The sequence below is a fragment of the Streptomyces sp. NPDC003016 genome, assembly GCF_053591455.1.
Genome location: NZ_JBSFTV010000048.1, coordinates 1 through 47868 on the forward strand (window position 1 = coordinate 1; position 47868 = coordinate 47868).

At 69.8% G+C, this 47868-nt stretch carries 42 protein-coding genes and 12 pseudogenes; 35 read left to right on the top strand and 19 right to left on the bottom strand.

Features of this window, described 5'->3' with window-relative positions:
- Positions 1–212 precede the first annotated feature (212 nt).
- Positions 213–1622, bottom strand: a complete 1410-nt coding sequence (gene pdxR / locus ACWDZ4_RS30255; protein ID WP_451511585.1) for a MocR-like pyridoxine biosynthesis transcription factor PdxR — start codon at positions 1620–1622, stop codon at positions 213–215.
- Between the two features lie 261 nt (positions 1623–1883).
- Here pdxR (ACWDZ4_RS30255) and ACWDZ4_RS30260 point away from each other — a divergent pair, with 261 nt between their 5' ends.
- From ACWDZ4_RS30260 to ACWDZ4_RS30330, 15 genes are all read left to right on the top strand, one after another.
- A complete protein-coding gene (locus ACWDZ4_RS30260) occupies positions 1884–3440 on the top strand; it encodes an anthranilate synthase component I family protein (protein ID WP_451511586.1) in 1557 nt (518 codons plus the stop codon).
- The gene (locus ACWDZ4_RS30265; protein WP_451511587.1) at positions 3437–4036 is read left to right on the top strand and encodes an anthranilate synthase component II; all 600 of its coding nucleotides are present in this window, start codon (positions 3437–3439) and stop codon (positions 4034–4036) included. Before ACWDZ4_RS30260 ends, ACWDZ4_RS30265 begins: the two co-directional genes overlap by 4 nt.
- 71 nt (positions 4037–4107) lie before the next feature.
- The gene (locus ACWDZ4_RS30270; RefSeq protein ID WP_451511588.1) at positions 4108–4818 is read left to right on the top strand and encodes an SDR family NAD(P)-dependent oxidoreductase; all 711 of its coding nucleotides are present in this window, start codon (positions 4108–4110) and stop codon (positions 4816–4818) included.
- 163 nt (positions 4819–4981) lie between these two features.
- Positions 4982–6403, top strand: coding sequence for a phenylacetate--CoA ligase family protein (locus tag ACWDZ4_RS30275; RefSeq protein ID WP_451511589.1), 1422 nt, complete (start codon positions 4982–4984; stop codon positions 6401–6403).
- Positions 6393–7046, top strand: coding sequence for a hypothetical protein (locus tag ACWDZ4_RS30280; protein WP_451511590.1), 654 nt, complete (start codon positions 6393–6395; stop codon positions 7044–7046). The genes ACWDZ4_RS30275 and ACWDZ4_RS30280 overlap by 11 nt, the downstream gene beginning before the upstream one ends.
- Before the next feature lie 44 nt (positions 7047–7090).
- The gene (locus ACWDZ4_RS30285; RefSeq protein ID WP_451511591.1) at positions 7091–8371 is read left to right on the top strand and encodes an amidohydrolase family protein; all 1281 of its coding nucleotides are present in this window, start codon (positions 7091–7093) and stop codon (positions 8369–8371) included.
- The gene (locus tag ACWDZ4_RS30290) at positions 8368–9636 is read left to right on the top strand and encodes an MFS transporter (protein ID WP_451511592.1); all 1269 of its coding nucleotides are present in this window, start codon (positions 8368–8370) and stop codon (positions 9634–9636) included. The genes ACWDZ4_RS30285 and ACWDZ4_RS30290 overlap by 4 nt, the downstream gene beginning before the upstream one ends.
- A 110-nt stretch (positions 9637–9746) precedes the next feature.
- On the top strand, positions 9747–10517 hold the full coding sequence (locus ACWDZ4_RS30295; RefSeq protein WP_451511593.1) for a B3/B4 domain-containing protein: 771 nt from the start codon (positions 9747–9749) through the stop codon (positions 10515–10517).
- A gap of 41 nt (positions 10518–10558) precedes the next feature.
- Positions 10559–11779 carry an ATP-grasp domain-containing protein gene (locus ACWDZ4_RS30300; protein WP_451511594.1) on the top strand — a complete coding sequence of 407 codons (1221 nt, stop codon included), beginning with the start codon at positions 10559–10561 and terminating at the stop codon, positions 11777–11779.
- A 58-nt stretch (positions 11780–11837) separates the two neighbouring features.
- Positions 11838–13082, top strand: coding sequence for an MFS transporter (locus ACWDZ4_RS30305; protein WP_451511595.1), 1245 nt, complete (start codon positions 11838–11840; stop codon positions 13080–13082).
- A gap of 56 nt (positions 13083–13138) precedes the next feature.
- Positions 13139–14443 carry a TrpB-like pyridoxal phosphate-dependent enzyme gene (locus ACWDZ4_RS30310; RefSeq protein WP_451511596.1) on the top strand — a complete coding sequence of 435 codons (1305 nt, stop codon included), beginning with the start codon at positions 13139–13141 and terminating at the stop codon, positions 14441–14443.
- Between the two features lie 68 nt (positions 14444–14511).
- Entirely contained in the window at positions 14512–15183 is a 672-nt protein-coding gene (locus tag ACWDZ4_RS30315) for a flavodoxin family protein (protein ID WP_451511597.1), read from the top strand.
- 46 nt (positions 15184–15229) lie between these two features.
- Positions 15230–15577: a cupin domain-containing protein gene (locus ACWDZ4_RS30320; RefSeq protein WP_451511598.1), complete on the top strand. Its 348-nt coding sequence runs from the start codon at positions 15230–15232 to the stop codon at positions 15575–15577.
- Positions 15574–15978: a chorismate mutase gene (locus ACWDZ4_RS30325; protein ID WP_451511599.1), complete on the top strand. Its 405-nt coding sequence runs from the start codon at positions 15574–15576 to the stop codon at positions 15976–15978. The genes ACWDZ4_RS30320 and ACWDZ4_RS30325 overlap by 4 nt, the downstream gene beginning before the upstream one ends.
- The gene (locus ACWDZ4_RS30330) at positions 15975–17405 is read left to right on the top strand and encodes a UbiD family decarboxylase (RefSeq protein ID WP_451511600.1); all 1431 of its coding nucleotides are present in this window, start codon (positions 15975–15977) and stop codon (positions 17403–17405) included. The genes ACWDZ4_RS30325 and ACWDZ4_RS30330 overlap by 4 nt, the downstream gene beginning before the upstream one ends.
- Here ACWDZ4_RS30330 and pdxR (ACWDZ4_RS30335) read toward each other — a convergent pair.
- Entirely contained in the window at positions 17386–18903 is a 1518-nt protein-coding gene (pdxR, locus tag ACWDZ4_RS30335) for a MocR-like pyridoxine biosynthesis transcription factor PdxR (protein WP_451511601.1), read from the bottom strand. The two genes, ACWDZ4_RS30330 and pdxR (ACWDZ4_RS30335), sit on opposite strands and share 20 nt — an antisense overlap.
- A gap of 135 nt (positions 18904–19038) precedes the next feature.
- Here pdxR (ACWDZ4_RS30335) and ACWDZ4_RS30340 point away from each other — a divergent pair.
- Positions 19039–19491 (top strand): annotated as a pseudogene (locus tag ACWDZ4_RS30340) (undecaprenyl/decaprenyl-phosphate alpha-N-acetylglucosaminyl 1-phosphate transferase); the annotation flags it as partial.
- 1447 nt (positions 19492–20938) lie between these two features.
- Complete coding sequence (locus ACWDZ4_RS30345) at positions 20939–22003, top strand: GNAT family N-acetyltransferase (RefSeq protein WP_451511602.1); 1065 nt, start codon at positions 20939–20941, stop codon at positions 22001–22003.
- Between the two features lie 481 nt (positions 22004–22484).
- On the opposite strand, the gene ACWDZ4_RS30350 is transcribed toward ACWDZ4_RS30345, so the two are convergent.
- The gene (locus ACWDZ4_RS30350; RefSeq protein ID WP_451511603.1) at positions 22485–22772 is read right to left on the bottom strand and encodes a hypothetical protein; all 288 of its coding nucleotides are present in this window, start codon (positions 22770–22772) and stop codon (positions 22485–22487) included.
- A 240-nt stretch (positions 22773–23012) separates the two neighbouring features.
- Between ACWDZ4_RS30350 and ACWDZ4_RS30355 the strand changes: the two genes are divergently transcribed.
- Positions 23013–23150, top strand: a complete 138-nt coding sequence (locus ACWDZ4_RS30355) for a hypothetical protein (RefSeq protein ID WP_451511604.1) — start codon at positions 23013–23015, stop codon at positions 23148–23150.
- 244 nt (positions 23151–23394) lie between these two features.
- On the opposite strand, the gene ACWDZ4_RS30360 is transcribed toward ACWDZ4_RS30355, so the two are convergent.
- Entirely contained in the window at positions 23395–23967 is a 573-nt protein-coding gene (locus ACWDZ4_RS30360) for a hypothetical protein (RefSeq protein ID WP_451511605.1), read from the bottom strand.
- A 9-nt stretch (positions 23968–23976) separates the two neighbouring features.
- On the bottom strand, positions 23977–24822 hold the full coding sequence (locus tag ACWDZ4_RS30365; RefSeq protein ID WP_451511606.1) for a class I SAM-dependent methyltransferase: 846 nt from the start codon (positions 24820–24822) through the stop codon (positions 23977–23979).
- 96 nt (positions 24823–24918) lie between these two features.
- On the opposite strand from ACWDZ4_RS30365, the pseudogene ACWDZ4_RS30370 reads away from it, so the two are divergent.
- The 4 genes and pseudogenes from ACWDZ4_RS30370 to ACWDZ4_RS30385 form a co-directional block, all read left to right on the top strand.
- Positions 24919–25140 (top strand): annotated as a pseudogene (locus tag ACWDZ4_RS30370) (restriction endonuclease); the annotation flags it as partial.
- 86 nt (positions 25141–25226) lie between these two features.
- Complete coding sequence (locus ACWDZ4_RS30375) at positions 25227–25517, top strand: hypothetical protein (RefSeq protein ID WP_451511607.1); 291 nt, start codon at positions 25227–25229, stop codon at positions 25515–25517.
- Between the two features lie 165 nt (positions 25518–25682).
- Positions 25683–26852: an epoxide hydrolase family protein gene (locus tag ACWDZ4_RS30380; protein ID WP_451511608.1), complete on the top strand. Its 1170-nt coding sequence runs from the start codon at positions 25683–25685 to the stop codon at positions 26850–26852.
- A gap of 136 nt (positions 26853–26988) precedes the next feature.
- Positions 26989–27156, top strand: a pseudogene (locus ACWDZ4_RS30385) (endonuclease/exonuclease/phosphatase family protein); the annotation flags it as partial.
- A gap of 4 nt (positions 27157–27160) precedes the next feature.
- Here the strand turns inward: ACWDZ4_RS30385 and ACWDZ4_RS30390 are convergent.
- The 9 genes and pseudogenes from ACWDZ4_RS30390 to ACWDZ4_RS30430 form a co-directional block, all read right to left on the bottom strand.
- Positions 27161–28129 (bottom strand): CU044_5270 family protein, encoded by a 969-nt coding sequence (locus ACWDZ4_RS30390; protein WP_451511609.1) that lies wholly within the window; start codon positions 28127–28129, stop codon positions 27161–27163.
- On the bottom strand, positions 28122–28754 hold the full coding sequence (locus tag ACWDZ4_RS30395; RefSeq protein WP_451511610.1) for an RNA polymerase sigma factor: 633 nt from the start codon (positions 28752–28754) through the stop codon (positions 28122–28124). Before ACWDZ4_RS30395 ends, ACWDZ4_RS30390 begins: the two co-directional genes overlap by 8 nt.
- 414 nt (positions 28755–29168) lie before the next feature.
- Positions 29169–29297, bottom strand: a pseudogene (locus ACWDZ4_RS30400) (esterase); the annotation flags it as partial.
- A gap of 12 nt (positions 29298–29309) precedes the next feature.
- Positions 29310–29863: pseudogene (locus tag ACWDZ4_RS30405) on the bottom strand (transposase); the annotation flags it as partial.
- Between the two features lie 113 nt (positions 29864–29976).
- Positions 29977–31446, bottom strand: coding sequence for a group II intron reverse transcriptase/maturase (gene ltrA, locus ACWDZ4_RS30410; RefSeq protein ID WP_451511611.1), 1470 nt, complete (start codon positions 31444–31446; stop codon positions 29977–29979).
- Positions 31447–32047: 601 nt separating this feature from the next.
- Positions 32048–32545: pseudogene (locus tag ACWDZ4_RS30415) on the bottom strand (winged helix-turn-helix domain-containing protein); the annotation flags it as partial.
- A 94-nt stretch (positions 32546–32639) separates the two neighbouring features.
- Positions 32640–32963 (bottom strand): annotated as a pseudogene (locus ACWDZ4_RS30420) (ISL3 family transposase); the annotation flags it as partial.
- Positions 32964–33078: 115 nt separating this feature from the next.
- Positions 33079–34143 carry an aminotransferase-like domain-containing protein gene (locus tag ACWDZ4_RS30425; RefSeq protein ID WP_451511625.1) on the bottom strand — a complete coding sequence of 355 codons (1065 nt, stop codon included), beginning with the start codon at positions 34141–34143 and terminating at the stop codon, positions 33079–33081.
- Between the two features lie 125 nt (positions 34144–34268).
- Positions 34269–34412: pseudogene (locus ACWDZ4_RS30430) on the bottom strand (PLP-dependent aminotransferase family protein); the annotation flags it as partial.
- A 115-nt stretch (positions 34413–34527) separates the two neighbouring features.
- Between ACWDZ4_RS30430 and ACWDZ4_RS30435 the strand changes: the two are divergent.
- From ACWDZ4_RS30435 to ACWDZ4_RS30450, 4 genes are all read left to right on the top strand, one after another.
- The gene (locus tag ACWDZ4_RS30435) at positions 34528–34749 is read left to right on the top strand and encodes a hypothetical protein (RefSeq protein WP_451511612.1); all 222 of its coding nucleotides are present in this window, start codon (positions 34528–34530) and stop codon (positions 34747–34749) included.
- Positions 34746–35585, top strand: a complete 840-nt coding sequence (locus ACWDZ4_RS30440) for a hypothetical protein (RefSeq protein ID WP_451511613.1) — start codon at positions 34746–34748, stop codon at positions 35583–35585. The genes ACWDZ4_RS30435 and ACWDZ4_RS30440 overlap by 4 nt, the downstream gene beginning before the upstream one ends.
- Positions 35586–35663: 78 nt before the next feature.
- The gene (locus tag ACWDZ4_RS30445; RefSeq protein ID WP_451511614.1) at positions 35664–36113 is read left to right on the top strand and encodes a spore-associated protein; all 450 of its coding nucleotides are present in this window, start codon (positions 35664–35666) and stop codon (positions 36111–36113) included.
- Between the two features lie 479 nt (positions 36114–36592).
- Positions 36593–37654 carry an IS630 family transposase gene (locus ACWDZ4_RS30450; RefSeq protein WP_451511615.1) on the top strand — a complete coding sequence of 354 codons (1062 nt, stop codon included), beginning with the start codon at positions 36593–36595 and terminating at the stop codon, positions 37652–37654.
- 97 nt (positions 37655–37751) lie between these two features.
- Here the strand turns inward: ACWDZ4_RS30450 and ACWDZ4_RS30455 are convergent, their stop codons facing one another.
- A complete protein-coding gene (locus ACWDZ4_RS30455) occupies positions 37752–38057 on the bottom strand; it encodes a transposase (RefSeq protein WP_451511616.1) in 306 nt (101 codons plus the stop codon).
- A 385-nt stretch (positions 38058–38442) separates the two neighbouring features.
- Here ACWDZ4_RS30455 and ACWDZ4_RS30460 point away from each other — a divergent pair, with 385 nt between their 5' ends.
- The 4 genes and pseudogenes from ACWDZ4_RS30460 to ACWDZ4_RS30475 all read left to right on the top strand — a co-directional run bounded on the left by ACWDZ4_RS30460 (position 38443) and on the right by ACWDZ4_RS30475 (position 41012).
- Positions 38443–38646, top strand: a complete 204-nt coding sequence (locus tag ACWDZ4_RS30460) for a hypothetical protein (protein WP_451511617.1) — start codon at positions 38443–38445, stop codon at positions 38644–38646.
- Between the two features lie 674 nt (positions 38647–39320).
- On the top strand, positions 39321–39695 hold the full coding sequence (locus ACWDZ4_RS30465; RefSeq protein ID WP_451511618.1) for a VOC family protein: 375 nt from the start codon (positions 39321–39323) through the stop codon (positions 39693–39695).
- Between the two features lie 283 nt (positions 39696–39978).
- Complete coding sequence (locus ACWDZ4_RS30470; RefSeq protein WP_451511619.1) at positions 39979–40575, top strand: hypothetical protein; 597 nt, start codon at positions 39979–39981, stop codon at positions 40573–40575.
- Between the two features lie 44 nt (positions 40576–40619).
- Positions 40620–41012: pseudogene (locus tag ACWDZ4_RS30475) on the top strand (DUF6415 family natural product biosynthesis protein).
- An 8-nt stretch (positions 41013–41020) separates the two neighbouring features.
- On the opposite strand, the gene ACWDZ4_RS30480 reads toward ACWDZ4_RS30475, so the two are convergent.
- Positions 41021–41260, bottom strand: coding sequence for a hypothetical protein (locus tag ACWDZ4_RS30480; RefSeq protein WP_451511620.1), 240 nt, complete (start codon positions 41258–41260; stop codon positions 41021–41023).
- A 353-nt stretch (positions 41261–41613) separates the two neighbouring features.
- Here ACWDZ4_RS30480 and ACWDZ4_RS30485 point away from each other — a divergent pair, with 353 nt between their 5' ends.
- The 5 genes and pseudogenes from ACWDZ4_RS30485 to ACWDZ4_RS30505 all read left to right on the top strand — a co-directional run.
- On the top strand, positions 41614–42219 hold the full coding sequence (locus tag ACWDZ4_RS30485) for a lytic polysaccharide monooxygenase auxiliary activity family 9 protein (protein WP_451511621.1): 606 nt from the start codon (positions 41614–41616) through the stop codon (positions 42217–42219).
- A 203-nt stretch (positions 42220–42422) separates the two neighbouring features.
- Positions 42423–42800 (top strand): annotated as a pseudogene (locus ACWDZ4_RS30490) (helix-turn-helix domain-containing protein); the annotation flags it as partial.
- Between the two features lie 16 nt (positions 42801–42816).
- Positions 42817–43587 (top strand): calcium-binding protein, encoded by a 771-nt coding sequence (locus tag ACWDZ4_RS30495; protein ID WP_451511622.1) that lies wholly within the window; start codon positions 42817–42819, stop codon positions 43585–43587.
- A 167-nt stretch (positions 43588–43754) separates the two neighbouring features.
- Positions 43755–44225, top strand: coding sequence for an IS5 family transposase (locus ACWDZ4_RS30500; protein ID WP_451511623.1), 471 nt, complete (start codon positions 43755–43757; stop codon positions 44223–44225).
- A pseudogene (locus ACWDZ4_RS30505) lies at positions 44212–45096 on the top strand (aminoglycoside phosphotransferase family protein); the annotation flags it as partial. The gene ACWDZ4_RS30500 and the pseudogene ACWDZ4_RS30505, both read left to right, overlap by 14 nt.
- 196 nt (positions 45097–45292) lie before the next feature.
- Here ACWDZ4_RS30505 and ACWDZ4_RS30510 read toward each other — a convergent pair.
- The 3 genes and pseudogenes from ACWDZ4_RS30510 to ACWDZ4_RS30520 all read right to left on the bottom strand — a co-directional run.
- Positions 45293–45468 (bottom strand): annotated as a pseudogene (locus tag ACWDZ4_RS30510) (transposase); the annotation flags it as partial.
- A 257-nt stretch (positions 45469–45725) separates the two neighbouring features.
- Positions 45726–46730, bottom strand: coding sequence for a HEAT repeat domain-containing protein (locus tag ACWDZ4_RS30515; RefSeq protein ID WP_451511624.1), 1005 nt, complete (start codon positions 46728–46730; stop codon positions 45726–45728).
- 6 nt (positions 46731–46736) lie between these two features.
- Positions 46737–47405 (bottom strand): HEAT repeat domain-containing protein, encoded by a 669-nt coding sequence (locus ACWDZ4_RS30520; protein ID WP_451511626.1) that lies wholly within the window; start codon positions 47403–47405, stop codon positions 46737–46739.
- Between the last annotated feature and the right edge of the window lie 463 nt (positions 47406–47868).

Consider the following 47868-nt stretch of genomic DNA (forward strand, 5'->3'; position numbering starts at 1 on the left):
GGCTCCACACCTACAATCACCACCGCGGACACACCGCACTCAAGGGCCAGCCACCCGCCAGCCGCGTCCCCAACCTCACGGGTCAGTACACCTAGGGCCGTTCCCTGGTCGGGGGTGACCAGGCAGTGCGTGTCGAAGCCCAGGGGCACCTGCTGGGCGTCGGGCTCCTCGAAGTCGCACACGAAGAGCAGGGAGAACGCCTCGCCCCCATCTCACCCCTCGCCACCCCCCACCTCCCGATAAGCCACCCCCAGCGCCTCCAGGCTCCGGGCCAGGTCCGTGCAGTTCACCGCGGCGTAGCTGACCACCAGGGCCGGGGGTCTTGTCGTGTCCGCCAAGGTGTAGAAGCGGCCTCCGCGGACCAGTACCGAGTGGGTGCGGGCGGCTCGTACCAGGGCCTGTTCGTCCATCCGGGGCGGGAGTTGGAGGTACGCCTGGAGGCCGCTGTCGCGGCCCAGGAGGCGGGTGCCGGGGAGGTGGTTGGCGAGTTGGCGGCGTACGACCCCGCGGCGCTTCTGGAATTCCGTGCGCATCTTGCGCTGGTGGCGGTCGAGGGCGCCGGTGTCTATGAAGCGAGCCAGCGTCAGCTGCTCGATGCCCGAGCAGCCGATGTCCCAGCCCGCCCGCACGTGTTCGACCGACGCCATCAGCTCCGACGGCGCGGCCAGCCAGCCCAGGCGCAGGGCGGGGGCGAGGATCTTGCTGGCGCTGCCGGCGTACACGACTCGGTCCGGAGCCAGGCTCTGGAGGGCGGGCACGCGGTCGGAGCGGTGCAGGAAGGTGCTGTCGAAGTCGTCCTCCAGGACGTACGCGTCCACCGCGCGCGCCCAGGCGATGAGGCGTTCGCGGCGCGCCGGGCTGAGCCGGGCGCCGGTCGGGAAGTGGTTGCCGGGCGTCATCAGCACGGCGCGCACGCCGCTCTTCTCCAGGAGGTCCACGCGCAGCCCGTCCTGGTCCACCGGTAGGCCCACCGGGCGCAGCCCCGAGCTGGTGATGAACTCCCGCTCGCCCGGGTGGCCCGGGTCCTCCACGCCCAGGGTCCGGTGGCCGCGGTCGTTGAGCACCTTGCAGATCAGCGCCAGGCCCTGGGCGAAGCCGGCGGTGAGCATCAGGTCCTCGGGCCGCGTCCGCACGCCGCGGACCCGGCCCAGGTAGCCGGTGAGTACGTGGCGGGCCAGCGGCACGCCGGCGGGCGGGGCGTAGCTGAGCTCCTGGCGGCCCGCGTCGTTGATCACGGCCGAGACGCAGCGGACCCAGTCCTGACGGGGGAACGCGGCGATGTCCGACGTCCCGGTGCGCAGGTCCCACATCGTCTCGGCGACCTCGCGGTCGCGGTCGGGGGACACCAGCGTGGGGACCGCCTGCGACGTGGGCGGCTCCGAAACCGTCGTTCCCGAACCGCGCTTCGTCAGCAGGTACCCCTCGGCCGACAGCTGCTCGTACGCCTCCACGACGACGCTGCGGGAGACCCCGAGGTCGTGTGCCAGCTGGCGGGTCGAGGGAACACGGGTGCCCGGACGCAGGGCGCCGTTCTCCACCGACCGGCGCATCGAGTTACGTACCTGGACAGCCAGCGGGAGCCTTGATTCGCGGTCCACGGTGAGGGCGAGGTGCCACGACAAGTGGTCTTCTCTCTGACGGTCGAAGTGGTATGGCCAGGCATTCTCACATCTGATGAAGTCGTTCCGCACACACATTCGCTGCCCCGGGGGGAACTGGGGCGGCCGGGGGTGGCACGGGGGAGGGGCCGGCGGAAGCCGGTCAGCGTGACATGCGATGCCGAGCCGATGGCTCGCCGCGGACGTGTTCGTCCCATCCTCCAAGCCCCAATGGTCTGCTGGACCAGAAAGGCTCTTGCTGTGTCTTTGTTGACGGAATTGACCATGCCCGGACCCGGTGCGGCCGGTCCGGAGCAGCGGGCCCAGGAACCCGCGCCCGCAGGGGGCGTACGCGTCCGGGTGAACTCTGCCGAGCTGCCGCCGACCGACCCGTTGCGGCTCTACGACGCCCTGGCCCGCACGCGGAAGCAGGACGACGTCTACCTCTTCGAGAGCCTGGACGGTCCCGTCCAGGACCGGCACTACGCCGCGGTCGGCTGTGGGAGGCTCGCCGAACTGCGCGTCTTCGCCGACCGGGTGGAGCTCGCGGCCGCCGGGGAGCTGGGCGCCTCGCTGGCCGCGGCGCTCTCGGCGGCCGCCGGGCCGGTCAGCGGTGAGCGGGGCGACGTACGGCAGTGGCAGGCCCGCGACTCCGACGCCGTGTGGAGCATGCTGCGCGCGTTGCAGGGCGCATTCGTGGTGGACACCGACGTGCCGACGGACACCTTCGCCTTCGGGTTCCTGACCACGCTGTCCTACGAAGCCGCCTGGATGATGGAGGAACTCCCAGAGCAGCAGGTGCGGTCGGAGCTTCCGCGCTGCACGCTCACCCTGTTCCGCGACACGGTCTGGTACGACGTACGGTCCGGCGGCGTCCGTCACCTCTCCTCGCACGGCGAGCAGTTGCCTCCGCAGAGTGGTCGGCCCCTTCGGGAGATCCTGGACGAGGTCGCCGAGGAGCACCGGCCGGGCGACGCCGCCCCCGTCGTGCCGGACGCGCCCGCGCCGCTGTCCGTACGGGACAACGTGGACGAGGCGACGTTCGCCGCCCGCGCCGAGCGCTGCCTGGGTCACATCGGAGTGGGCGACAGCTACCAGATCCAGATCGGCCACCGTATCGACGTGGAGACGGAGTTGACCCCGCTCCAGGTTTACCAGCGGCTGCGGCACCGCAACCCGTCACCGTACATGTACCTGGTCCCGTGGGCCGGCCGGACGGTGATCGGCGCGAGCCCCGAGCTGTTCGTGCGGATACAGGACGGCAGCATCTCCATGCGCCCCATCGCCGGCACCGCGCCGCGCTCGGCCGACCCGGCGGAGGACGCCCGTCTGGTGGCCGGGCTGCGGGCGAGCGCCAAGGAGCAGGCCGAGCATGTGATGCTCGTCGACCTGTGCCGCAACGACATCGGCCGGGTCTGCGTCCCCGGCACGCTGAGCGTCGACACGATGATGGAAGTCGAACCCTTCGCCTACGTCCACCACTTGGTCTCGACGGTGTCGGGCCGGGTCAGGGAGGGCACCGACGTCTGGACGTCGGTCTGTGCGACCTTCCCCGCCGGCACCATGACCGGGGCGCCGAAACTGCGCGCGATGGAGATCATCAGCGACATCGAGGACAGCCCCCGGGGGATTTACGCGGGAGCGCTCGGGCTGGTCGACGTACGCGGCTTCACAGTGCTCGCGCTGTGCATCCGCACCGCGGTGCACGACGGGCAGCGCTACAGCACCCAGGCGTCGGCGGGGGTGGTGGCCGACTCGGTGCCCGCCGACGAGTGGCGCGAGACGCTGGCCAAGATGAGCGCCACCTACTGGGCGCTGACCGGCGAGGAGCTGTTGAAGTGAAGGTCCTGCTCGTCGACGCGTACGACAGCTTCAGCCACATCATCGACCAGTACCTGCTCACACTGGGAGCCGACACCGAGGTGGTGCGCTCACGCACCCGCACGGTGGAGCAGCTCGTGGACTCCGCGCCGGACGCCGTGGTGCTGGGGCCCGGCCCCGGGCACCCGGCCGTATCGGGACACATCGAGCTGGTACGCGCCTTCGCAGGCCGGGTGCCGCTGCTCGGCGTCTGCCTCGGCCATCAGGCGATCGGCCTCGCCTACGGAGCGAAGGTCTCCGTGGCCAAGCACCTGATGCACGGCAAGACCAGCCCGGTTCAGCACGACGGGCGCGGGGTGTTCGCGGGCGCGGCGTCGCCGCTGACCGTCACCCGCTACCACTCGCTGATCGTCACCGACCCGCCGCCGCAGCTGGTGGTGACGGCGACCTCGCTCGACGACGGCTACGTGATGGGCGTGCGGCACCGGACGCTGGCGGTCGAGGGTGTGCAGTTCCACCCGGAGAGCGTGACGACCGACGACGGGCTGCGGCTCTTCGGGAACTTCCTCTCGGGGGTACGCGGCGCGTCCGTCGCCGCTGGGGCGCCCGCCCGCTGAACGCCCGCGGGGAGCGGGGGCGCGGGTGGGGCGCGGACTTGAACGCAAGGGAATCAGATCCGGGGGGATCGATGAGTGGGATCGAAATGCCGTTGGCCGTGGTGACGGGCGGTGCGGGAGGCATCGGGCGGGCTGTCACCGCGCAGCTCGCCCGGGACGGGCACCGGGTGCTGGCCGTCGACCTCTTGGGGGACGCCGACCCGGCCGCACACACCGCGCTCGTCGCCGACCTCGGTGAACCGGACGCGGCCGAGCGGCTGTTCGGGGAGATCGAGGAGCGGTACGGGCTGCCGTCGGTGCTGGTGAACAACGCCGGGATCTACGAGGCCAGGGATTTCCTGGAGTACGACACGGAAAGCTACCGCCGGGTCTTCGACGTCAACGTGGGGGCCGCCTTCTTCTGCACCCAGGCACTCGCCGGCCGCCTGATCGCCGCCGGGCGGCCGGGCAGCGTGGTCAACGTCGCGTCCATCAGCGGCCAGAGTGGAAGTCCGGACGCGGCGTACGGAGCCTCCAAGGGCGCCGTGATCGCCCTGACCCGCGGCCTGGGGCGTTCGCTGGCGCCCCACCGCATCCGGGTCAACGCGGTCGCACCGGGGCTGATCGACACCCCGATGGCCGGCCGTGTCCCCGCCGACCGGGCGGCCGCGTACCGCGAACGGATTCCGCAGGCGCGGTTCGGCGAGCCCGCCGAGGTCGCGGCGGCGATCTGCTACCTCGCGGGGCCCGGCGCGAGCTACGTCACCGCGAGCGTGCTGGACGTCAACGGCGGCCTGCACTGACCCACGCCGCCAGCGGCGGCCCGCACTGACACCCGCGTTCCACACCCCTGCTTCAAGCGCTTCGAGCGCCCTTCGGTTTCAGGGATTTTCGCACCTTCACGCGTAGAGCGGCCTCGCGCCGCCACGCCATGCGCGCTTGCCTTCACGAGAGGAATCTTCGCCCATGTGGCTGCCCACACACGGCTCCGCGGCCGACTTCGCCGCCCGGTATCTCGAACTTCACCGTGCCTTCTACGACCGCACGCTGACCGAGCGGGAGCTGGCCGACTGGCGCACCCGCCAGCTGCGCACCGTGCTCGACCAGGTCGTCAACGGATCGCCCTTCTACGCCCGGCACTTGAGGGACGTGGACCTGGGCGCGGTCACACCGGAGGACCTGCGGTCGCTTCCCTTCACCACCAAGGCCCAGCTGCGCGAGGAGATGCTCGACGTCCTCAGCCGGCCGCTCACCGACGCGCTCTTCTTCTACGAGACCACCGGCACCACCGGGGCCGCGACGCCGTGCCCCCGCGACGGACGCGAGATCGTCGCGAGCAACGCGCACATCACCGAGTCCTGGGCGTCCATCTTCCGCCACCACTTCGGTGAACGCGCCCCGCGCATCGGCCTGATGGGGCCGACGGAGGTGCACTCGTTCGGCGACACGCTCGGGGACATCGCCCGCAACGTCGGTTCGCTCAACGCCAAGATCTGGCCGTACTCCCCGGTCATCGGCTTCGAGAAGGCCCTCCAGCTGATGAAGGACCTGGAGCTGGAGGTGATCTGCTGCACCCCCGGCGTCGCCCTCACCCTCGCCAAGGCCGCCGAGCACTTCGGCTACGACCTGCGCACCGACTTCTCCGTCAAGCTTCTGCTGGTCACCGGCGAGATGTGCACCCCGGCGCTCGCGCACAACCTGGAGACCGTCTGGGGCGCGGACGTCTACAACATCCTGTACGGGTCGCAGGAGGCGTTCGTCGTCGCCACGGCCTGCCGGAACAAGCGCATGCACCTGTCGCAGACCAACTACCTCGTCGAGGTGGTCGACCCGGAGACCGGTGAGTCCCACGGGCCGCGCGGCAGCGGCGAGCTGACCGTGACCATGCTGGTCGACGGCGTCAAGCCGCTGATCCGCTACCGCACGGGCGACGCCGTGGCGATCGAGGCGTCGGACTGCGACTGCGAGATGCCGGGCGACCTGGTGCGCATCGTCGGCCGCACCCTGGACCGGCTGGAACTCGGCGGGCGGCGGTTCACCGCCGGGCAGATCGAGACTGCCGTCATGACCGGGGTCACGGGGTCCGCCGGATATCAGGTGGTGATCGAGCACGACGACACCGGGCAGGACCGGCTGACCGTCCGCCTGGAGCTGCTCAAGGGACTGGTCGAGGACGCGGCCGGGCTCGCCGACGCCGTACGGGAGGGGGCCGCGGCGGCGCTCGGAGTGCCCGTCGCGGTCGAACTCAGCGACGGGCTCGACCCCATCGTGAGCACCGGCGCGTTCGTCAGCTGGAAGGCCGCCCGCATCGTGGACCGGCGCAGCACTCCCGACCACGAGACCGAAGTGGCGCAGAAGATGGCGGCGAACCGTGGTTATGAGAGCTGACGCCGCGGCCCTGCCGGGGCCGCTCGCCGAGGAGTACACCGCGCGCTGGAGCGACCTGACCGGGCGCTGGGCCGCGCGGCCCGGCACCACCCTGGGGACGCTCGGACCCGACGGCACGTCCAGCCAGCTGGCGGCCGGGTTCCTCGCGGAGCAGCACGGGCTGTCCGTCGCGCTGTTCGCCACCTTCGACGAGGTGCTGGACCAACTTGTGGAGAGAAACGTCGAGTTCGCGCTGGTGCCGAGTGCCTACCAGGGGCTGACCCGCTTCCACTGGCACCGCGACCTGCGGCTGAAGGCGTTCTTCCCGCAGGCCACCCCGGAGTACGGGATCGCCGCGCCGGCCGGAGGCCTCCCGCCGGCGGGCGACGGACCGGTCACCGTCGCGGCCATGTGGGAGGTCCGCCGGATCTACGCCGAGGTGGCGCCGCCCGGGCTGCGCGAGCGCGAGGTGCGCTGGGTCGACGCGGCCTCCACGCAGCACGCCGCGGAGATCGTGGCGGCCGGCGGCGCGCAGCTCGCGGTCACCAACGCCCCCGGCGTACGGGCCCACGGCCTGGGCTGGATGGCGACCCGGCCGGGCGCGGAGATCGTCTGGACCCTCTTCGGCCATGCGGAGGCGGCCGAAGTCTCTCTTTCCGTCTGACCGCTCAGCCCGCCCGGGGCTGTCCCACACTGGAGAATCCCGACGTGCCACGCAAAATCCTGCTTCACCGAGCCACGGTCCAGGAGGGCCTGGGCCGGGCCTCACTGCCGCGCCACAGCGTGCTCATCGACGGCGACCGCATCGAGGCGGTCCTGCCCGAGGATCTGGCGCCGCTGCACTCGCCCGGTGTCGACGTCCTCGACCTGGACGGCCGCACCGTCATGCCCGGCATGACGCTCGGCCACACGCACATCGCCTACCTCGACGTCCTCGACGGCCGGGAGATGCTCTTCAAGTACTCCGTTCCCGAGGTCACGCTCGCCGCCGCCGACAACGCCCGCAATCTCCTGGGCCTCGGCTACACCGGCTTCGTCGGCGCGGGCTCGGTCGCCGGCATCGACATGGCCCTGCGCCGCGCCGTCGACTCCGGACGGCTCCTCGGCCCGCGGATCACCCCGTGCAGCCGGGACCTGATGGTGTCCGGGCCGCCGGAGCGGCGTAACCCGGAGGTCAAGAAGCGCATCCCCACGGACCTGATGCGGCTGGCTGACACCCCCGAGGAGATGGCCGAGTACGTCGTCGGGGAGATCGCGCAGGGTGCGGAGATCGTCAAGGTCTTCTCCTCGGGCGACGACACCTTCCCCAACGGCCGCTCCCACGAACTGCTCTTCACAGCCGAGGAGTTGGTGATCGCCACCCGCACGGCGCACGAGCACGGCGCGCGGGTACGGGCTCACTCGCGCGGGCTGGCCGGCATCCGCAACGCCATCGCCGCCGGGGTGGACGTCATCGACCACGCCACGTACGCCGACGACGCGGCGCTCGACGCCATCGCGGAACGCGGCATCTTCGTCGTGCCGAGCCTCTACCAGCCGCACATGCTGCTGACCACGGGCGCCGAGCACGGCAAGACCCCGGAGTACCTGGAGACGCTGGAGTTCGAGGCCGAGGTGGCGAACACGCTGCGGATTCTGCCGCTCATGGTGGAGATGGGCATTCCGGTCGTGGCCGGGGACGACTTCGGTTTCGCCTGGACCCCGCACGGCACGTACGCCAAGGAGCTGGAGCTGTACGTGACCCTGGCGGGCATCCCCGCGCCGACCGTGCTGACCTGGGCGACCGCCAACGGCGCGCGGCTGGCCGGCCGCGGGGAGGAGGCCGGGACGGTGCAGGCCGGGCGGCTCGCCGACCTGGTGGTGACCGACGGCGACCCCGCCGATGACATCTCGGTGCTCAGCCGGCCGGACGCGATCGAACTGGTGCTGCTCGCCGGGGAGATTGTGGCCGGCGCCTACCGGCCGCGTGTCACGGCAGGTGCCGCGTGACCGCCCGTACGCGAGGCGGCCTGCCCGTCCTTCCGGTCCTCGCCGTCGGCGCATTCGCCATCGGCACCGACACCTTCGTGGTGGCCGGGGTGCTGCCCGAAGTGGCCGGCGACCTGTCGGTGGGCCTCGCCGACGCGGGCTGGGTCAGCACCCTGTTCGCGCTCACCTACGCCGTCCTCGCCCCGGTGCTCGGCGCGCTCACCGGGCGTCTGGAGCGGCGCACCGTCCTGGTGATCTCCCTGCTGGTCTTCGCCGTCGGCAACGCCGCGTCCGCGCTCGCCCCCGGCCTGGGCGAGCTGCTCGCAGCCCGGGTCGTGACCGCCGCGGGCGCGGCCCTGTACGTCCCGGCGGCCTCCGCGTCCGCCGCGGCCCTGTCGGCGCCCGAACGGCGCGGCCGCGCCATGGCCGTGGTGCTCGGCGGGCTCTCCGCCGCGACCGTCGTCGGGGTGCCGTTCGGCACCTGGGTGGCCGCCGACCTGGGGTGGCGGGCCACGTTCTGGCTGCTCACCGGGGTCGGTGCGCTGTGCGCCGCCGCGGTGGCCGGGGGGCTGCCTCAGGTGCGGCTGCCGGCAGGTCCCGGTCTCGCCGCCAGGCTGGCTCCGGCGCGCGACCCGCGGGTCCTGTTCACCGTGCTGACCACGCTGCTGTTCATGACGGGCGGCTACCTCGCCCTCACGTACATCGGCGCGGTCCTCGCCCCGGTGACCGGCGGCGACGGCGCCGGTCTCGCTCTGCTGCTCCTGGCCTTCGGCGTGCCGGCCGTGGCGGGCACGCTGCTCGGGGGGAGGGCCACCGACCGCTGGGGGGCCACGCCCGTGCTGCTCGCGTCGGTCGCGGGGCTGGCCGTGGTCCTGGTGACGCTGCCGCTGACCCGTGACCGGGCCCTGACCGCGGCCCTGGCCATGGCGGCCTGGGGCGTCACCGCGATGGCGACGCAACCGCCGCAGCAGCACCGCCTGTTCACGATCGCGCCCGCCTCGGGCCCGCTGCTGCTGTCGCTGAACTCCTCGGCGACCTTCGTGGGGATCTCGCTCGGCGGCTTCATCGGCGGCCGGGTGCTCGGCGACGGCGGCGCGGACCGCATCGACCTGCTGGGTCCGCTCGGCGCGGGCCTCGCGGCCCTGGCGCTGGTGAGCGCGCTCGTCGGCGTACGGACGAAGCGACGCGAACCGACGACGGGACCGGACGCCCCGGGTGCGTCCGGGGCGGGCCTCTCGTCCGCCGAGCGAGCGGTCTCGAAGCCGCCGCCAAGTGGCCTCCCGTAATTGCCGGGAATTGGTCACAGCCGGGCCCCCGCGCTCTCCCTACTGTCGGACGCGTCATCAGCGGTCCTCGGATCACGGACCACGCACCACGGACACGAAGGACCCCCTCCATGGACAGCACTTCCCCCGGCGCAGCCGCCCTGACGGTCACGATCGACGAGCGGCTCTCGGAGCGCGTGCCCGGTTACGTACTCGGCCTGATCGCCGTGCCGGACATCGAGGTGGGCAGGGACGACCCGGCGGTGGGCGCTCTGCTCACCGCGGCGGAAGACGCGCTGCACGGCGAGCGGCTCAGCAAGGCGGAGGTCTCGGCGCTGCCCACGATCGCCGCGTGGCGCGACGCCTACCGGGCCGTCGACGTCAACCCCAACCGGTTCCCCTGCGCCGCCGAGTCGGTGCTGCGCAGGGTGGCCAAGGGGGACAGGCTGCCGCGGATCAACTCCCTGGTGGATCTGTGCAACGCGGTCTCGCTCGCCAGCAGGCTGCCGGTCGCCTCCTGCGATGTGGCGGACATCGAGGGGGAGCTCTCCGTGCGGCTCGCCGACGGCAGCGAGACGTATCTGCCGCTCGGCGCCCCCGAGGCGCCGGAGCACCCCGAGCCGGGCGAGGTCGTCTACGCCGACGGGCGCGGCCGGGCGCACTCACGGCGGTGGAACTGGCGGCAGGGCGACGTGGTCAAGACCGGTCCGGGGCGGCGCAAGCTCCTGATCACCGTCGAGTCGGCGCACGAGGGCGGCAGGGACGCGGTCGACGAGGCGCTCGGCCGGATCGCGGAGTCGCTCGCCGCTCTCACCGCCGGGTCCGGGCGGCCGCTGGTGCTCGACCGGTCCATGCCGTCGGGGGAGCTGTTCGGCGCGCCGTCGGCCGCGACGGTCGGCTGAGCAGCCCGCACCCTCCACTCGATCCGCACGAGGAGATCCGCATGAACCGTTCGATCCTGGTGGTCTACCGGCCGGCCGCCGGCCGCTACACGGCGCAGTTCCGCAGCGTCGTCGGGGCCGCCGCCGACCTGGGCGTGCAGCCCGTGGTGCTGCTGCCGACGGGCTGGGAAGCGCCCGAGGCCGAAGGCCTGCCGCGGTATCACGCCGATCTGGACGACACGGCGGCCGTACGGGCCGCGGTCGACGGCATCTGCGCCGAGCACCGCATCGAGCGCATCTTCCCGCTCTTCGAAGGCGACGTGCTCCCGGCGAGCCGCTGCCGCAGGGACCACGGCATCCCCGGTCTCACCCCCGACCAGGCGCTCAACTTCCGCGACAAGAACGTGATGCACCGCAGGGCCGAGGAGCTCGGCGTCCGGGTGGCCCGCTCGTGCAGGCCCGACACGGTCACCGCGGTCGCCGAGTTCGCCGACGAGGTCGGCTACCCGGTCGTGATCAAGCCGTACGCGGGCTGGGCCTGCGGCGACACCTACCGGGTGGACAGCCGCGCGGACCTGGACCGGGTCTGGGACGCGATGGGCGACGACCGGCACGAGTACCGGGTCGAGGAGTTCGTCCGGGGCACCGAGTTCCACGTCGACTCGCTGTTCCAGAACGGCGAGGTGGTCTTCGAGCAGCTCTCCCAGTACACGTACTCCGTACTGGAGTACCTCGACGAGCCGGGCGGCACCATCTCGCGCAAGCACGCTCTGAGCACCCGAGAGCAGCAAATCCTGGACCTGAACGCCGTGGTGCTGCGCGGGTTCGGGCTGAGCACCGGTGTGGTGCACGCGGAGTTCTTCCTGCCGGACGACGGCGGCGACGCGGTCTTCGGCGAGGCGGGGGCGCGCGCTGGCGGCGGTTCGATCGTCCCGGCCGTCGAGGCGGGGCGCGGCATCAACCTCGCGGGCGAGTGGTGCCGGCTCGAACTCGACCCGGACCACCGGCCGGCCGCACGGCTCGGACCGGAGATCGGCACCGAGTACCTGAGCTCCGCCAAGTACGGGCGCATCACCGCCATCACCACGCCCGAGGAGCTGACCGCGCTCGACAAGGTGCTGGACGCCGACGTGTGGAAGAGCGTGGGCGACGTGCTGGCCCCGCCGACCGCGTCCAACGACGTCCTCGGCTGGTACGTGTGCGAGGGCACCGACTTCGAGGACGTCAGGGCCCGCTTCAAGACCGTGCGGGACGCGTTCCGCGTCGAGACCGAGCAGGCGTGAACGGCCTTGGCGCGGCCGGGCAGCGCGTGACCGGCGACTTGGGGAAGGGGGCCGTGCCATGTGGCTGACCCGGTTCAAGGAACTGCCGCTGGCGCTGCGGGTGCTCTTCCTCGCCTCCTTCGTCAACCGCGCGGGCATGTTCGTCTTCCCGCTGCTCGCCGTGTACCTGGTGCGCGGTGAGGGCCTCAGCCCCGGCGAGGCCGGTCTGCTGATCTCCGTCGGCAGTACGGGCCTGCTGGTCGGCAGCCTGCTCAGCGGCCCGCTGTGCGACCTGCGCGGCCGTCGTGCGGCGCTGCTGACGGCGCTGCTGCTCAACGCCGCGGGCTATGTGGGCCTCGCCGTTTTGGACGGGCCGGCCTGGACGTACGCGGGACTGCTGTTCGTCGCGCTGGTCGGCATGGGCATGTTCAGCCCGGCGTCCAACACCCTGGTCGCCGACCTGACCACCCCCGAACAGCGGCCCTTCGCCTACACGATCAGCTACGTCGGCAACAACCTGGGGATGGGCGTCGGCCCGCTACTCGGCGGTGTGGCCGCGGCGTACTCGTACCAGGTCATGTTCGCGGGGAACATCCTCGCCGGGCTGGTGTGCGCCGCGATGATCGTGATCTGGGTGCCCCGGGACCGGCGCGGCCGGGCCGACGGGCGCAAGGACAAGGCGCGGGCGGGCTCGCTGGGCCACGGGCATGTGCTGCTGATCGTCCTGGTCTCCTTCTTCTACGTCGCCCCGCTGATCGGCCTTGAGTACGCGCTGCCGCTGGCCGTGACGACCGTGCTCGACGAGTCGGCCGGCCTGGTCGGCGCCGTGTACACGATCAACAGCATCGTCGTGGTCAGCCTCGGTCTGCTCCTGGAGAAGCACATCCGGGCGTACGGCACCAAGATGCTGCTGCTGGTCGCGGGGGCGCTGTGGGCGCTGGGGCTCGCCGTGATCGCCTTCGCCTTCTCGCTCCCCGCCATCCTGCTGTCGACCGTGGTGTGGACGCTCGGCGAGATCATCGTGTCCGTCGTCGTGCCCACGTACATCGCCGACCACGTCGACGAGCGGCGCGTCGGCAGCTTCATGGCACTCAACGGCTTCGTTCTCGGCCTGGCCCGGCTCGTCGTGCCGGTCGGCCTCGGCGTCATCTGGACGTCCCACGGCCACGAGCCCGTCTTCCTCACGCTTCTCGCCGCTCCACTGCTCGGCATGGCCGCCTTCGCGATGCTGCGCATCAGGCCGGCGGCCGCGGCCGCCGCGCCCGTACCGGAGCCGCCGACCCTGCCCGTCCCCGCGGCCGACGCCGGCCGGCGGGCCGACTAGCCGCATTCCGTACGCACGTTCACCGCACCGCACCGCACCCACCACAGAGAGTGCTCATGTCCCAGACGAAGTTCCTGCTGTCCGAAGACCGCCTCCCCACCACCTGGTACAACGTGGTCGCGGACCTGCCCAAGCCGCTGGAGCCGATGCTGCACCCCGGCACCCGCGAGCCGATCACCCCGGCGGACCTGGAGCCGCTGTTCCCGCCGGAGCTGATAGCCCAGGAGTTCTCCACCGCTCCGAGCGTGGACATCCCCGGCGCCGTGCTCGACGTGTACAAGCAGTGGCGGCCGAGCCCGCTGATCCGGGCCCACCGCCTGGAGCGGGCGCTGGACACCCCGGCCCGTATCTACTTCAAGAACGAAGGCGTCAGCCCGGCGGGCAGCCACAAGCCCAACACCGCCATCCCGCAGGCGTACTACAACAAGCAGGCCGGTGTGGAGCGGCTCACCACCGAGACGGGGGCGGGGCAGTGGGGCAGCTCCCTCGCCCTCGCCTGTTCGTACTTCGACCTCGTCTGCGAGGTCTACATGGTGAAGGTGAGCTACCAGCAGAAGCCCTACCGCCGGGGCCTGATGGAGACCTTCGGGGCGAGCGTCACCGCGAGCCCCAGCGAGCTCACCGCGTCCGGCCGGGCCGCGCTCGCCGCCGACCCGGACTCCCCGGGAAGCCTCGGCCTCGCCATCTCCGAGGCCGTGGAGGCGGCGGTGAACAGCGGCGGCACCGCCAAGTACGCGCTCGGCTCGGTGCTCAACCACGTGCTGATGCACCAGACGATCATCGGGCAGGAGGCCCAGCTCCAGATGGAGCTGGCCGAGGACTACCCGGACATCCTGATCGGCGCGGCCGGCGGCGGCTCCAACTTCGGCGGGCTCGCGCTGCCCTTCCTGGGCGAGCAGCTGCGCGGCGGGCGCAGCGTCCGCGCCATCGCCGTGGAGCCCGCTTCCTGCCCGACGCTGACCGAGGGCAAGTTCGAGTACGACTTCGGGGACACCGCGGGCCTGACCCCGCTGACCAAGATGCACACCCTCGGCCATGACTTCGTGCCGCCGAGCATCCACGCGGGCGGGCTGCGCTACCACGGCATGTCGCCGATCATCAGCGCGCTCAAGGACCTCGGTTGCCTGGAGGCCCGCGCCGTACCGCAGACCGCGTGCTTCGAGGCCGGGGTGACCTTCGCCCGCCACGAGGGCATCGTGCCCGCGCCGGAGTCCACGCACGCGGTGCGCGTCGCGATCGACGAGGCGCTTGCCTGCAAGGAGTCCGGCGAGGCGAAGAGCATCGTGTTCTCGCTCTCCGGGCACGGCCACTTCGACATGCAGGCGTACATCGACTACTTCGCAGGCAAGCTCAAGGACTGAGCCGTACGGGGGGAGGGGCGGGCCGTGGGGGCCCGCCCCTGGATCACAGGGCCTTTGGGGGGCAGTTCATGTACGACGAGAAAGAAGCAAAACCGGTCATCCTCGGTATATCGGGCTCGGAGAGAGCCGGCGGGAACACGGATCTCGCGCTGGAGTACGCGGGCGCCCTGGTGCGGGAGCGGGGGGCCGAGTTCCGCACGGTCCACCTGCGGGACCACCGCATCTCGCCGTGCAGCCCGTGCGGTGACTGCAACGGACGGACCATTCCGTGTGTGGTCGAGGACGACATGCCCGCCATCGTCGAGGAGATGAAGCGGGCCGACGGAATCATCTACGCCGTGCCCGTGCACGGCTTCGGCCTGGCCCACCTGATGCAGATCTTCATCGAGCGGGTCGGCGTCGGTTTCCTGCGCTTCGACCGGCCGCTCGCCAACAAGGTCGGCGGGATCATCGTCACCAGCCGCCGCTACAGCGACGCCTCCGTGCACAACCAGCTCGTCGACAATCTGCTGCTCAACCGGATGATCCTGGTCGGCAGCGGTTTCCCGGCGCTGCTGCGCAACACATCGAAGGAGCCGGGCCTGAACGACGCCGAGGGCCTGGACGCACTGGAGCGCATGGCGCATCGCATGATCGACATGACGCTGCTGCTGCGCAGGCACCAGGCGGCCACCGGAGAACCGGTGCTGTTGCCGGACGACCGCAACGAGCGGGTCGCACGCGCCCATTCGATGTCCTGACGCCTGCCACCCGTCGGACACCACTCATCCAAGGAGAGCTCTGCCCATGACCGCCACCACCGCCCCCGCCCTCGTCGGCATCGACTTCGACGCCATCCCCTGGGAGAAGTGGCACAAGCCCGGCGCAGACGGGCGGGTGAAGATCGCGTACACCGGTGGTCTGCGCGTACGCCTCATGGAGCTGCCCGCCGGGTTCAACGAGGAGCACTGGTGCGAGCGCGGCCACCAGGGCTACGTGCTCCAGGGCGAGTTCACCATTCACTTCGACGACCGCTCGGTGCCCTGCCGTCCCGGCATGGGCTTCGTGATCCCGGGCGACGAGCGGCACCGCTCGCAGGGCGCAGAGGGCGAGCCGACCGTGGTGTACGTGGTCGACCAGGCGCCCGAGGCATGAGCGGGGCGAACGGCGCGCAGGAGGCCGACGGCGGCCCGGCCCGGATCGATGAGCTGCGCGGTTCCATCGATGTGCTGGACCGGCAGATCGTCCGGCTGATGGCCGAACGGACGGGCATCGTCAGGGAGCTGACCGAGCACAAACGGGACGAGGAGACCGTGCGCTCGCCCGTCCGGGTGGAGCAGGTCATCAGCAAGGTACGCGGTCTCGCGCAGGAGGAGGGGATGCCGCCCGGCATCGCCGAGGCCGTCTACCGCACGCTCATCCACGAGTTGACGGAGCTTCAGATGGTGCGGCTCGCGGAGCGGCGGCGGGCGGCTTCGGGGCCGGGGTCGACCCTGGGGCCGGCTTCGGGCCTGGGGCCGGGCCTGGAGCCGGCTTCTGGGAAGGAGCCGGTGTGACGCGCCGTCGTCTCGCCGATCTGCGCACCGCGCTGGCCGGCCTCGACCTGATGCCGGGCGAGCTGGTGCGGGTGCGGGAGGAGGTGCCGGCCCGCTTCGGGGTCTCCTCGCGGTACGCGAAGTGGGCCGGCACTCCGGCGCCGCCGCCCACCGGCCCCGGCCCCGCGGTGCTCTTCGAGCGGGTCACTCCCAGCAGCGGGACCGCCGATGCGCGGGCCGTGCTCATGGGGCTGTACGGGACCCGCCGCAGGGCCGCGGCCCTGCTGGGGTCCACTCCGGCGCGGCTGCCGCAGCGGCTGCTCGACGCGGTCGCCTCGCCCGTGCCGCCGGTGCGCGTCCAGAGCGGCAGGGCGCCGGCCAGGACCGCGCTCGCACCGGACCTGACCGCGCTGCCGGTGCCCGTGCTCACCGGCGAGGACGCGGGCCCGTACCTCACGCTCGGGGCGGTGCTGGCCACCGACCCGGAGACCGGGGTACGGAACCTGTCGATCCACCGGATGTGCGTGCAGGGCCCCGACCTGCTGTCCATCTGGATGGTGCCGGGCCGGGACCTGGAGGCCGCCCACCGGTCGGCGCTGCGCGCGGGCCGGCCGCTGCCCGTGGCGATCCACCTCGGGCTCGGGCCCGCCGTGCTGCTCTCCTCCTGCTGTCCCACCTCACTCGTCCCCACCGGTCTCGACGAGCTGGCGGTCGCGGGCGCGCTGGGCGGCGCGCCGGTGGAGCTGATGCCCTGCCGCACGGTGGAGGCCGAGTGCATAGCGGACGCCGAGTACGTCCTGGAGGGCGAGCTGCTGGCCGAGCACGCGCCGGAGAACCCGCAAGGGACCGCGGCCACCCCGGAGTTCCTCGGCTACCAGGGGCGGGCGCACCCCTCGCTGCCCACCGTCCGGATCACCGGGATCACCGCACGCGACGGGGCCATCCTGCAGGCCGTGTCGGGCCCGGGCCACGAGCAGTCGGTGCTCCTCGGCTTCGGGATGGAGGCCGCGGTGCTCGGCCGGCTGCGGGAGTGGGACGCCCCGGTCGATTCGGTGCTCTGCCACACGGCGGGGGGCGGCCAGCTGATGGTGGTGCTCCAGTGGCGGCGCAAGCGCTCCGCCGCCGACGACGAGGTCGTGCGCAAGGCGTCGGAAGCGGTCCTGGAGGAGTTCCGGATGGCCAAGACGGTCGTCTCGGTCGACAAGGACGTGGACCTGGAGTCCGACGCGGACCTGTGGTGGGCGATGACCACCCGGATGCAGGCGGACCGCGATGTGCTGGTGCTGCCGGACCGGGAGGGCTTTCCGCTCGACCCGACGCAGTCCACCGAGTACTCGCCGGCGCTCTCGGCCGACGGCCGCACGGCCAAGGTGGTCTTCGACTGCACCGTCCCCTACGCCCAGCGGGGCCGTTTCCACCGGCCCCGCTTCACTCCGGACGGGACTTGACCTCACGCACCGCGTCGGCCAGCAGCGCGACACCCTCGGTGATGCGGGCGGTGGACAGGGCCGCGTACCCCATCAGGAAGGTCGGTTCGGCCGGCGGGTCCTGCACGAAGTACCCGGACGCGGGGTAGATCCGCACGCCGCGTGCGGCCGCCAGGCGGGCGATCTCGCTCTCCCCGGCGCCCCGCGTCCCGGTGAGGGTGACCAGGACGTGCAGGCCGGCCGCTTCGCCGGAGATGCGGACCTCGGAGCCGAAGTGCCCGAGCAGCGCCTCGATGAGGCGGCTCCTGCGCTGCCGGTACAGGCGGGTCATCCGGCTGATGTGGCGGGTGTAGGCGCCGGACGAGACGAAACCGGCGAGCGCTTCCTGGTCGACGGTGGGCGTCAGCCGGTCGGTGATCCACTTGATGCCGAGGAAGGGCTGCACGAGGTGCGGCGGCAGGACCGCGTAACCGATCCGCAGGGCCGGGAAGAGAGTCTTGCTGAAGCTGCCGACGTACACGACCGTGTCCCGGTGCCGGGCCGCGGCCAGCGCGGGCAGGCGCTCGGCGGCGAAGGTGAACTCGTTGTGGTAGTCGTCCTCCAGGACGGTCGCGCTCCGCTCGTACGCCCATTGCAACAGGGCGGTCCGCCGCCCCTCGGACATGATGAACCCGGTGGGAAACTGGTGCGACGGGGTCACGTACACCAGCTTGACCCGCGCCGGATCGTGTCCCTGCGCGCGCACCCGGGCGTCGATGTCCCCGACCCGCAGCCCTTCCTCGTCCACCGGCACGGTCACCACGGCGGCCTCGGAGCAGCCGAACACCTGGCGCAGCACCGTATGGCTGGGGTCCTCGATGACCACCACGTCGCCGGGCCGCACCAGCAGCCGGACGAGGATGTCCATGGCCTGGGTGGCGCCGCTGGTGACCATGATCCGGTCGGCTGACGCGTCCAGGGCGCGGCTCTGTCGCACCAGCGTGGCGATCTCCATCCGCAGCGCGGGGGAGCCCTCGGCCGGGCCGTAGCCGAGCGTGGCCGCGTCCGCCCTGCCGTACGCGTCCTGCAGGGCCTGGAGCCAGCGGGCCACGGGGAAGTTGGCGAGCGCGGGCGTGCCGTGCCGGAAGTCGAGGGCCGTGCCCGGGTGATGGGTGGGCGGCGGCTCCCAGGGCTGCCACAGGGAGTTCCCGCCGTCCGTGGACCGGGGCGGCTGCGGGGCGAGAGCCGTCGGCGCGGGTCGCCGTGCGCCGACGGGGACGCCGCCGGCGAGACCGGCGACCCGGGTGCCGGAACCGCGCCGGGCGGTGAGGATGCCGTGGGCGCGCAGCAGCTCGTAGGCGCGCGTGACGACGGTCCGGGAGACGTCCAGTTGCAGGGCGAGTTCACGGGAGGCGGGCACGGCGTCGCCCGGCCGCAGCTGCCCCGACCGCACCAGCACGGTGACCTGGTCGCACACCTGCTGCTGCAAGGGCGTGGCGCTGTCCCGGTCCAGCGTGATGAGAAGCTCCGACGACCCCACGTTTTCCCCCCAAGTCACCCACAGCCGCTGCCGAGTCTCGCACGGCGCCGCGCGGGGACCGCGGCCGGCCACTGCATATGGTGTGGCTGTGACAAGTCAGCGATCCCCGGTCCAGCGACGCCCACGGGGCAGCGCGTGCGTGAATACCTGCTGACGCTGTGCGTCGCGGCCGCCGTTACGTACCTGCTCACCGGACCTGCACGGAAGTTCGCCATCGCGGTCGGCGCGATGCCGGAGATCCGCGCCCGCGACGTGCACCGCGAGCCGACGCCGCGACTCGGGGGCATCGCGATGTTCGGCGGTCTGTGCGCCGGGCTGGTGATGGCCTCGCAACTGTCAAGCCCCAAGGGCGCCTTCGACGTCCAGGAGCCACAGGCTCTGCTGTCGGGGGCCGCGCTGATCTGGGTCATCGACGTCCTGGACGACAAGTTCGAGATCGAGGCGCTCGTCAAGCTCGGCGGCCTGCTGATCGCGGCGGCCGTGATGGTCCAGCAGGGCCTGAAAATCCTGTGGTTGCCCGTGCCCGGTCTCGGCACGGTCCTGCTGCCCGACGTGCTGGGCACGCTGCGGCCGTCGGGCCTCGAAGTCCGCCGAGTGGTCGGACGGTCCGATCTGCCGGACCTGCTACGACCGCGCGATGCGGGTCCGCGGCTGCCGAGCCGACCGGCTGCTGCCCGGCCGGGACGCCGCCGGCACGCCGATCTGCCGCGACTGCGCGGGCATCACCCGCGACTTCTTCTGTGACCGCTGCGGCTTCGAGGGGTTGCTCCTCGGCGGGCGCCTCTGCGAACGATGCACCCTCGCCGACACGCTCGCCTGCCTCCTCGATGACGGCTGTCTGTTCAAGTGCCGGGTGTGTGCTTTCGCGTGCCGGGGCGGTGGAGGTGGGGCAGCCACTGCCCCACCGGCCGGCCGGTCCAGGATCGTCGCCGTCCGGGGTGCACACCGTGCAACGTGAGCTCTTCTTCGTGCGCTGTTGCCGTGCTGGGGGTTTGGGCACGCTGTCGTGCATGAGGGTGCGGACGGTGTGGGTAGGGCTGACGGCCGTGAGACAGTCGTGGATTTTTCCTCAGTCGGACCGTGGTCGGGAGATCCCGGCGCTTGCCTCGTCATTGCCCCGGCCGCCGGCTGGAACGGCGGCGGAGGACGTGTTGCCGTGGGAGTTACGCCTGGGTGATGTGGTGCCGTTCAGTGACGGCATCGGCCGGCCGGTGGTCGACATACGAGCGGTAGGGCGCGGACAGCGCGCCAAGCACTTGATGTTCGCTGACCTGCCTCCGCTGACCGTGCACTGGAGTCTGCGGGTCTACCGCTCCTGCAACCGCCTGAGCGCCTGAGGCGCACCAGTCCACGCCAGCAACTGGCTGAAGTGACTCAGCGCGATCCTCGGACCGTCAGGGCGGTGACCACGGCGGCCCAGCAGCCGGCCATGGTCGTGCGCCCACGAACTGCTGCCGCGCCGGCGATGGCCCGGCGGCTGCGTGCCCCAGCAGGCTCCTTGGGAGGCGGGAGGGGAGGAGCAGGTGTCGTGAGGCCGGCGCAGTGACGACAGGGCATGGCGTGGGAATCGAACCAGTACGCGCCGTCCAGGACCGCGAAGGAAGAGTTGTTCACACCCCGCCAACTGAGAAGACGGACGTGCGGCAACGCGTCCCCGTCTCGTCGCAACAAGATCGGGACCTCGCCCATGCCCCAGGCATGGGCATGGCCCATACGGCCGGGTGCGGGAGCACCCGCTCGATCCGGTTGTCCCGCCACGGCTTGCCTCGAACCGCCGCGGCTTCACGGCCCGCCCCGGCCGTGGCTCGCAAGGGCCGGGGCGGTCGGCCGTGAGGAGTTCGGCCCTCAGGACAGCGCCCGCTCGATCGAAGCGGTCCGCCTCAGCGTGGTGATCTCGCTCGGTGATCGCCGTCCGCACCGTTCCCGTTCGGGTGAATTTAGGTTTGGTTCGGTGTTTCACCGTGCCGGTGACGTGATTATGGGGTTATGGGCGGTACGGGGAGACCTCGAAGCGAAGAAGGCGATCTTGAATCTCATGGTGCGTGTGTTCGAAGAGGTTGCTGCTGGCGCCTTCCTGTCTTCGTCGTGGGCGGACCTGTACCGGCGGGACCTTCAGGCGACTCCCTACCAGTCGCCGTCGTGGCTCACTGGGTGGGCGCAGCAGCTCCCGCCCACTGCCCATCCTGTCGTCGCCGTCTGCGAGGGCCCGGCCCGGCAGGTCCTGGCCGCTCTGCCGCTGGTCCACGACCACACGGGCGACCGACCGCGGACGTACGCGCTGTCGGCGCCGATGGGGGAGTACATACGCGCCGTGGGCCCGGCCGCCGAGGACCCGCAGGTCTGTGCAGCCCTCACCCGGTACCTCGAAGACCTGGCAGACCACGGCCATTACGTCGACATGGCGGGCCTGCCCGCAGGCGGCGCCCTCGCCCGGCACCTCGCACCCACCGACCCAGCCACCGCGGGAGGACGTTGGCACACCAGGATCACCGACTGCGCCGAGATCCCGCTCCCTCTCGCCTACGAGGAGATGTCCCGCTCGACCAGGCGTGACCACAGACGACGCCAGCGCACCTGGGACGAACTCGCCCAAAGCCACAACGTGACCTACCACCGCACCCGCAACAATGACGAGCTACTCACGGCCTATGCCGTCCTGGCCCGCCTGCACGCGCACCGCTGGGCCGGCCACACCCCACCCGCCGGTACACCCCACACCCCCGGCGCACCCCACTGGCCGGCCGTGCTCGATCGCTGCGGCGCGGAGATGGCGTTCATCGCCACCCTCGCCGTCGACACCGAAATCATCGCCGCCCAACTCTGCCTGACCCAACACCACCGGGCCTACTCCGTCGCGCCGGCCATACACCCCCTCCACCACGACCTCGCCCCCGGCCACGCCCTCCTGCGCCACCTGGCCCAGGACCTGACCGCAGCCGGATACCGGTACCTTGATCTGGGCCGCACCGTCCCGGGCCAACACGCCTACAAGGGCCAGTACCGGCCGCGCTGGAGCCAGACCCTCTCCGCCACCAGCGCACCTCCCACGGCCTTTCCCCGGCCGGACGAACGCCTCCGGCCCACCGCGGAAGTGGTCTGAGGGACCCGGCCCCCGGATCCTGGTCACTTCAGACGTGGATCTTGAGGATCTGGGAACGGACATCGTGTGGTCATGGAGCACATCGTCCGCGATGCTGCACAGTCCCTCGGGCAGGCACCGGCCACCTTGTGCAACGCGAAGGAGCACCGCTGGCGCGTACGGGACATCGCGATCTCGTACACCGACAGCGGAGCCATCACAGTCTTCGCGGACGGGACCACCGGTATCCAACGCGCGCGGATGGAGGAAGCACTCAGGGCCGCCTTCACCGCCGCCGGGTGGGGCGTCGGGCCCTGGAGCTACGGACCGGGCCTGAGAATCCTGCACCCCACCACCATGACCCGCCTTCAGCACCCCGTCGGACGGCGACGGCCCAGCCGAGAACCCCGGCACCTTGCCGCACTCTTCACTCAGGCCCTGAACCGCACCCCGACGGACAGGCCGGCCTCGGCAAGCTGCGCCGCGATCCCCTCACAGGCACTTATGCGGCGATGGTGTTGTCCTCGGTTTCACGGGCGTGCTTGAGCGCCATCCGCGCCTCCACCACCTTCTCCTTCTCCTTCTTCACGCCGGCCCGGTACGGGTGCGTGGAGACGGTGGCGCTCAGCTCCAGCAGCAGCGCGCGCAGCCGCTCGACTTCGGCGCTGGGCTTCGGTGCAGCCGGGACTGTCAGGCATGGAGGAGCGGTAGCCGCTGTGGAGTTGCTTGTCGCCCTCCCACCCGGGCATCGGCTCCGCAGACCACGGCAGCGTCCTGGTGAACTCTTCATACGCGGCACGGGCCTGGTGCAGCGCCAGCTGCGCCTCGCGCAGGTCCTGCGGAAAGTCGAACGGCAGAGCTGGCTTCTTCGACACGTCAAAATGATATGGCTGTTCGAATAGAGGTGGTGGGGGCGCGCCGGACCGCTCACCCGTCTGCCGACCGGCAGGCGCAGACCCCTTGACGTTGGTCAGCAGGCGGGCGGATCGTCGCCCTTCGCGTCACCCTCCACCCCGAAAGAGGGCCTTGCATGTCGTACACCTGGCGCTACGTAGTGCACCCCGACGGTTCCTTCTGCCGCATCGGCAACCTCGACAACGTCACCGACGAAGAACTCACCCGGCTGTACCCCGAGCGGGAGGAAGACGAACAGCCGACCCGACCGTGATCCCGCTGCGGCACCGAGCTCCTGCTGCACTGGCACGGCCCGCTCATGACCGGCGTCTGGATGGAACTCTGCCCGGCCCGTGATGCCCGCCACCCGCGCCTTCATCCAGCGGACACGGCTGACGCCAGGCCCGTCCGCACCGCCTGAAACGAAGCTGCCGCCACCTCCTTCGCGACACCGACTGCGCCGCCGCCAACCCTGGCCATGACTCCGACTGCCGGCTGTTCAGCGGGTACGCATGGTGCTACGCGCCGTCTGGAGCGGGGAGCTGGATTCCCCTGGCGCGGGAGACCCAGTGAATGCGCTGCCGCGGCGGCAGCAGGCTGTGGATGAGGGTCCGCAGCCCCAATCCCTCGGCCAGGTGCCACGGCGCGACCCTCCACAGGCCTTCCCGGTCGGGGACCGGATCGACCGGGCAGCCGGTCAGAACCAGGCCCCAACGATCTGTGCTCCCGTTGTCACGGTCGTCCTCTACCGTCACCGTACCGAGCACGTTGTGCGGAAGCTCCTGCCCGGCCCGCTTCGCCGTGAAGTTCTCCGACAGTTCCTTGATGGTGAATTCGCGTTGCAGGTAGACGTCCCGGCTTGTCTCGCCGGGCTCCAGGAGGATGACGCCGGCGGCAGTGGGCCGCCTGTCCTCATCGGCCACGACCAGGTCGCCGTCGAACCGTGCCTGTTCGCGCCGATCGCTGAGATTTTCCAGGACCAGGACCTGCTGCAGAACGAGACGGCTGGCGCCGTCCTGCTCTGCGGGGAAGTGCCAGGTGTGCCCTTGTGGCCAGGGGTTGCACGGCATCCCCCCGGCGTCCCGGCTCAAGCACTGCCATCACGAACCCAAAGCCGCAGCGGCTGTCCCGGCGTCGGCGTTCTGCCCAGGCCGGCCTGCCGTGACGAGGTAGTAGTCAAGGACGCGTTGCTCGTAGGCGCGCAGAAAGTTCCGCGGCCAGGTCCCCGGGGCCCACCACTGGCTGAGCCAGAGGTCCCACCCCGGCCAGACATGCGGCCCGACCGACTCGACGCGCACGCTCGTGAACCCGGCCTCCATGAACGCATCAGTGAGCGCCTTCACCGGCCGTGCGATGTCCAGGCCACTGGCGTACGTATCCAGCAGCCGCGCGAGTTCCTGGGGCCGACCGGGCGCGTCGTCCACGGTGAAGAAGCTGGCGACAGCCACCCGGCCACCCGGTCGCAGCACCCTCCACGTCTCTGCTGCGAAGGCACCGAGATCCGGGAAGTGCTGAGCGGCCTCCACGCTGATGACAGCGTCGAACTCAGCGTCTTCCACAGGCATGCTCTCCGCAGCACCCTGGACGAACCGCAGCCGTGCCGGCTCCTCCCGAAGCAGGTCGGCATGCGCGCTGCGCGCCCGCCGCAGCTGCTCCGGGTGAATGTCCATGCCGGTAACCGTGGCAGAGCCGTATTCCTGCAAGGTCACCACGCATCCCATGCCGAGCCCGCAGCCCACTTCCAGAACTTTCGGCCCTCGCGGTAGCCCGGCAGTGTCCAGGACATGACGGTAGAGATCCTCCTGGCTGCGGATCCGCTCCACCTCGCCGAGCGGCAGGCCCAGGTCTATGGCTTGCCAGTACCCGAAGTTGAGGAATCCCCCGGCGAAGATCCGATCACCGCTCAGATCAGCCGGACCATACGTCTCCTGCACCACGGGCCGCATGGCGGGACCAACCCGCTGAGCACCGTCTGACACCGTGCCGCACCTCCTGAAAGCGCCCCACCGCGTAGTCGTACGCGGTCCTCTACGATCCTGTGCCGTCCGTGCGCCTCTGACGTCCGCCGCCACGCCGACCAGCTGCCGAAGAGCAGCAGCGGCCCCCGGGCGCTCGCCGGCGTCGTCCTGCGTGAGGCGGAAGGCCGGCTGTCGGCGAAGCTGGAGGGCACCGTGCGCTGCGTCCAGAACCGCGCCCGTCTCGTCCGTGCGCTCTACGAACGCCTGGACCGCCTGGAGACCGCGCCCGCCACCCCGGTCGCCTGAACCTGCTGTGCATTGCGGCCCGCGTGGCTGACGAGAACGGGGAAGCCGGCTCGTATGAACGGCACCGGGCGCGGGAGACTGTGCCGGTGACCACTACTGCCGCCACCGCTTCCGCCGTCCCGCAGCCTGCCCGTGACCGGGGCCTGGGACGCGGGGTCAGTACCCTCATCCCCCAGGGGGCTGCCCTCTCACCGACCGGACAGGCCGCGGCGGCTCTGGCCGCGCTGCGCACCGTTCCCGTCCACGCCGGGCTCCTCCAGGCCGCCGCCCTGCTCCTGGAGGAGAGCGCGCGCACCAGCGACGACGACGCCGCCCGCGCCACCATCACCCACACCGTCGAACTCTTGCGCGCGGTCCTGGAGCCGGCCGCCGAGTAGAGGCGGGCGCCACTGACCTTTCGCCGGACCGGGCAGGCGCCTCACAGCCGGGCCACGGGCCAGGAGGAGACGCCAACGATGTCCGTCCTCTACGTTCCCACTCGCTCACCGTGTGGATCGGCCCGGACCGAGCCGCCTGAGCCCTCACTGTCAGACCCCGATGTCATGCTGCTGATCATGAAGCCATTCACCATCGACGTTCCCGAGACTGTGCTCGACGATCTCAAGGTCCGACTGGCGCGAACCCGGCTGCCCACACGCACTCCCGGCGACCGCTGGGCCGCAGGAACGGACCCGGACTACCTTCGCGAGCTGCTCGGCTACTGGGCGGACGGATTCGACTGGCGGGCACGCGAGCGCTGGCTCAACTCGTTTCCGCAGTACCTCGCGGACGTGAGCGGGCAGACCGTGCACTTCGCCCATGTCCGCGGGGTCGGCGCAGCCGATGGCCCCGCGCCGCTGCCCCTGGTGGTGACGCACGGGTGGCCGTACTCGTTCGCGGAGATGCTGCCGCTCGTGTCGCTCCTCACCGATCCGGCAGCGCACGGCGGTGACGCCGGTGACGCGTTCGACGTCGTGGTGCCGTCGCTGCCGGGCTTCGGCTACTCCACGCTGCCGGAGAGCGGCCCGGTAACGGGTCCGGCGGTCGCCGAAACCTGGGCGCGGCTGATGACCGATGTGCTCGGATACCCACGCTTCGGCACCTACGGCGAAGACATCGGCAGCAGCGTCAGCCACTGGATCGCCGCCACGCACCCTGACGAGGTCATCGGGATCCATGTGGCCCAGGCCGCGTACCCGCCCGTGGAACGAAGCGGTGACCTCATCGCCGCTGAACAGAATTTCCTTGCCTGGGCGGCGGCGAAATGGGAAGGCGCCACCGCGTATGCCGAGCTCCAGTCCACCCGCCCCGACACGCTCGCCGCGGCCCTTCTCGACTCGCCGTCCGGCCTGGCCGCGTGGATGGTGGAGAAGTTCCAGGCGTGGAGCGACTGCGAGGGTGACGTCGAGCGCCGGTTCAGCAAGGACGATCTGCTGACCACGATCATGATCTATTGGGCGACGGGCACGATCGGGTCGTCGTTCCGCCCCTACTTCGACCAACGCGACAGCAGGCTGCCGCTGCCCGTGCTTACCGTGCCGACCGGGATCACGATCGGTGTGGGCGACCTCGGCATGCCCAGGTCGCTCGCCGAGCGTACCTACACGGACATCCGCTACTGGCACGACCTGCCCGCAGGCGGCCACTTCGTCGCCAACGAGGAGCCCGGGCTTGTCGCGGCCGACATCCGTGAGTTTTTCCGCCCGCTGAGGCATCCGGCGGAAAGGCGTTAGGGTCTGAGCTCAGGCGGCCGCAGGGCCGTCCTCGGTTTCGTGGGCGTGCTTGAGCGCCATCCGCGCCTTTACCGCTTTCTCCTTCTCCATACTGGCCCAGTAGGGGTGCGGGGAGACGACTGCGCTGTTCTGAATGACCTTCCCGCCGGTTGCCCCGGACCGCCGTATCGACGCGGTGTTCGCGACGCCGGGCATCGAGGTCCTCGGCTGCGGCGTCCCCGCCGACCTCCCGGAGGCACACCTCAGGGCCGCCAGCGATCACCTGCCGATGCTGGCGGCCCTGCGGGTCCCGGCCGCGGGATAGCGGCCTACGGGAGCTGCTTCACCCGGTCGACGATCCCCCAGTCCACCACGTGCGACAGCTGGATGTACTTCTTCTTCCCGGAGGCCGAGGTCCGCTCGTCGCGGAAGCCCAGGAATTCATACGACGCCGAGTCGAAGATGAGGTACGTGCCTTCGTTGGACCCGCGCTCGGTATAGGCGATCCCCACCCCGGTCCGCCCGGCGGAGTCCTTCACTCCCGGGATCGTCTTGACGTCGGGCACAAGGGCCAGCGCCTCGTACGCCGCGGGGCGCAGTCCCTGGGGCAGCACCGGGTTCTTCAGGAGCTCGCCGAGCAGGAAGTAGGCATGGGACCGCTCGTCCTTAGTGAGATCGCTGATCGGCCGGTCGTCGGACCTGCCGAGGGAGATGATGGCCGGGATGAGCTTCTCCGGGTCTTGGGGCAGCTTCTTCAGCTCGCTCCACTTTCGGGGTGGCCACACCCCGCCGCCCTTCCCCGCGGGCTCCTCCCACATCTCGCGGCCCAGTTCCATGGTCAAGGAGGGCTTGGAGACGTCCACCGAGTCCCACATCTCGTCGGTGTAGGTCTTGACCTTGCCGGTCCTCTGCTCCGTCTCCCTGATGATCCGCTTCGAGTAGATGAACTGGTCGTCGCGCGGCGCCACCAGCTCCTTCTCCTGCTTGCGCTCCCACGCCGCCGCCCCGTTCAGCACCGCCGCGGCGGCGTTCTCCATCCGCGGGGTGCTCGTGCCCGGTGCGCCGCCCTCGCCGGAGCCGTCCGTGGCGATCAGTACCGCCGTCCCCGTAACCGCCGTGGCGACCACCGCGGCCGCCGCGAGGCGCAGTGCATGGCGGCGACTGGGGCCGGTGCCGGTGTGCTGGTCCGCGTGGGCCATCGCGTTGAGCAGCTGGTGCCGGGCCCGGTTCCGGGCCGGACCGGTGAGCGGGGCCGCGTCCGCGTCCCACTCCCTCAAGAGTTCGAGTTCGTCATTCATGGTCGGATACCTCTCGCAGTGCCGTCGGATCGGATCCGCCCAATGCTTCGCGCAGCTTGCTGCGAGCCCGGTGCAGCCGTGATCTGACCGTGCCCACGGGGATACCGAGGGCCTGGGCCGCCTCCTCGTAGCCGAGACCACCCCAGGCCACCAGCAGCAGCACGTCCCGGTGCCGAGCGGGCAGCGCGGCCAGCGCCGCCGCCAGCTCGCAGCGCACGGCCCGCGCTACCACCCGGTCCGCGGCCCGGTCGGCCAGCGGCTCGTCGTGGTCGGCGAGGGCCGGGACCCGGGCCATGGCCTTGAACCGGCGGGCCTCAGCCCGCCGGTGCCGGCCGACCAGGTTGGTCGCTATGCCGAACAGCCAGGGCCGGGCGTCGGCGCCCGCGCTGCGGGCCGGGTCGTAGCGATGCCGCTGCTGGAATGCGGTGGTGAAGGTCTCCGCCATGAGGTCATCGGCGACCTCGCCGCCGAGGCGGCGGGCCGCATAGCGGTGCACGGCGTCGGCGTGCCGGTCGAAGAGCGCGGCGAACGCCTCGGGCTCATCCCGGGACCGCACGATCACTGAGGCGTCGTTCTCCGCATCGGCACGCGCGGTGCCGATGCCGACGCCTGGTCCGACGGTCATCGGGGCTCCTCTCGTCCAAGGGACGATGCTCGAATACGTGGGCTTTCACCTGTCCTTCGCCCATCGCGCCGAAGTGGTTCCCTCAGACCCCCTCGGCGACTGCCCCGCCCCGGCAGTTCGTCGTCCTCGTCCCTGCCGGGCCGCATCCGCGCCACCAGCGTGGCGAAGCCGCCCAGGAAGCCGCCGATGCCGGCCGGCCCGGCCCAGTCGCGGTCGACGTCCTTCTCCAGGCCGTCGAGGCCCTTTTCCAGGTCGAGGTCCTCGATCTCCCGGACGGCCCGTCCTCGGCCGGGCCGTCCGCCTCCGCGCGTGGCGGATCGGCCGGCTCCTCGCCGTACGAAGCCACGATCTGCGCCCAGATCGCTTCCTCGTCGAGCGGGTCCCGGCTCTCCTCCCGATCGGGGTTACGCTCCGTCACGTCGCCGCAGCTCCCTTCCGGTCCGCATCTTCGGCGGCCGCGCCCTTGCCCGGCGCCAGCCTGCTGATGAAAGCGTACGAGTCCGCGAAGATCCGCTCCGCGTCGTGGTCGAGGGTGGCCACGTGTTACTGAGGTTTTCAAGGTGGGGTCGGCGGGTTGATGGCCAGTTCTGCGGCGGGGAGACAGCCGTCGATGAGAGGGGGCCGGAATTGGATCCTGCGTAACTCGTGGCGGAGTGTGCGGTCGAGGTCGTCGGGTGTGGTGAAAGCGGTGTTGGCCATTGCTCTGCGCACGAGTGACCAGAGGGCCTCGACGGGATTCAGGTCGGGTGCATACGGCGGAAGCCGGACGGTGGTGAGCCAGCCGTGTTCGGCCTCGTACCGCTTCAGCCCCGCGGCCAGATGGGTGTTGAGATTGTCCCAGACCACCACGATCGGTCCGCCGAGCTGGATGTGTGCCCGCACCAGGAGGTCGCGATAGTCCTGCCAGGAGAAGCTCTTGCGGGCGCCCTTGAGCAGGAGGTGCGTGCGGGGCCGGTGGATGAGACGGCTCTTCTCGCCGGCCTTGTAGCAGCACAGCGCGGCGACCGAGGTCCGGCGGCGGGACCTGCCACGCACCCGGATGACGGGGTATGCCCGCGCCGGCCCCAGGTGCGGGAGGTCGGCGGCGTCATCGAGAACCCGGCTTCGTCGCTGAGTAGGCCCGGGGCGCAGTGCCGGGATTGCTCCCGGCCCGTTTCCCCGGACCTCTCGCCGAACCCGCCGTGCCTATTACTAGGCAACGGGCTCTCCACGGTCTCTGCCGTCAGGTGATTGCAGTGGCCCAGGGGTTGGGAATCGTGTTGCCGCGGTAGCGATACCGGCTGACCGGGATCGCGCTGGTCTTCCGCAACTCGATCTCGCCCGCGCTGATCGGCCGCCACCGCCCGGTGGGAGTGGTGAGCCGTCTGCGGACGTCCGTCCAGTTCCAGTGATGCCGCTCTTGCAACAGCCGGATAACTCGCCACCAGAGGAGGTTGTCCAGGCTGCTGAAGGTGCGCTTCGCGACGGCATGCCTGAAGTAGTTGGCCCATCCATGTGTGACCTGGTTGAGGTTCACCAGAATCACGGCCAGGTCCTGCTGCGATGTCCTGTGGGTGAGAGTACGGATCTTCGCCTTCACCGACCGCAGGGGCCGGTCGGCGATGAAGGTGTAGACGTACCACTTGTCCGTTCCGCGTTTGCGGCGCCACTGGATGTGGAACCCCAGGAAGTCGAACCCCTCGCTCAGGTGCACCAGTTGTGTCTTGGCTTCCGAGAGCCGCAACCCCATCGGTGCGAGGACCTGGGCGATCTCCACGCGCAGTGCCTCGGTGTCCTGCCTGGTCCCTTTGACCAGGACGACGAAGTCGTCCGCGTAGCGGACCAGCCGCCACGAGGGCAGGCCCTTGGCACCCCGTCGTTCGCGCCGACCGCTGGTGGACAGCTCTCCGTCTGGTTCCCATGCCCGGTGAAGGTGCTCATCGAGCGCCGACAGGGCGATGTTCGCCAGGAGCGGGGAGATGATGCCCCCTTGCGGAGTGCCGGTGAATGTCTCCTGATGTTCCCCGAGCTCCGTGAGGAGACCGGACTTCAGGAATGCCTTCACCAGCGCCAGCACCCGCTTGTCCTTGATCCTCATCCGGACACGGTCCATCAGTGCGACGTGGTCGATCTCGTCGAAGCACGCCGCGATGTCCGCGTCCAGCACCCACCGATATCCGTGGGTGCCATAGAAGTGGATCTCGGCAATCGCGTCCTGAGCCCGCCGCTTGGGCCGGAATCCGTAGGAGACCGGCTTGAAGCCGGCCTCGAAGATCGGCTCCAGCACCAGTTTCAGCGCGGCCTGGACGACCCGGTCGGCGATCACGGGAATCCCCAGCCGCCGAACCTTCCCCGACCCACCCGGTTTGGGAATCTTGCGCTCCCGCACCGGCAGCGGCCGGAACGAGCCCTGCCTGAGCTGGGCCCGTAGGCCGTCCAGGAACCCGGGGACCCCGAATCGCTCCTCGACATCGGCGGCCGTCAGGCCGTCGACGCCGGGAGTACGGGCTCCCCGGTTGCCGGCGACCCGGTCGAACGCCACGATCAGCGTCGCCGGGTCGTGCACGAGGTTGAACAGATCATCGAACCGGCGACCGGGATCGGCCACCGCCCAACGGTGAAGCTTGGCCTGCATCTCCGATACCCGCTGACGCGGACCCACCGGGCCCGCCTCCAGCAGAGCACCGCTGTTCAGCGGTGCGTCTTTCGGCATTGCAGTCTCCTTCCCTTCTCGATACCGCTGCCGCCCTTCCCCATGTGCGCGGGCTCTCCCCGGCTCGGAGTACTACGGCGGCTCCGCCCCACCCGGACCGTTCAGCGGTCGATGCGCCTATCCCCAGCCGGGCACTGGCCGTGCTCGGCAGGGGAGTTGAGAACGGGCGGTTCCCGTGTTCACTGCGATTCGCTCGTTGGAGTAGGAGCCCGACTGTGTCCCTGCGGCATCGCCACGAGTACGCCGTAGACTTTCCTCGTGGCCTCCCGAACGGCTTCGAAATACCGATCAAGGAGTTCCCCGTAGCCCTCGGGCAGCGAGTGCGCACCGCTTCCGGCCCAGATCCACCAGGTTTCGAGCCGGTGTAGTCGTTAAGAGACGTAAAGACGCCGGTTCCTCGCGTACTCCTCTCCATCCCGCTCGCCAAACCCGCACCATCTGGCAGTACTGGTACGTCCCGGCTTTGTCAGGGCCGCTCCCGCCCTCCCCGGCATCACCCGGATCAGGCTGCCCTCAGCTCCACCTCCCTGCTACGACAGGTCGGCGGTGAAGGTCTCTCACCTCCACACGAATCACAGCGCCTCACGGCGCAACTCGAAGACGATCCAGGCCCCGCATGCCGCCGCGAGGCTTTTACCCGGGGCCACACCTCCTTCTTCCACAGCTCCACCGCGTGTCCGTCGCGTTCGAGTGCTCTGCGGGCGGGTGCCTGCCAGGACCAGCCGTGGCGTTTCAGTAGCCGCCACACCGTCGCCACCGACAGGCTCACCCGCAGCCGACGGCGGATCACCGTCTGAACCCGGGCCAGGGTCCAGCGTTCGTCGTCGAATCCGTACGCTGCCGGACCTTTGCCGAGTTCCTCTTCCAGCACGGCGAACTGGGCGTCGGTGATGGTCGGTGAGTTCGCCGGCCCCGTGGAACGCAGGGCCTCCATGCCGCCCTCGCGCCAGGCACGGCGCCACCGTTCAACTGACCGCACGCTCACTCGCAGGTCCTTCGCGATCACCGAGGTCTTCTCACCCGCCGCGAACCGCTGCCCGGCCCGAAGCCGGATCCCCTCACGAAACGCCCGACGCTCAGCCGTCAGGCCCCCCCGAATACCTCACCCCACCGGCATACCGCAGGGATCATGAACCGTCACCACCCGACGACAACCCGAAATCTCAGTAACTCCTGGACCATGGCGCCGAATTGGTAAGACGGGTTGTGCGGCGCTGGTACCGCTCCAACAGTCCGGGGACCTGCTCTCGGAAACGCTGCCGAGGGCAGCCCAGCACAGTGCAGACCAGGCGCCGCACGTGCACCGACACCACCACCCGACGGCCGTCCATCGGATCATCGGCCACCGTACGTGCATGAAAGCCATGCACTCTCACAGTCGGCGTCCCGCGCATCGGGCACGGTACCGACTCCTGGCGGGTCTGCGCCGACACGCGGATCACCTCGCCCTCGTCCACCACGTCCTCGACAACCGGCGCCGGCCACCCTGAAAGTGCAGTACCCACAAGGGAGTTGATGTCTCACGTGCGATGTCAACGAAGCTGATCACGCTTCGTCACTACCGATTACGTGACAGAGTCGAACGTTTTACAGTCCCCTCGGATGCCCAAGAAGTAGGCAGTCGGCAGGCCGTCACGGCGGGACCGCATCGATCACGTCCTTCAGGCGCTGCAACACGGTCCTGAGCTCGTCCCGAGGTGGCGTGGCGAGCGCCAGTCGGAGTGCGCGGGGGCAGTGGGGGCCGGTGGCGAAGGCGTCTGCGGTGGACACGAGGATGCCTGCTTCGGCGAGGAGAGCCGCGACCTGGTCCGGACGCTGGTGCGGCTCCAGGCCGAGCCAGACCATGTACGAGACGGGATGCGCCGTGAGGTGCATCCCGGCGAGTGCGGTGCGGACGATGTCCTGCCGGGCGGCCGCGTCGCTTCGGCGGTCCTCCTCCCAGCGGGAGACGGTGCCGTCGGCCAGCCAACCGGTGGCGAGCGCGGTGATGAGTGCCGGAGCGCCCCAGGCCGCCAGGCGAAGGCTCCTGGTGACAGTCTCCACGTGAGGGCCGGGCAGCACGGCGAAGCCGAACCGCAGGCCGGGAGCGGCGTTCTTGGACAGTCCTGCCACGTAGCAGGTTCGCTCGGGTGCGAGGGCCCGCAGGGGAGGAGGCGGTGACGATGCGAGGAACGCGTAGGTGCCGTCCTCGACGATCAGGCAGTTGTGTGAACGGGCGATGGTGACAAGGCGGTCGCGCTGTTCCCGGTCGAGTACCCAGCCGAGCGGGTTGTGCAGGGTGGGGATCGCATAGATCGCGCGGACGGGACGTGTGCGGCACAGGCGGTCGAGCGAGGCGAGGTCGGGTCCCGATTCCGTGACCGGGATCGGGGCCAAATCGAGCTTGTGGGCCGAGGCGAGCAGCTTGATGCCGGGGTAACTGAGTGCGTCGACGGCCAGGACGTCACCGGGCCTGGTGAGGGAGCGCAGCACGGCATCGAGTGCCTGCTGGGCGCCGCTCGTGAGCAGGACGTTCGCCGGGGCTGTGCCGATCCCTCGCTCCAGCAGGTAGGTGGCCACGACCGCCCGCTCGTGCAGGCGCCCGCCCGGCGGATCCTGGCGGAGCAGTGCCTCCACCTCGCCCGAGACGGCCAGCGCACGCAGCGCCTGCCGCAGTCGGCCGGCCTGGCCCTCGCCCAGCGGCTGGTTGAACGACAGTCAGCGATCCTCGGCACCGGCAGAGCGCGCGACGGCTCAAGGCCGTCATAGCCGGACTGCACCCGCACGAACGTTCCGCGCCCCGGCTCCCCCACTACCAGGCCCATGGCGGCGAGTTCGGCGTAGACCCGGGTGGCTGTGGCCAGTGCGATCCGACGTTCGCGGGTGAGAGCGCGGTGTGTCGGGAGTCGGGTGCCCGCCGGGAGCGTGCCGGACCTGATCGACGCGGCGAATTCCTCGACGATGGCTTTGTAGGACGGTGGCCGCATGGTGCACCTGTATCCAGTGGATCAAAAAGAGCGGGTCCCGGTTGGGGAAAGGCCGGGTGGTGGTTCGGGTGGGGCTTTGCCTGCTGTGTCGGTTCGGGCGTTGCGAGGTCCGGCAGTGCGCCGTCTGCTGGCTCTGCGGCGGGAGGGGAAGCTCACCACGGGGCAGGTGAGGTCGGCGGCGGATGTGCTGGGGGTGCGGGAGCGTGCGGTGTGGCGGTGGCTGGCCGCGGCCGAGAACGACGAGGCTGCGGCCCGGGCGCCGGGGGAGCGGGTTCGGTATTACGGGAGGTTCATGGTCACCCCGGTGGTCCGGGCCGAAGACGGAGATGCCTCGTGACCGTGGCCACCTACCAGTACGTCGACCTGCCGGATGCGTCTGTGGTCACCACCCGAGCCCTGCTGGCCGCGCGGGAGAACATCGGCGACACGGTCGCGGCGAGGGCGATGATGTGCATCTACGGCGGTGCCGGCTTCGGTAAGACCCTCGCCGTCAACACCTGCCTGCGCGAACTCGAACCCGGCGAGGACGTCCGCCGGGTCACCTTCCGCACCCGCCCCACCGCCCGCGCGGTGCGCTACGAACTCTTCACTGCCCTCGACCTGGCCGGTGAACCACCGCGTCACCTCAGCGAGTTCGACGGCCTACTCAAAACAGCCCTGTCCGAGCGGCCCCGCACCTTCCTCGTCGACGAAGGCCCGCTCGGACGTCGTCAGCGTGCACGGCGCTACCAGCGTCCATTCCGCCGGGTTGTGGGCCAGGGCCCGGTTGAACGACTTCTTGATCGAAGCACGGCGACCCTTGAGCGAACCAGGGAAGCCGTCCGGGTGGTACTTCAGCTGGAAGATCCGCAGACCGGCGTCGGTGGTGACCTGCACGTCGATGCCATCATCGCCGCCACGCGCGTTGACCACGAGCACCTGCCCGCCGTCATCGAACATCCGGTGCAGCAGCGCCTCGACATACCGGTCAAAGGTCGGCTATCCGATGCGGTCCCACTCGATTGCCATGTCACTCGCCTCCCCAGCATCGTCACATATCGGTACGACAATGAGACGGTGCGGTTCACGGCGCGACCCCCCCGTGAAGACCTTCGGTCGGTACGGCCCTCGCCACTGCCGCCCCGTGGGTGTGTGATCCGGCCGCATAGAAAGATTCCTCGGCACTGTATGTGAACCGGGTGCAACCATCCGTGCCCCGCGGGGGTCTATCAAGTGTAGGCAAACCGCTTGCAAGATCATATGGGGGAAATCATGGGATACGCACGTAATGCCACGGCCGCAGGGGCGTTGGCCGCGCTGGTGGTGGGTGCCACGGCCGCGTTCGGCGCCACCGCCCAGGCCGCGCCCAACGTCACGCCGCAGGGGGTCTGCGGCAGTGGCTACAAGACCGTGAACTCGGTACCCGTCGGTTCGCTGGGCACGGTCTACCTCACGTACAACTCCGCGAACGGCATGAACTGCGTCGCGACCATCCGCACCAGCCCGGGCACCGCCAAGAACATGTCCGTGTACGTCTACGTCCCCGACACCGACGAGTGGGCCGGGGAATCCGGCAACTTCACGTCGTACGCGGGCCCCGGCCGTGTCTACGGCAAGGGCCACTGCGTGAACTGGGGCGGCTCCATCACCAACGTGTACGTATCGGTGGAGAACTCCAACTGCGCGTCCCTGAGGGAGCGCCGGGTCACCAGCGTCCGCTGACCCCGGCTCGACCACCGGCAGCGAGCTCTCCGCGCCGTCCTTCCAGGTTCGCCTTCCGGAACCCCGCCCGTGGACGTCGCGGGAAGACGCCCACGGGCCTCGGACAGGGCGGAAACCCGCGGCGCTCCGGTCGGCGGGCAAGGGTGGAACGCCCGGCCGGCCGGACCGGACAGGTGGCGGATCACGACCGCCGACAGCGGAACGAGGCAGAAGCGCCGTGAGCGTCCGGCCGCCCAGGCAGCTGCACAGCCGTCGGCGACCGAGACCACCGACGGCTGGGTGTTCCGAACGATTGAGGGAACAGAAACGGAACCAGCCTTACCGCATCGGCTGTCCCGCTGATCCCCGCGGCCGGTATCAGACCGGGTGGTAGCGCCTTACCTTCCGCGTACGTGGCGCGCACAGCGCCCGGAGGCAGTGACCACTTAGTTGTCATCTATTGATCAGAAACGGTTTGGGTTCTGGGTCGTTGGACGGGTGTGAGCGATCTGGTGGGGGATGCGCGGCACCTGTCGCCTTCGGCGCAGGAGGCCCTGCGGCTGCGGGCGGTGGCCGCGCTGGTGGCGGGACGGGGCCGCGAGGATGTGGCAGCGGTCTTCGGGGTGTCGCTGAAGGCTGTCGACACGTGGTGGGCGAAGTGGCAGGCCGGCGGTCGGGAGGCGCTGGTCATGCGTCCTCGCGGCAAGCCGGTTGGGGTGCACCAGGTGCTCGGGGAAGCCGAGCAGGCCGCGGTGCGGCAGGCGGTCCTCGATCACCGGCCCTGTGACGTGGGGCTTTCCGGGCAGCTGTGGACCAGGCGGTTGGTGGGCGAGCTGATCGCGATGCTGTACCGGGTGCGGCTGACCGAGGTGGGGGTGGGCAAGTACCTGAAGCGGTGGGGGCTGTCCTTCCAGCGGCCGGACAAGCGGGCCGTCGAGCAGGACCCCGGGGCTGTGGCGCGATGGCACCAGGAGACCTGGCCGGAGATCCGCGCGAAGGCGAGGAAGGACGGCGGCGAGATCCTCTTCGCCGACCAGGTCGGCATCCGCTCGAATCAGGTCACCGGTCGCACCTGGGGTGAGAAGGGGAGGACTCCTGTGGTGCGGCGGAGCGGGAACCGGTTCTCGGTGAACGCGATGTCGGCGATCAGCACCAAGGGCCGGATGCACTTCATGGTCTTCACCGAGAGCTTCACCGCCGAGGTGATGTGCCGCTTCCTGGACCGGCTCGCCGGCCACTTCGACCACAAGGTCCATCTCGTCGTCGACGGGCACGCCGCCCATCGCTCCAGGAAGGTCCGCGACTGGCTCGCCGCCCACCTCGATGATGTCGAGCTGCATTTCCTGCCCCCGTACTCGCCCGAGCTGAACCCCGACGAGCTGGTCAACGCAGACCTCAAGCACAGCCTGCCCAAACAGCACCGGGCCCGCGATCAGGCCGAACTCGCCGCCGAGACCCGCCGCTTCTTCCGCAGGCGACAGCGTCAGCCGCACATTGTCCGCGGCTACTTCGGCGGCCCGCACGTCCGCTACGTCCTGGACGAGAACCCCATGAGTTTCTGATCAATAAGTGGTCACTCGATACGCTCAGCGCAAATGTGGTAGGAGGCTTCCTTCTTGTGGGTGGTCTTCTCCGCCTCGATGAACGCATACACCGCGCTCACCGATCGCTCTCCTTCGCGAAGAAGACCGCCGCTTTTCGCAGCATCTCAATGGTCTCGCCCTGCTCGCGGGCCAGCTTGCGCAGCCGGCGCAGCTCCTCCCGCTCGGCCCTCGTCAGCTCGTCCGGCGTCCCCTGACCGCGGTCGGTCTGATCCTGCCTGACCCAGTTCCGCAGCCCCTCGGCGCTGACCCCGAGGTCCTTGGCCACCCCGGTGACCGTCCTGCCGGAGGAGCGAACGAGGGTGACTGCGTCCCGCTTGAATTCCTCCGAGTACCGCTTGCTGCGGTTGCTTTTGCTTCCCACCTGGCACTACTTCCTCCGGAACCTCACGTCCCAGTCTCCAGGTGTCCCACATCAAGGGGAAGCTTCAGCGGCGTCGTCCACCCCTTCCCAGGCCGGCCGCCGGTCGCTCGGCCGAGGAGCACCACCGGCGTCACGCCAGGAGAGCAGGGTCAGGTCGTGCGATGTGTTCCGGAACCGGCCGGGATCGTGCGCCGCACGCGGCCCGGCACAGCGGGCCCCCGCCGGCTGTCAGGAGCTCCCCGAAGCGCTCGCGTAACCCCTTTCGGGGGACGCCGAGCGACGCGGCGTCTTCCGGCCGTTTACCGTCAAGGACGCGCCGTCCTGTCGTCCACACCTCCATGATGGCTCTCGCACCGTCCAACCCGCTCCCCCGAGAGGACACCCCGTGCGCCGCATCACCTTGCTCCTCGCCACCGTCAGCTTCACCGCCGCAGCTTTGCTTGGCCTCGCAGGCACAGCCTCCGCGGCGCCCAGCCCCGTCACCCCGGTCCGCTGCCTCCTCGGGGGCGGAAACATCCTCATCACCGCCGGGGTCGTGCCCGTCTGCAAGGGCGGCACGTACGACGGCGCTCCCTTGATCCTCACCTGAGCCCCCCCGGGTCCACAACACGTCCACTCCGCGCGCCGACGCACCCGGTCAACGCCTGCCTGCGCGAGCTCGCGCCGAAGCTGACACACCGGATGCAGTTCCGGGCCCGGCCCTCCACCCGCGACCTCCGACACGAGCTGTTCCACGCCTTTGGCCTGCAGGGCCGTCCGCCGGCGCAGCCGATCGAGTTCGACCGGATGCTGCGCGGCGCCCTGGAGGAACCGCATGTCCTGGTCTGTGATGAAGCCCAGTGGCTGTCGAAACTCTGTGCGGGGTGGGGGAGATCGCTTGCCGGTGGCGGGCGAGCCACGGGACGCTGGAGCGTGCTGGGCGGCGGCGGTGTCAGAGCAATGCGCGGCAGGTCGCCGGCGACCCGCGGATGCTGGCGAACCAGCCGTCCTCGAAGCGCTGCTCGGATCCGTGCGGGGCGCTGCTCTCTGAGATCCAGGTGCGCGCCCGGGCCACCCATCGGCCACCGCCCCGGGCTCCAGCTGCGACAGGGGCGTCTGCCTGCTTTCGGAGGCGCTTCTTGCTTCGGGCGCCGGGCTAAGGAGCCGCTTGCAGAGGTGCTCCTCGGCCCGCGGGGGAGCCCAGCACTCTGGACCGGCCGGCAGTGGTCTGTGCGTGTGCAGACAGGTGCATGGGGGGCGAGCCCCGGGGGCAGGGTGGGGGGCATGACGACGATGCTCGGTGCTTTTGTTCTCGGTACTCCCGATCCGCCCGCGCTGGCCGATTTCTACCGCGCCCTGCTGGGCTGGGAGGAAGTCGAGCGGGAGCCCGAATGGGTCCGGCTGCGGGCTCCGGAACAGGAGCGCCCCAGCCTGAGCTTCCAGATGGAAGCCGACCACACGTCCCCGGTCTGGCCACAACGCCCAGGCACTCAGCAGATGCAAGCGCATGTGGACCTGCAAGTCGACGACTTGGATGTGGAGACCGAGCGTGCTTGCGCCCTGGGCGCGACGCTGGAGGAGTACCAGCCTCAAAAGGGCGTACGGGTCCTGCGTGACCCTCACGGTCACCCGTTCTGCCTCTTCCTCCCAGGCGCTTGAATCCCCTGACGACGGCCATCAAGAATTTCCCAAATATGGCCAGTTACTGAGGTAACTGAGCGTGGCCGCTGTCGGCTTGTCGTGCGCACTCTTGAGTCGTCGCGCCCAGCGGCGGCCAAGTTCGCGATGCGCCTCGCGCGACTGACGGACTGCACACATAATCGACGATCTTCCCGCTGGCCTGAGGGTCCGACACCTGGTTTCGTAAGCGGGAGCGAGCAACGTTTATCGATGGTTTTGGGCAGCACTTAGCGATCAGACAGCTCGAAGATGTCGTTGAGAATTGACAACGCTGGAACGCTTTGCCACCCCTCGAGAGTGCGACGAGCTGTTCCCCCGGTTCTTCTGCTTCTCCACCTACGAACTGCTCCCCGGCGACTGCGACCTCCACGAGATCACCGAACGCGCGAAGACCCAGCAGCGGGAGTGCGGAGACGAGATCATGATGTCCCTGCTCCGCCCTGCCGGCGAGGGGCCGGAAGACTTCCTGGACGAGGACTACGACAGCCGCAAGGCCGAACTCCAGGCCGCCAGCCTGGACCTGAGCGATCAGGTCTTCGAGTACTGGAAGCAGAACGAGGATCTCACCGTCATCTTCGACACCGACTTGATTCCCATGCCCCCGGCCCCCAACGGCCAGTCGCGGAACCACCACCGGCTGCTCAAGATCGAGCTGCGCGACGACCGGCACGGCGGTGTGGAGACCAACTTCTCCACCCGCTCCACCGGCTTCCAGTGGTTCTTCTCCTTTCTCGCCGCGTTCAGCGCCTACCGCGACACCGATGAGCGCGTTGTCGTCCTGCTGGACGAACCGGGCACCAGCCTGCACGGCGAGGCCCAGGGCGACGGGGCCGACGGTGGGGAGGACCCCCAGCGGTGACCGCCGACCACCCGCGCGAAGGTGCCCCAGCGGCGAGGCCCGCCATGCACACCAGCACACACACCGTCCTGCACGACCCCGACGGCCTGATCGAAGCGGAACTCCCGCTCGACCGCGAACCGTACGAGAGCCTCGTCAAGGCCGTCCTCGCGTGGACCGGCGAAGACACGCTCACGACCCGCGACTACGAGTAGATCGCCCTCCAGCTGACCGGCCACGCCCGTGCCGTCGCCTCCGACGTACGACGCCGGGCTGACCAGCTGCCCAAGGACAGCGGGCCCAAGGTGCTCGCCGACGTCGTCCTGCTCGAGGCAGACGGCCGGCTGTCCACGACGATCGAAGGAACCGTGCGCTGCGTCCAGAACCGCGCCCGCCTCGTTCGCGCGCTCTACGAACGCCTGGACCGCCTGGACGCCGCGCTCGCGCAGGCCGTCTGAACCGCCCGCTACACCAGGGCGGCGGCCACGGTCTCCAGCACGGCGCCTTGCTGCGGGTCGATGGGCACGTCGGCCTGGCGCAGCGAGCGAAGCGTGGTTCCCTCGGCACACAGCCTGGACAGCCCGGTCACCGGGAGCGGACCGGCACTGATGAGGGTGCGCGAGGAAGAGCTCTCGTAGACCGGCCGGTAGCAGCCGGGACACAGCCGGCAGTCCTCGGGCTCATCCGCCGGGCGCGTCCGGGCCAAGCTGGGATTTCGCGTGTTGTGGAACTGAACAGCCCTCACGCCAGAACCAGGTCCCGTTGCCATGCTGCGAGCGCCCCTCCCTGGCATCGCCTCGCACACCAGTCCAGGCCGCATCCTCGCTTTCCGGTCCCGGGAACGGTTCTGACTCCCGGCTCACGGCAGATTCCCTGCTCGCCGCCCACCCCTGTAATCAACTCCGTTTGTTTCATTGACATTTCACTCGGAAGACCTACCGTTGGGAGCGCTCCCATGACAGCCTTGCAACTGGAAGGAGTTCCCCCCACATGCGCAAACAGAGTCCCTTAACCGGGCGTTCGCGGTCGTCCCTCCGCCGGCCTCTCCAGGCGCTCGTCATGTTGTTCGCCGTGGTTGTCGGCGCACTGACCTGGTCGGCCCCCGCCCAGGCTCACGGCACCGTCGTCGGCCCCGCCACCCGGGCGTACCAGTGCTGGAAGACGTGGGGCAGCAACCACACGAACCCGGCCATGCAGACCGAAGACCCCATGTGCTGGCAGGCCTTCCAGGCCAACCCCGACACCATGTGGAACTGGATGAGCGCGCTCCGCGAAGGCCTCGGTGGCCAGTTCCAGGCGCGGACCCCCGACGGGACGCTCTGCAGCAACAACCTCTCGAGGAACGCCAGCCTGAACAAGCCCGGGCCGTGGAAGACCACCACCGTCGGCAACAACTTCTCGGTCCACCTGCACGACCAGGCGTCCCACGGTGCCGACTACTTCAAGGTCTACGTGAGCAAGCAGGGCTTCAACCCCAAGACCCAGACCCTGGGCTGGGGCAACCTCGACTTCATCACGCAGACCGGTCGCTTCGCCCCGGCGCAGGACATCACGTTCCCCGTCCAGACGTCCGGCTACACCGGACACCACATCGTGTTCGTGATCTGGCAGGCCTCGCACCTCGACCAGGCCTACATGTGGTGCAGTGACGTGAACTTCGGCTGAGCCGGGGAGCGCCGCACACGGCACCGGCGTCTGCCGGGCGCCGGTAACCCGCCGCCCGGCCGACCGGGCTCCGTCGGGGCAGGGGACCCATTTGGTCACCCTGCCCCGACGGGGCTTCCTGCGCTCCTAGCGCTGTGACCGGAATCCTTTGCCGAGCCCCTCGTTGTGCTGGATGTCGGGACGGCGTGTGGCAGGGGGCGGGTATGGCATCACCGGTGAGGGTTCGCCGGCTGACCGAGCAGGAGGGGCAGAAGCTGCAGCGGATCGTTCGGCGGGGAAGCACCAGTTCGGTGCGGTTCCGGCGGGCGATGATGCTGCTGGCCTCGTCGGGCGGCAACCCGGTCCCGGCGATTGCCCAACTGGGCCAGGCCGACGAAGACACCGTCCGGGATGTGATCCACCGGTTCAACGAGATGAGCCTGGCCTGTCTGGACCCTCGGTGGGTGGGAGGCCGTCCCCGCCTGCTGAGCATTGAGGACGAGAACTTCGTCGTCGAGACGGCCACCACCCGGCCCACCGCACTGGGCAAGTCCTTCACCCGCTGGTCGATCCGCAAGCTCGCCGACCACCTCCAGCGCAACATCGAGATGAGGTCTCATGAACCGAAACCGAGCCGCCGTCAGCGCGGTCGCCGTGACCCTGTTCACCGCCGGCCTCGCCGCCGGCCCGGCAGCCGCCGCCACCGCCACCGAGGCGAAGGCCCGCGTCGGAGCCGACTGGGCAACTCAGTCGATCGTCTTCACCGCCGCTGCAGGGCAGACCAACAACCTCAACATATTCTCCATGTACACCAGCAACGGGATCCGGCGGATCGGCTTCAGTGACGTGGTCCCGCTCGAACCGGGCGACCACTGTGCGTACTCCAGAGCCGAGGACACCACCTCCGTCGTCTGCGAACTGCCCGCCGACAGCCCCCGGCCCGACAGGATCGACGTCTTCCTCGGCGACGGCAACGACACGATCGCTGCCTTCACCACCGGGATCGGCACCGTCAGCGGCGGCCCCGGCGACGACGAACTGCACGCCCACACCGCACGCACGGTGCTGGGCGGCGCGGGGAACGACATGGTCATGGGACCCGCCGCCCTGCACGGCGGCGACGGCATGGACCACTTGATGGGTGACAGCAGCAACCAGCAGATGTGGGGCGGCCGGGGCGAGGACATGATCGAGGGCTACGGCGGTGACGACACCGTGCACGCCGGCCCCGGCGACGACCACGCCATGGGCGGGGACGGCCGCGACATCGTCCTCGGCGGCCCCGGCAACGACACACTGGACGGCGAAGGCGGCGACGACCTCGTCTGCGGTGGCACCGGAAAGGACGCCCTCGAAGGCGGACCCGGCCGCAACATCGTCCTCCCGTAAGTGTGCCTCCATGCCCGAAGGCCCTGGCCCGCGGCGCGAACAGCGTCGCGGGTGCCGAGCCACCGCCGTCGGCGACCCGCCACCCGAGCCGCGTCAACCAGATCGGGGACCCAACCCGGTGAACCTATGCGGTCACAACACTAGGGTCCGTCTTCAAAGATCATCGGATGGTGGATCATGGTGCGGTGATACGTCGCCATGAACTCACTGATCACGATTGGGAGTTACTCGCTCCGCTGATACCGCGGGCTGCGACAGGCCGACCTCGTGTGGAGGACCGGCAGGTCATCAACGGGATGGTCTACAAGATCCGAACCGGGGTTTCCTGGCGTGACCTGCCGGAACGCTACGGAATGGGGAAGACGGTCTGCACCCGCTTCCGGCGCTACGCCCTGGACGGCGTGTTCACCCGAGCCCTGCAGCAGATCCAGGCCCAGGCCGATGCGGCAGGCGACATCGACTGGCTGGCTCAGATCGACTCCACCATCGTCCGAGCCCACCAGCATGCCGCCGCCACCGGCCGAAAAGGGGGAAGCACCGGCAGGACGAACCGGACGATCACGCCCTCGGCAGGTCCCGAGGAGGACACTGGCGGCGGCGAAGCCCAGGCAGAAGGCTCTCACCGTGACACTTCATGAGAACGAGATCCGTGTGGAGGAGGCGGTCGTACGGTCACTGTTGCGGGAACAGCGACCGGACTGGGCTGCCCTCCCCATCTGGCCGGCCGGTACGGGCACGGACAACACGATGTACCGGCTCGGCGACCAACTGCTCCTGCGGCTACCACGAACCCCGGACAACGCGAAGGCCGTACGGAAAGAGCGGACATGGCTGCCACAGCTGGCGCCCTACCTTCCCTGTCGCATCCCGGAGCCGGTGCACGACGGCACGCCGAGTTCCGCATTCCCGCTCGCCTGGTCGGTGTACCGCTGGATCGATGGCGATGAAGCCGGCCCGGAATCGGTCACAGACTGGGCCGGCTTCGGAGATGACCTGGCCACGATCGTGCAGCGCCTGCATTCCATCCCCCTTGTGGGAGCCACTCGCCAGGACGAGCTCAGCTGGTACCGCGGAGGTGGCCTGCACGCTTGTGACCAGTGGATCAGCGGGTGCTTCGACAACTGCCGAACGATCCAGGGCCTCGACCTCGACATCGCACATCTACAACACCTGTGGCGGAGCGCGCTCGCTCTGCCTGAGCCAACTGCCTGCCACGTGTGGCTCCACGGAGACCTCAAACCCACGAACCTTCTGGTCCGGCAGGGGAAGCTGCACGCCGTCGTCGACTTCGGATGCCTCTCAGCGGGCTTTCCCGACGCCGAGCACTCGCCTCTGTGGGACTTTCCACCCGGGGCCCGACAGGCGTACTGGGACGCCATCAACCTCGACGACGTGACATGGCTGCGTGCCCGGGCGTGGGCCATCGCTGTCGGAGCCAGCGGGGTGTCGTACTACTGGGACGCCTATCCCCTCTTCATCAGCGAATGCCTGTCGCGTCTACGGGCGATTCTGGAGGCTGTCGGCGAGCAGTGGACCAGTCCCGCACGGGACCTGACCAAGGGCCCTGATTCCGCAAAAGCCAACCGGTTTGAGAACGACATCAGGTTTCGTTCCCAAACCGCCTGGCAGCCGCACAGGTTGGAGATCTGTCAGCTGTCAACTCGGAAGGGGCGCGACACGATGACGGGCGTCGATGAGACGCCGAGAAGGCGACCGTGTCCTCGATGCCCGCGGCCCGGCATCGTTCCCGGTCATCGGTCCGTGACGTCGGCAGATACAGGCGCCGGTCGATCAGCGTGCGGCCGCGTTCGCCGGCATAGGCGAGGAAGACACCGCGACCTGGAGGTTCTCCGTCCGGCCCGACCGCTGACGGCGTATGCCTCGTTGCTGCCCGGGTCTCGGCGTGTGCCCAGGCCGTCGAGGGCGGCAACTGAAGCTACCTGGAGACAAAGGCCAGCAAGGTCGCTGGGGCTGCGGCCGATCTCAGAAGGGACGATGCCGCCTACGACATACTCACCCGGCTGTACCGCGCGGCGGTGAAGCGCGGTACAGCCGGGGTCCTCGGCGATGCCGTGGCCCTGTCGGCGGTGAGCAGCAACAACTGGGCCCCGCACACACAGCACCCCGGGAAAGGTCCGTTACCGTGCGTTGCGTATCCCGAGAATGTATGCCGCAGTAAGCGCAACGGCACGGTCTTCGTTATGTGACAGATCTGCGAGGGCACGTGACGCCGTGATTCCCGGGATATCCGCGAGCGCCTGTGTCAGCCGTCGACGTGCAGACGACTCAATGGTGCCGTGGGCGAGGCAGTCGACGAGCCTGGTAGCGATCTGATCCGCCAACGCGGGATCACTCGCCAGCGTACTCAGTGCATCGGCTGCATCGACGTCGTTCGTCTCCTCGACGATCATGTCGATGAGCGTCGGGACCGCGTCGGCTACTCCACGTGCCCCGAGCGCCAGAGCTGCATACCTGCGGATCACGATGTCAGGGTCCGTGAGGGCGCCCTGCAGCAGTGCGGTCGCCTCACCGTTCGGAATCTCGGCGATGGACTGGACAGCACGTTTCCGTACCTCGGCTACTGGTGAGTCCAGGCCCTCCGCCAGCAGCGCCAATCCGCCATCGCCCGATTGTGCCAAAGCCCATCGAATGGCTCCGGCAACGTTCGGGTCCCTCTCGCTCAGCACTGCCTCGACCAGTGCTTCCACTGGCACCGGAACCTCTTCAGTCGAGGACAAAGCCGCGCGCTGGCGCGTCCCAGCGCTCTTTGACCCCAACGCCTGAAGGAGTGCAACGATCTGGAGGACGTCCTCCCAGCCGGCAGGTGCCGCGGCACCGATCCGACGGAGTCGCGTGAGCAGCGCAGTCTCACCCGCAATGCGTTCTCGCGTCTGGCGGATGAGGCCGTCGACGAGCTCCAGGGGCGTGAAGCCGGGATCATCCAGCGCGTACCCGACTTCACGCAGCGACAGCCCCAGTGACCGCAGGCTCTCGACATGGAAGATCCGCCGGATGTCCTCGCTGGAATACTCTCGATAGCCAGCCTCGGTGCGACCTGTTGGCCGCACCAAGCCGAGCGAGTCGTAATGCCTGAGCATGCGGGCGCTGACCCCGGACCGTCGTGCCACATCACCGATCAACACTGCCGATCACCCCTCCTGGCTGGTCCTGCTGAGGGCTACGATGCGCTTCGCCTCCTCGATCGCGAAGTCGAATCCGGCATCCGGGTCGCGCAACAGCCGTTCCGTGACGATCGCGTGCTGACGCACCCGAGGGTCGAGATCTGTCACCGCAGCGCGCAGAGTTGGCAAAATCACCTCACCGAGCGCGATCAGCGCCCGGCTGAGGCTCAGCTGCGTCTCACGTCCGCCACGCCCCAACTGTGTCGACAGCACTGCGGCCAACTCGGACTCTTCGCCTTCGGGCACGAGCACGACCGCTGCCCGCCAGGCGCTCCGCGCCACCTCATCGTCGGCGTCGGCCAGAAGCGCCCGTGTGATCGCCGGCCACGCTTGCCGATCCCCGATCTTGGACAGTGTGTGCAACGCCTGGCTTCGTGCCTGCGCACGCACCGAGCGAACTTCATCTAGAAGCTCTGGGACCGTCATTGATGCCGAGTGGCGGGTGAGTGCCCACGTAAGCATTTCACGCACATAGAACTCGGGCTCGATCGCGCATCGTTCGATGAGCTTGTCGATGAACCGCGGGTCAGGGGTCGTGCCGACCGCCAGCGCTGCCTGCAACCGTATCGACGGGCTGCTGTTCTCCAGCCCCTGGAGAGCTCGGATCGTATCCGTGTCCTGTTTCGGCATGGTCATCGGGATCACCTCCTTGGCCACAGTGAAGACCTTGTCACTGTGTCAAGGTCAAGCGGGGTCACGCCGCGAGATCGCCAAGCACCCTCTGTCCACGACACCTGTCGCACACCAGACACAGGACGGTTCATGCCACTGACCGGGGAGAACCGGATGCCATCCGCGTTCCTTCGACCCTCAAGCCCGAGGGAGAAGGTGTGGTGGGTGTCTGCTTGGCGGGTGGTAGTGGCAGTGCTGGGCTGGGTTGGGCTTTCTCACGCTTGAGTGGGGTGATGGCCTTGTGGTCTTGCTGGAGTGGTGCCTCGGCTTTGCGGCGGGGGGTTGGCAGGGCGGTGGTTGTGGGGTTTTGGGGGGTGGTGGGTATGTTTGCTGGTGGTGGGGGGTGTGGTTGGGGGCAGCGGCGGGTGCCGCTGCCTCGTCGGCCGGGGGGTCAGCAGCGGGTGGGGCTGCCGTCTTCGTTCTTCAT

Bases quoted from the DNA above. Each gene is read 5' to 3' on its own strand.
- ACWDZ4_RS30305 (WP_451511595.1), top strand. From the start codon at position 11,838: ATGTGGCTGACCCGGTTCAAGGAACTGCCGCTGGCGCTGCGGGTGCTC.
- ACWDZ4_RS30395 (WP_451511610.1), bottom strand. From the start codon at position 28,754: ATGACCGTCGGACCAGGCGTCGGCATCGGCACCGCGCGTGCCGATGCG.
- ACWDZ4_RS30280 (WP_451511590.1), top strand. From the start codon at position 6,393: ATGAGAGCTGACGCCGCGGCCCTGCCGGGGCCGCTCGCCGAGGAGTAC.
- ACWDZ4_RS30365 (WP_451511606.1), bottom strand. From the start codon at position 24,822: ATGCGGCCCGTGGTGCAGGAGACGTATGGTCCGGCTGATCTGAGCGGT.
- ACWDZ4_RS30390 (WP_451511609.1), bottom strand. From the start codon at position 28,129: ATGAATGACGAACTCGAACTCTTGAGGGAGTGGGACGCGGACGCGGCC.
- ACWDZ4_RS30500 (WP_451511623.1), top strand. From the start codon at position 43,755: ATGGTGGATCATGGTGCGGTGATACGTCGCCATGAACTCACTGATCAC.
- ACWDZ4_RS30350 (WP_451511603.1), bottom strand. From the start codon at position 22,772: ATGAAGAGTTCACCAGGACGCTGCCGTGGTCTGCGGAGCCGATGCCCG.
- ACWDZ4_RS30315 (WP_451511597.1), top strand. From the start codon at position 14,512: ATGTACGACGAGAAAGAAGCAAAACCGGTCATCCTCGGTATATCGGGC.
- ACWDZ4_RS30445 (WP_451511614.1), top strand. From the start codon at position 35,664: ATGGGATACGCACGTAATGCCACGGCCGCAGGGGCGTTGGCCGCGCTG.
- ACWDZ4_RS30380 (WP_451511608.1), top strand. From the start codon at position 25,683: ATGCTGCTGATCATGAAGCCATTCACCATCGACGTTCCCGAGACTGTG.
- ltrA (WP_451511611.1), bottom strand. From the start codon at position 31,446: ATGCCGAAAGACGCACCGCTGAACAGCGGTGCTCTGCTGGAGGCGGGC.
- ACWDZ4_RS30520 (WP_451511626.1), bottom strand. From the start codon at position 47,405: ATGACCATGCCGAAACAGGACACGGATACGATCCGAGCTCTCCAGGGG.
- ACWDZ4_RS30270 (WP_451511588.1), top strand. From the start codon at position 4,108: ATGAGTGGGATCGAAATGCCGTTGGCCGTGGTGACGGGCGGTGCGGGA.
- ACWDZ4_RS30465 (WP_451511618.1), top strand. From the start codon at position 39,321: ATGACGACGATGCTCGGTGCTTTTGTTCTCGGTACTCCCGATCCGCCC.
- ACWDZ4_RS30495 (WP_451511622.1), top strand. From the start codon at position 42,817: ATGAACCGAAACCGAGCCGCCGTCAGCGCGGTCGCCGTGACCCTGTTC.
- ACWDZ4_RS30325 (WP_451511599.1), top strand. From the start codon at position 15,574: ATGAGCGGGGCGAACGGCGCGCAGGAGGCCGACGGCGGCCCGGCCCGG.
- ACWDZ4_RS30345 (WP_451511602.1), top strand. From the start codon at position 20,939: ATGGTGCGTGTGTTCGAAGAGGTTGCTGCTGGCGCCTTCCTGTCTTCG.
- ACWDZ4_RS30310 (WP_451511596.1), top strand. From the start codon at position 13,139: ATGTCCCAGACGAAGTTCCTGCTGTCCGAAGACCGCCTCCCCACCACC.
- ACWDZ4_RS30260 (WP_451511586.1), top strand. From the start codon at position 1,884: ATGCCCGGACCCGGTGCGGCCGGTCCGGAGCAGCGGGCCCAGGAACCC.
- ACWDZ4_RS30355 (WP_451511604.1), top strand. From the start codon at position 23,013: ATGTCGTACACCTGGCGCTACGTAGTGCACCCCGACGGTTCCTTCTGC.
- ACWDZ4_RS30485 (WP_451511621.1), top strand. From the start codon at position 41,614: ATGTTGTTCGCCGTGGTTGTCGGCGCACTGACCTGGTCGGCCCCCGCC.
- ACWDZ4_RS30295 (WP_451511593.1), top strand. From the start codon at position 9,747: ATGGACAGCACTTCCCCCGGCGCAGCCGCCCTGACGGTCACGATCGAC.
- ACWDZ4_RS30275 (WP_451511589.1), top strand. From the start codon at position 4,982: ATGTGGCTGCCCACACACGGCTCCGCGGCCGACTTCGCCGCCCGGTAT.
- ACWDZ4_RS30320 (WP_451511598.1), top strand. From the start codon at position 15,230: ATGACCGCCACCACCGCCCCCGCCCTCGTCGGCATCGACTTCGACGCC.
- ACWDZ4_RS30300 (WP_451511594.1), top strand. From the start codon at position 10,559: ATGAACCGTTCGATCCTGGTGGTCTACCGGCCGGCCGCCGGCCGCTAC.